This window comes from Sinomonas sp. ASV486 (assembly GCF_030908215.1).
GTDB lineage: Bacteria > Actinomycetota > Actinomycetes > Actinomycetales > Micrococcaceae > Sinomonas > Sinomonas puerhi.
In genome coordinates this window covers 113479-170026 of the sequence record NZ_JAVFJK010000011.1, presented here as the reverse complement: position 1 = coordinate 170026, position 56548 = coordinate 113479, and the positions used below count along the sequence as shown (strand labels likewise).

At 68.9% G+C, this 56548-nt stretch carries 51 protein-coding genes, 1 tRNA gene and 2 riboswitches (2 of these 54 running past the window's edge); of the genes, 29 read left to right on the top strand and 23 right to left on the bottom strand.

All coding sequences use genetic code 11. From position 1 onward, the window contains the following. The 4 genes from RBS60_RS15945 to RBS60_RS15930 all read right to left on the bottom strand — a co-directional run. Positions 1–491, bottom strand: partial view of an NAD-dependent succinate-semialdehyde dehydrogenase gene (locus RBS60_RS15945; protein ID WP_307958572.1) — the start only. It extends 901 nt beyond the left edge of the window; the window shows 491 of its 1392 coding nt (coding positions 1–491); it begins with the start codon at positions 489–491; its stop codon lies off the left edge, out of view. A gap of 28 nt (positions 492–519) precedes the next feature. Next, the gene (locus tag RBS60_RS15940; RefSeq protein ID WP_307958571.1) at positions 520–1605 is read right to left on the bottom strand and encodes an alcohol dehydrogenase; all 1086 of its coding nucleotides are present in this window, start codon (positions 1603–1605) and stop codon (positions 520–522) included. Positions 1606–1695: 90 nt separating this feature from the next. Then, on the bottom strand, positions 1696–3321 hold the full coding sequence (locus RBS60_RS15935; protein WP_307958570.1) for an NAD(P)/FAD-dependent oxidoreductase: 1626 nt from the start codon (positions 3319–3321) through the stop codon (positions 1696–1698). Positions 3322–3367: 46 nt separating this feature from the next. Continuing rightward, positions 3368–4288 (bottom strand): alpha/beta hydrolase, encoded by a 921-nt coding sequence (locus RBS60_RS15930; RefSeq protein WP_307958568.1) that lies wholly within the window; start codon positions 4286–4288, stop codon positions 3368–3370. Positions 4289–4598: 310 nt separating this feature from the next. On the opposite strand from RBS60_RS15930, the gene RBS60_RS15925 reads away from it, so the two are divergent. After that, positions 4599–6395 (top strand): helix-turn-helix domain-containing protein, encoded by a 1797-nt coding sequence (locus RBS60_RS15925; protein ID WP_307958567.1) that lies wholly within the window; start codon positions 4599–4601, stop codon positions 6393–6395. Positions 6396–6639: 244 nt separating this feature from the next. Beyond that, the gene (locus RBS60_RS15920) at positions 6640–7974 is read left to right on the top strand and encodes an MFS transporter (RefSeq protein ID WP_307958566.1); all 1335 of its coding nucleotides are present in this window, start codon (positions 6640–6642) and stop codon (positions 7972–7974) included. A 57-nt stretch (positions 7975–8031) separates the two neighbouring features. Here the strand turns inward: RBS60_RS15920 and RBS60_RS15915 are convergent, their stop codons facing one another. Then, a complete protein-coding gene (locus tag RBS60_RS15915) occupies positions 8032–8664 on the bottom strand; it encodes a TetR/AcrR family transcriptional regulator (protein ID WP_307958565.1) in 633 nt (210 codons plus the stop codon). A 115-nt stretch (positions 8665–8779) separates the two neighbouring features. Between RBS60_RS15915 and RBS60_RS15910 the strand changes: the two genes are divergently transcribed. The 3 genes from RBS60_RS15910 (at position 8780) to RBS60_RS15900 (ending at position 10688) form a co-directional block, all read left to right on the top strand. Further along, positions 8780–9193: a carboxymuconolactone decarboxylase family protein gene (locus RBS60_RS15910; RefSeq protein ID WP_307958564.1), complete on the top strand. Its 414-nt coding sequence runs from the start codon at positions 8780–8782 to the stop codon at positions 9191–9193. Positions 9194–9207: 14 nt separating this feature from the next. Further along, entirely contained in the window at positions 9208–10041 is an 834-nt protein-coding gene (locus tag RBS60_RS15905; protein WP_307958563.1) for an NAD(P)-dependent oxidoreductase, read from the top strand. A gap of 224 nt (positions 10042–10265) precedes the next feature. Beyond that, complete coding sequence (locus RBS60_RS15900; RefSeq protein WP_307958562.1) at positions 10266–10688, top strand: nuclear transport factor 2 family protein; 423 nt, start codon at positions 10266–10268, stop codon at positions 10686–10688. Positions 10689–10845: 157 nt separating this feature from the next. Here RBS60_RS15900 and RBS60_RS15895 read toward each other — a convergent pair whose 3' ends face one another. The 3 genes from RBS60_RS15895 to RBS60_RS15885 form a co-directional block, all read right to left on the bottom strand. Next, positions 10846–12105: a magnesium transporter MgtE N-terminal domain-containing protein gene (locus tag RBS60_RS15895; protein ID WP_307958560.1), complete on the bottom strand. Its 1260-nt coding sequence runs from the start codon at positions 12103–12105 to the stop codon at positions 10846–10848. A gap of 81 nt (positions 12106–12186) precedes the next feature. Next, positions 12187–13899 carry a divalent metal cation transporter gene (locus tag RBS60_RS15890; RefSeq protein WP_307958559.1) on the bottom strand — a complete coding sequence of 571 codons (1713 nt, stop codon included), beginning with the start codon at positions 13897–13899 and terminating at the stop codon, positions 12187–12189. Between the two features lie 216 nt (positions 13900–14115). Then, a riboswitch (M-box (ykoK) riboswitch) is annotated at positions 14116–14292 on the bottom strand. A gap of 127 nt (positions 14293–14419) precedes the next feature. Beyond that, a complete protein-coding gene (locus RBS60_RS15885) occupies positions 14420–14920 on the bottom strand; it encodes a MarR family winged helix-turn-helix transcriptional regulator (protein WP_307958558.1) in 501 nt (166 codons plus the stop codon). Positions 14921–14946: 26 nt separating this feature from the next. Here RBS60_RS15885 and RBS60_RS15880 point away from each other — a divergent pair, with 26 nt between their 5' ends. Continuing rightward, a complete protein-coding gene (locus tag RBS60_RS15880) occupies positions 14947–16182 on the top strand; it encodes an amino acid permease (protein WP_307958557.1) in 1236 nt (411 codons plus the stop codon). A 74-nt stretch (positions 16183–16256) separates the two neighbouring features. Here the strand turns inward: RBS60_RS15880 and RBS60_RS15875 are convergent, their stop codons facing one another. Then, a complete protein-coding gene (locus RBS60_RS15875; protein ID WP_307958556.1) occupies positions 16257–16766 on the bottom strand; it encodes a MarR family transcriptional regulator in 510 nt (169 codons plus the stop codon). Between the two features lie 113 nt (positions 16767–16879). Between RBS60_RS15875 and RBS60_RS15870 the strand changes: the two genes are divergently transcribed. Beyond that, complete coding sequence (locus tag RBS60_RS15870) at positions 16880–17374, top strand: DUF6069 family protein (protein WP_307958555.1); 495 nt, start codon at positions 16880–16882, stop codon at positions 17372–17374. 82 nt (positions 17375–17456) lie between these two features. Here RBS60_RS15870 and RBS60_RS15865 read toward each other — a convergent pair whose 3' ends face one another. The 3 genes from RBS60_RS15865 to RBS60_RS15855 form a co-directional block, all read right to left on the bottom strand. After that, positions 17457–18827, bottom strand: a complete 1371-nt coding sequence (locus RBS60_RS15865; protein WP_307958554.1) for a vanadium-dependent haloperoxidase — start codon at positions 18825–18827, stop codon at positions 17457–17459. A gap of 513 nt (positions 18828–19340) precedes the next feature. After that, positions 19341–20123: a TetR/AcrR family transcriptional regulator gene (locus RBS60_RS15860; RefSeq protein ID WP_307958553.1), complete on the bottom strand. Its 783-nt coding sequence runs from the start codon at positions 20121–20123 to the stop codon at positions 19341–19343. A gap of 872 nt (positions 20124–20995) precedes the next feature. Further along, positions 20996–21066, bottom strand: a tRNA-Gly gene (locus tag RBS60_RS15855). Positions 21067–21182: 116 nt separating this feature from the next. Between RBS60_RS15855 and RBS60_RS15850 the strand changes: the two genes are divergently transcribed. The 3 genes from RBS60_RS15850 to dcd all read left to right on the top strand — a co-directional run bounded on the left by RBS60_RS15850 (position 21183) and on the right by dcd (position 22865). Next, positions 21183–21734 carry a hypothetical protein gene (locus tag RBS60_RS15850; RefSeq protein ID WP_307958552.1) on the top strand — a complete coding sequence of 184 codons (552 nt, stop codon included), beginning with the start codon at positions 21183–21185 and terminating at the stop codon, positions 21732–21734. 19 nt (positions 21735–21753) lie between these two features. Next, complete coding sequence (locus RBS60_RS15845) at positions 21754–22185, top strand: SRPBCC family protein (RefSeq protein WP_307958551.1); 432 nt, start codon at positions 21754–21756, stop codon at positions 22183–22185. Positions 22186–22289: 104 nt separating this feature from the next. Then, positions 22290–22865: a dCTP deaminase gene (gene dcd, locus RBS60_RS15840; protein ID WP_307958550.1), complete on the top strand. Its 576-nt coding sequence runs from the start codon at positions 22290–22292 to the stop codon at positions 22863–22865. Positions 22866–22902: 37 nt separating this feature from the next. Here the strand turns inward: dcd and RBS60_RS15835 are convergent, their stop codons facing one another. Then, positions 22903–23607: a FadR/GntR family transcriptional regulator gene (locus tag RBS60_RS15835; protein WP_307958549.1), complete on the bottom strand. Its 705-nt coding sequence runs from the start codon at positions 23605–23607 to the stop codon at positions 22903–22905. 102 nt (positions 23608–23709) lie between these two features. After that, positions 23710–25392, bottom strand: a complete 1683-nt coding sequence (locus tag RBS60_RS15830) for an L-lactate permease (protein WP_307958548.1) — start codon at positions 25390–25392, stop codon at positions 23710–23712. A 172-nt stretch (positions 25393–25564) separates the two neighbouring features. Here RBS60_RS15830 and RBS60_RS15825 point away from each other — a divergent pair, with 172 nt between their 5' ends. The 6 genes from RBS60_RS15825 (at position 25565) to RBS60_RS15800 (ending at position 35214) form a co-directional block, all read left to right on the top strand. After that, the gene (locus RBS60_RS15825) at positions 25565–28462 is read left to right on the top strand and encodes an FAD-binding and (Fe-S)-binding domain-containing protein (RefSeq protein WP_307958547.1); all 2898 of its coding nucleotides are present in this window, start codon (positions 25565–25567) and stop codon (positions 28460–28462) included. A 120-nt stretch (positions 28463–28582) separates the two neighbouring features. Next, entirely contained in the window at positions 28583–29440 is an 858-nt protein-coding gene (locus RBS60_RS15820; RefSeq protein ID WP_307958546.1) for a (Fe-S)-binding protein, read from the top strand. After that, complete coding sequence (locus RBS60_RS15815) at positions 29437–30999, top strand: lactate utilization protein B (RefSeq protein WP_307958545.1); 1563 nt, start codon at positions 29437–29439, stop codon at positions 30997–30999. The genes RBS60_RS15820 and RBS60_RS15815 overlap by 4 nt, the downstream gene beginning before the upstream one ends. Then, on the top strand, positions 30996–31778 hold the full coding sequence (locus RBS60_RS15810; protein WP_307958544.1) for an LUD domain-containing protein: 783 nt from the start codon (positions 30996–30998) through the stop codon (positions 31776–31778). Before RBS60_RS15815 ends, RBS60_RS15810 begins: the two co-directional genes overlap by 4 nt. Positions 31779–31839: 61 nt before the next feature. Then, complete coding sequence (gene ppsA, locus RBS60_RS15805; protein ID WP_307958543.1) at positions 31840–34242, top strand: phosphoenolpyruvate synthase; 2403 nt, start codon at positions 31840–31842, stop codon at positions 34240–34242. 132 nt (positions 34243–34374) lie between these two features. Further along, entirely contained in the window at positions 34375–35214 is an 840-nt protein-coding gene (locus RBS60_RS15800; RefSeq protein ID WP_369045506.1) for a pyruvate, water dikinase regulatory protein, read from the top strand. A gap of 4 nt (positions 35215–35218) precedes the next feature. Here the strand turns inward: RBS60_RS15800 and RBS60_RS15795 are convergent, their stop codons facing one another. The 4 genes from RBS60_RS15795 to RBS60_RS15780 form a co-directional block, all read right to left on the bottom strand. Then, positions 35219–36055, bottom strand: a complete 837-nt coding sequence (locus RBS60_RS15795; protein WP_307958540.1) for an amino acid-binding protein — start codon at positions 36053–36055, stop codon at positions 35219–35221. A gap of 130 nt (positions 36056–36185) precedes the next feature. Then, complete coding sequence (locus RBS60_RS15790) at positions 36186–37388, bottom strand: cation:proton antiporter (RefSeq protein WP_307958539.1); 1203 nt, start codon at positions 37386–37388, stop codon at positions 36186–36188. 6 nt (positions 37389–37394) lie between these two features. Beyond that, the gene (locus RBS60_RS15785; protein ID WP_307958538.1) at positions 37395–37877 is read right to left on the bottom strand and encodes a cation:proton antiporter regulatory subunit; all 483 of its coding nucleotides are present in this window, start codon (positions 37875–37877) and stop codon (positions 37395–37397) included. A gap of 92 nt (positions 37878–37969) precedes the next feature. Beyond that, the gene (locus RBS60_RS15780) at positions 37970–39349 is read right to left on the bottom strand and encodes an MFS transporter (RefSeq protein WP_307958537.1); all 1380 of its coding nucleotides are present in this window, start codon (positions 39347–39349) and stop codon (positions 37970–37972) included. A 143-nt stretch (positions 39350–39492) separates the two neighbouring features. On the opposite strand from RBS60_RS15780, the gene RBS60_RS15775 reads away from it, so the two are divergent. Genes RBS60_RS15775 through mnhG form a run of 6 tightly spaced genes read left to right on the top strand, consistent with a single transcriptional unit; the run spans position 39493 to position 45841 of the window. After that, entirely contained in the window at positions 39493–42513 is a 3021-nt protein-coding gene (locus tag RBS60_RS15775; RefSeq protein ID WP_307958536.1) for a Na+/H+ antiporter subunit A, read from the top strand. After that, positions 42510–43016 (top strand): Na(+)/H(+) antiporter subunit C, encoded by a 507-nt coding sequence (locus RBS60_RS15770; protein ID WP_307958535.1) that lies wholly within the window; start codon positions 42510–42512, stop codon positions 43014–43016. Before RBS60_RS15775 ends, RBS60_RS15770 begins: the two co-directional genes overlap by 4 nt. Then, positions 43013–44587 carry a Na+/H+ antiporter subunit D gene (locus RBS60_RS15765; protein WP_307958534.1) on the top strand — a complete coding sequence of 525 codons (1575 nt, stop codon included), beginning with the start codon at positions 43013–43015 and terminating at the stop codon, positions 44585–44587. The genes RBS60_RS15770 and RBS60_RS15765 overlap by 4 nt, the downstream gene beginning before the upstream one ends. Beyond that, on the top strand, positions 44584–45171 hold the full coding sequence (locus RBS60_RS15760) for a Na+/H+ antiporter subunit E (RefSeq protein ID WP_307958533.1): 588 nt from the start codon (positions 44584–44586) through the stop codon (positions 45169–45171). The genes RBS60_RS15765 and RBS60_RS15760 overlap by 4 nt, the downstream gene beginning before the upstream one ends. Further along, a complete protein-coding gene (locus RBS60_RS15755; RefSeq protein WP_307958532.1) occupies positions 45168–45455 on the top strand; it encodes a monovalent cation/H+ antiporter complex subunit F in 288 nt (95 codons plus the stop codon). The genes RBS60_RS15760 and RBS60_RS15755 overlap by 4 nt, the downstream gene beginning before the upstream one ends. Next, positions 45452–45841 carry a monovalent cation/H(+) antiporter subunit G gene (mnhG, locus tag RBS60_RS15750; RefSeq protein WP_307958531.1) on the top strand — a complete coding sequence of 130 codons (390 nt, stop codon included), beginning with the start codon at positions 45452–45454 and terminating at the stop codon, positions 45839–45841. The genes RBS60_RS15755 and mnhG overlap by 4 nt, the downstream gene beginning before the upstream one ends. Positions 45842–46140: 299 nt before the next feature. Here mnhG and RBS60_RS15745 read toward each other — a convergent pair whose 3' ends face one another. Then, positions 46141–46401 carry a DUF4235 domain-containing protein gene (locus RBS60_RS15745; protein ID WP_307958530.1) on the bottom strand — a complete coding sequence of 87 codons (261 nt, stop codon included), beginning with the start codon at positions 46399–46401 and terminating at the stop codon, positions 46141–46143. A gap of 91 nt (positions 46402–46492) precedes the next feature. Further along, positions 46493–46628, top strand: a riboswitch (TPP riboswitch). Between the two features lie 41 nt (positions 46629–46669). Here RBS60_RS15745 and RBS60_RS15740 point away from each other — a divergent pair. The 6 genes from RBS60_RS15740 to RBS60_RS15715 all read left to right on the top strand — a co-directional run bounded on the left by RBS60_RS15740 (position 46670) and on the right by RBS60_RS15715 (position 52399). Further along, positions 46670–47269, top strand: coding sequence for an ECF transporter S component (locus tag RBS60_RS15740; protein WP_307958529.1), 600 nt, complete (start codon positions 46670–46672; stop codon positions 47267–47269). 13 nt (positions 47270–47282) lie between these two features. After that, complete coding sequence (locus tag RBS60_RS15735; protein WP_307958528.1) at positions 47283–48908, top strand: ATP-binding cassette domain-containing protein; 1626 nt, start codon at positions 47283–47285, stop codon at positions 48906–48908. Then, positions 48905–49753: an energy-coupling factor transporter transmembrane component T gene (locus RBS60_RS15730; protein ID WP_307958527.1), complete on the top strand. Its 849-nt coding sequence runs from the start codon at positions 48905–48907 to the stop codon at positions 49751–49753. Before RBS60_RS15735 ends, RBS60_RS15730 begins: the two co-directional genes overlap by 4 nt. Positions 49754–49867: 114 nt before the next feature. After that, on the top strand, positions 49868–50251 hold the full coding sequence (locus RBS60_RS15725; RefSeq protein ID WP_307958526.1) for a VOC family protein: 384 nt from the start codon (positions 49868–49870) through the stop codon (positions 50249–50251). Between the two features lie 111 nt (positions 50252–50362). Further along, positions 50363–51904: a UDP-N-acetylglucosamine 1-carboxyvinyltransferase gene (locus RBS60_RS15720; RefSeq protein WP_307958525.1), complete on the top strand. Its 1542-nt coding sequence runs from the start codon at positions 50363–50365 to the stop codon at positions 51902–51904. A 144-nt stretch (positions 51905–52048) separates the two neighbouring features. Beyond that, positions 52049–52399, top strand: coding sequence for a hypothetical protein (locus RBS60_RS15715; protein WP_307958524.1), 351 nt, complete (start codon positions 52049–52051; stop codon positions 52397–52399). A gap of 114 nt (positions 52400–52513) precedes the next feature. On the opposite strand, the gene RBS60_RS15710 is transcribed toward RBS60_RS15715, so the two are convergent. Together RBS60_RS15710 and RBS60_RS15705 are read right to left on the bottom strand one after the other, a co-directional pair. After that, on the bottom strand, positions 52514–52768 hold the full coding sequence (locus RBS60_RS15710) for a hypothetical protein (RefSeq protein WP_307958523.1): 255 nt from the start codon (positions 52766–52768) through the stop codon (positions 52514–52516). 39 nt (positions 52769–52807) lie between these two features. Then, positions 52808–53299 (bottom strand): glutathione peroxidase, encoded by a 492-nt coding sequence (locus RBS60_RS15705; protein WP_307958522.1) that lies wholly within the window; start codon positions 53297–53299, stop codon positions 52808–52810. A 134-nt stretch (positions 53300–53433) separates the two neighbouring features. On the opposite strand from RBS60_RS15705, the gene ggt reads away from it, so the two are divergent. Beyond that, positions 53434–55293 (top strand): gamma-glutamyltransferase, encoded by a 1860-nt coding sequence (ggt, locus tag RBS60_RS15700; protein ID WP_307958521.1) that lies wholly within the window; start codon positions 53434–53436, stop codon positions 55291–55293. Between the two features lie 151 nt (positions 55294–55444). On the opposite strand, the gene RBS60_RS15695 is transcribed toward ggt, so the two are convergent. Beyond that, complete coding sequence (locus tag RBS60_RS15695; RefSeq protein ID WP_307958520.1) at positions 55445–56224, bottom strand: alpha/beta hydrolase; 780 nt, start codon at positions 56222–56224, stop codon at positions 55445–55447. Between the two features lie 10 nt (positions 56225–56234). After that, on the bottom strand, positions 56235–56548 hold the 3' portion of the coding sequence (locus tag RBS60_RS15690; RefSeq protein ID WP_307958519.1) for a hypothetical protein. 61 nt of this gene lie beyond the right edge of the window; the window shows 314 of its 375 coding nt (coding positions 62–375); its start codon lies off the right edge, out of view; it ends in the stop codon at positions 56235–56237.

Sequence of the window (56548 nt, the reverse complement as noted above, 5' to 3'; positions counted from 1 at the left end):
GACTGCGGGCAGTTGCGGGAGTGCTTGACGATCACGGTGTTGCCCAGGACCACGTTGGGTGCCGCGAACCGCGCCACCTGGTAGTACGGGAAGTTCCACGGCATCACGCCGACGATCGGGCCGATCGGCTCCGTGCGCACGATCGCCTCGCCGGGTCCTGCGATGCTCAGCTGCTCGTCGTCGAGGAACTCCTCCGCGTGGTCGGCGTAGTACTCGTAGATGTTCGCCACGAGGGCCACCTCGCCGCGTGCCTCGGCGATCGGCTTTCCTACCTCGAGGGTCAGGAGGGCTGCGAGATCGTCCGCGCGCTCGCGGTGGAGCTCGGCCGCCCGCTTAAGGACAGCCGCCCGGTCCTTGAGCGGGGCCTTCCGCCACGACGCGTAGGCCTCGGCGGACTGGGAGAGGACATCCTCGACCTCGGTGTCGCTCAGCGCGGGGAAGGACGCCACGGACTGGCCGGTGGCGGGATTGACGGTCTGGTAGATGCTCACGGTGATGCAGTCTTTCCTTGCAGGGTCATCAGGACATGGAGGCGGCGGCACCGAGGACGATGCGCCCCGGGACCCCGCCGTTGGCGAGCCTGTCGAGGGCCGCATCGACCTCGGAGGCGCTGAGCGTCCCCTCGATGATCGGGATGTGCGGCAGCGCTCCAGTCTTCGCGAGGGCGACGAGTTCGCCCAGTTCGCCCAGCGAGCCGACGAAGCTTCCCTGGATGGTGATGATCTTGAGCGTCAGCAGGGCAGTCGGCACGATCAGCTCTCCGCCGAAGAGGCCGACCTGGACCATGCGGCCGCCCTTCTGGAGGATGTCGAAGGCCACCGACGCCGTCTTGCCTGTGTTCACGAAGTCGATGACGGCCGCGACGGGACCGCCGAGCGCGCCCGTGATGGCCGCCGCGACGTTGTCCTGGTCCGCGCGGATCACCGTGCTGGCGCCCAGTTCGCGGGCCAGGTCGAGGTTGCGCTCCTGAAGGTCGACGGCGCAGATCGCACGGTGCCCGAGGGCCGCGAGGGCCGCGAGGGTCGCGATGGCCGTGAGGCCTACGCCACCCGCCCCGATGACGACGACGGGGACGGTGGGTGTATCCGGCAGAGCCTTGCGGGCGGCGCTGTAGGCGGTGAGACCCGAGCATGCGAGCGTTGCCGCCCAGCTCTCGTCGAGTCCATCGATGTCGAGGAGGTACCGCGGGTGCGGAACCGAGATGTGCTCCGCGTAGCCGCCGTGACGCGCGACGCCGAGGTTCTGCGGAGCCGGGCAGAGGTTCTCGTGGCCGGCCCGGCAGGCATCGCACGAGCCACAGCCAATCCAGGGGAAGACGAGCCTGGTCTGACCGATCTGGACCCCAAGCGCGTCGGGGCCCACAGCCTCCACGACGCCGACGACCTCGTGGCCCATCACCATGGGGTACGTCATGCCCCGGTCAACGAGGTTGAGCCTTCCTCGGCTCCCGAGATCGTAGTAGCCCTCGCGCAGGTGGGTGTCGGTGTGGCAGATTCCCGAGCGCACCACGCGCAGCCGGACTTCGGTTCCGGTCGGCTCGTTGGTGGGCAGCTCGATATCCGTGATGGCATGGGCGGTGTTGCTGAGAACAGCGTAGGCGTGCATGGGAATTCCTCTGGGTCGGATCTGGTGCGGATCGACTGCCAAGCGCCGCGTGGGGGCCGTCTGGTCGGCGGCCCCCACGCGGCGTCGCGGCTAGACGGTTGCGGGCGAGCGGAGCGCGAACCCCTCGTAGCCCTTCTCGGCGACCTCTGCGAGCACCCCGCGGTAGGCCCCGAGCCCGGCCATGTAGAACATGACAGTGTTCGGCTTGCCCGGGATGTTGGCGCCGAAGATCCAGGAGTCAGCCTTCGGGAAGAGCGTCATGTCGGCGATCTCCTGGCACGTCTGGGTCCACTTCTCCTCGGCCTCGACCGTGGGTTCGATGGTTGTCACACCATCAGCCTCGGCCGAACGGATCATCTCCGTGATGAACTCGACCTGGGCCTCGATCGAGGGCGGCAGGTTGGTGAACGGGCCGTTCGGGCCCAGGATCATGAACAGGTTCGGGAAGTGGGCCGTGGTGACGCCGACGTAGCTGGTCGGGCCGTTCTTCCAGTGGTCCTGGATCGTCAGTCCGTCTCGGCCGCGGATGTTCATGCGCAGGTAGTTGCCGTCGACGGCGTCGAAGCCGGTCGCGAAGACGATCACGTCGAGCTCATGGACCACGCCGTCCGCCGTGCGCAGTCCCTCGGGAGTGATCTCCTCGATCGGGTTCTCCTTGATGCTCACGAGCTCCACGTTGTCGCGGTTGTAGGACTCGTAGTAGTCCCAGTTGCAGAGCGGCCGCTTCGCGTAGAGGTCGGTCGGAGTGAGCTTGCGGGCAGTCTCCGGATCCTTGACGATCTCGGCGATCTTCTTGCGGATGAAGGCTGCGGCCGCCTCGTTGGCCTCCGGGTCGATCGCGATGTCGCCGAAGGCGCCGAACATGAAGTGGAAGCCGTTGCCCCGGTCCCAGGCGGCCTGGAAACGGCGCTCGCGCTCCTCCTCCGTGACGCTCATGGCGGCAACCGAGCTCTCCTCGAAGCCGAACGCAACGACCGAGCCGCGGACCTGCTCCCAGATCTCGTCGTACTTCTCCCGCTTCTCCTGCACGTACTCGGGGGTGACCGGACCGTTTCCGGACGGCACGCTGTACTGCGGCGAGCGCTGGAAGACGGTCAGGTGCGAGGCAATCTTGGACGCGGCGCAGACGACCTGCGTGCCCGTCGAACCGGTGCCGATGACACCGACGCGCTTGCCCGTGATGTCGAGGTCCTCCGGCCAGGCGCCCGTGTGGACGATCCGTCCCTTGAAGTTGTCCATGCCCGGGAACGTCGGGAAGTTCGTCGAGGAGAGCAGCCCCAGCGCCGAGATGATGTAGCGCGCGGTGTAGGTCGCGCCGTCGCCCGTCGTCACGGTCCAGCGGTCGGTCGACTCGTCGAAGTCCATGGCCGTGATCTCGGTGTTGAGCTGGATGTCACGGGCCAGGTCGTGCTTCTCGACGACCGCCTCGAGGTAGGCGAGGATGTCGGGCTGGTTGAGGTACCGGTGGTCGTAGTCCCACTCCTGGAGCATCTCCTTGTCCCAGTAGTACCGGTAGACGAAGCTCTCCGTGTCCGACATGGCTCCGGGGTACCGGTTCCAGTACCAGGTGCCGCCCACGCCGCCGGCGCGGTCGAAGGCACGGACCTTCAGGCCCAGCTGGTCGCGCAGCGTGTGGAGCTGGTAGATGCCGCCGAAGCCGGCGCCAATGACGATGGCGTCGAAGTTCTCGACCGGCGCGTTGTCCTGTGCAGTCATGATGAGGACTCCTTTGTCTCTCGTGTCAGATGGGGTTCGTTGGGGGTCAGGCGCGGTACCACTGGGCGATCTTGGCGATCTCCTGGTCCGCCTCCGGGGCACGGCCCGCAAGGAACGGGAAGACGTGCTGCTGGCCGGGCGCGATGGACAGCGTCACATCGACCCCAGCCGCCTGAGCCTTGTCGACGAGCCGCGTCGCGTTGTCGAGCAGGGATTCCGCGCCCCCCGCGTTCACGTAGAGCTTGGGGAACCCGGTGAAGTCGGCGTAGAGCGGGTTGGCGAGCGGGTTGTCCGGGCTCGTCAGGCCTCCCAGGACACCGGCGATCATGCCCTCGAGGAGCTCGCGGGTGATGAGGGCGTCGGTCGCGTCGTTCGTCACGAGCGTCTCGCCGGCGTTCTCCATGTCGAGCCAGGGGGAGAAGGCGATGACCCGGCCGGGGAGGGGCTTCCCCTGCTCGCGGAGGGCGAGCGGGATGGCGACGGCGAGGTTCCCGCCCGCGGAGTCTCCGATCGTCGTGATGTCCTCGGCCTTGATGCCGCGCTCGAGCAGGGCGTCGAAGACGGCCACGCCGTCCTCGATCTGGGCGGGGTGGGGGTGCTCGGGCGCCCGGCGGTAGTCGGGGACGAAGGTCGTCACGCCGAGGGCCTTGGCCACGTGGGCGGCGAGCTTGCGGTGGCTTGAGGCGGAGCCGACGGCGAAGCCTCCACCGTGCGTGTAGAGGAGCACGCGGGTCTTGTCGGCGCCGGCGGGGAAGGCCCAGATGCCGGGCACCCCGCCGACCGTCTCCTCCTTGTAGGTGACGTCCTCGGGCTCAGTCGTGGGCTGGTGCCACTCGTCGAAGATGCTCCGGAAAAGCCTCATCGTGAGCTCGGTGTTGGCCATGATGTCTGACCAGTCGGCGTAGAGGCTTCGGAGGCTCTCCGACTCGCGGGAGACGGTGGTGGAAGCGTCCTGGGTGATAGTCATCGAGATACTCCTTTTGCGTCGGCCCCCGTTGAAAACATCGGTGTGATCGGGGCCACTGCATCAAGTGTCCGGGGGCGCAACTCCCGTCTGGTGTTCCGATGTGGAACACCAGACGGGCCATGCTCGAGGACAGCATGGAAGCCAGAGGCCCTGGCAGAACGCGGAAGCCCACGCCGGGCGCCCCATGCCCTCGGCTCGCGCCGTTCATTCCGCGAACGGGAACAATCCATTGCGCCATTGGTATTGGTGGTGGATGGATCACACTGCGATCCTTGAAGGATGAAGGGTCCGTCATTCTCCCGAGGTTCGCGTGTCTGAGAGGGACGCGCGCGAGCTGGACCGGCTGCGGGCGGCCCGGGACCTCCTTGTTGAGCGCGGTCTCCTTGTCCAGAAGGAGCTTGCTGGGATCAGCCCCTCCATCGAGCGGAGCTGGCGCCGCTCCGTGAGCGTCCACGCGTCCAACACGCCAGCGCCGCCCCGCTTCATCGACTCGATCGACGCGCGGAATCCATTGGTCGTGGCTGCAGGGCCGGTTCTGGACCGGTGGCAGGACTCTCTCTCCGACATGCGGGTGGCTGTCTTCCTGAGTGACCGCAGTGGCCAAATCGTCGCTCGGCGGCTGACGGACCGCGGAGACGGCCGGAGACTGGACCGAGCCTTCGCAACCGAGGGCTTCGACTTCTCCGAATCGGCGCTGGGCACCAACGGACTCGGAACACCTATGGAAGACCGCGCACCGGTGTTCGTCCGCGGCCCTGAGCATTTCAACGACAGTCTTGAGTCGCTGGCCTGCGCGGGGGCTCCGATACTGGACCCCCGCACAGGTCGCGTCGTGGGGTCCATCGCCTTCGCGGCGACCCTCAAGGCCTCGAACCCGCTCATGCTCGCCATGGCCAGGGAAGCCGCCCAGCAGGTCGAGGCGCGCCTGGTCGAGATGAACGCGCCCATCGATCTGGCGGCCACGGCTGCCTTCCTGCGATCCCGGTCGAGCAAGGACCCCGTACTCGTCCTCAGCGCGGAGACAGTCATCGCCGATGTCCGCGCACTTGCCGTCATGTCCCCGGACACCCACGCGCTCCTCTGGGACAAGCTCCAGAAGCTCGAATGGAAGGAGCCGTCGAACGTTGTCGAGCTGCCGGCGTCCTCGAAGACGGCGGAGGTTCGCAGGCTGGGAGGCGGCAGCGTGTTCGCGCTCGAGCTCCACGGGCGCGACGACGACGAGCACGCGCCGCAGGACGTTGCGGCACGCCAGCCCGTCGGACGTGCCGCAGACGCGGCCGAACTCGAAGCGGCCTCGCGCGTCAGCGGCATCGTCGCCCTGGCCGGGCCGCCGGGAGCGGGCAAGCACTACTCGGCACGGGACTGGCTGACCTCGAGGGCCGACGGCGAGGAGCCGCTCACGCTCGACGCTGCGGCGGCCCCGACGGCCGGCATGGCCGGCATGGCCGAGCTGGCCACCCAGGCCATCCAGGCTGGCCGGTCCGTCGTCGTCCGCCACATCGACGTGCTCGACCTGCCGGGGTTCCGGACCCTCGAGCCGACGCTGCGCCTCGTCGCCGACGCCGCGCGCCGCGGATCGGGCACTCGCGAAGGCACCCCCGACACGAGGCCGCGCATCGTCCTGACCTTCGACGACGAGTCGCTCGGCGAGCAGGTCCGCTCACGGATCGTCGCACTTGCCCCGATCTCGACGATTCCCGCGCTCCGCAGGATGCGAGACATCATCCCGGGCCTCGTCCGCACCATCATCGACGAGTGGCCCGAAGACGATCGCGTCGCCGTGCCCCCCGCCGTGATGCAGGCGCTTGTCGGATGGGACTGGCCCGGGAACGTGTCCGAGCTCCGCACGACTCTCGAGCTGCTCATCGCCCAGCGTGGGGGCCGCGTCCTCAGAGTCGACGACCTCCCGGAGCACCTCCGGCGCCAGACGCGTTCCCTGAGCACTATCGAAGCTCTCGAGTACGACGCGATCGTCGACGCCCTGCGCAGAGCCGGCGGCAACCGTTCCGCGGCCGCCGCCGCACTGGGGATCGGCCGCACTACCCTCTATCGCAAGATGCACGCGTACGGGCTGGACCGGGAGGACAAGCCTTCGGTCGCGAGGTAGCCGGATTCATACCCCAGTCGGCGGAATTCCTAGGCTTCCGGTATCAATGCGCGGGCGTCGATCGGTGTTCCATTCTGGAACACCTGTTGCGCAGGTCACACCCCTACCGTGGTTGTCGGACCTGGTAGCCATCAGCTGATGGCGGTCGCCCCTCGGCCTTTGCCAACCATCGCCCTCACCCCTTCGCGTCTCCTTGCGGCAACGGAGCCTCAGAGACCTGATTCGACAAGGCAGGTAAACCACCGTGCAGACTACCCATCAGCGGACTCCCAAGAAGGCGGCCATCGCCTCGCTTCTTGGCAGCGCCCTCGAGTACTACGACTTCTTCATCTACGGCTCGGCGGCCGCCCTCGTCTTCAACGCGCTCTTCTTCCCCAAGCTGGATCCCACCGCCGGCGTGGTCGCCGCCTTCGGCACGTTCGGTATCGGCTACGCCGCACGGCCTCTCGGTGCGGTCGTGATGGGCCACTTCGGCGACAGGATCGGCCGCAAGAAGGCGCTGCTCTTCACGGTGATGCTCATGGGCCTGGTGTCCTTGGCCATCGGGTTCCTGCCGACCTACGACGCGATCGGCATCGGGGCGCCGGTCCTGCTCACAGTCTGTCGCCTCCTTCAGGGGTTCTCGGCGGGAGCAGAGAGCGCTGGCGCGTCGGTGCTGACCCTTGAGCATTCGCCCGAGGGCCGCCGCGGATTCTTCTCGAGCTTCGTCATGGTGGGCTACGCCCTCGGCATGGTCCTCGCGACGGTGGTCTTCCTGCCCGTCGCGACCCTTCCGCAGGAAGCCCTGTACTCGTGGGGCTGGCGGGTGCCCTTCCTGCTCTCCATCGTGGTCACGGCGGTGACGATCTTCGTGCGGAACACCCTCCACGAGACGCCGACGTTCGAGGAGGCCAGGACGAACAATGAGGTTCAGGGCAGGCCGATCGTTGAGGTCCTGCGGCACCAACCCCTCGACGTCGTCCGTGTGGCCCTCGCGACGACCATCGCGATCTTCCAGTCGCTCTTCACCGTCTTCATCCTCAGCTATGCGACCACTACGGCCGGGATCGACCGTGCCGCGATGCTCACCATCAACGCAGTCACCATCGGCCTCTCGATGTTCACGCTCCCGCTCGCGGCGAAACTCGCCGACAAGTACGGCCGCCGGCCCCTGATGATCACCTCGGCCGTCGGTTGTGCGCTGACCCTTCCGCTCTACTTCATGGCCATCACGTCGCACAGCCTGCTGCTGATCTTCGTGGTCGCCTTCGTCAACATGACGCTCTTCTTCTCGGCCTACAACGGCGTCTGGCCTGCGTTCTACGCTGAGCAGTTCGCCGGCACCGTGCGCTACTCCGGCATGGCCGTCGGCAATCAGATCGGCAATCTGCTGGCCGGTTTCGCACCGATGATCGCGGCCCTCATCGTGGGGGAGGGCTCGTTCGGATGGGTTCCTGTCGCGGCCGGTGCCGCCGGGGTCATGGTGATTGCCTCAGTGGCGGTCTACTTCATGAGGGAAACCGCGTTCACTCCGATCGACGAATTGGACCATCCGTACCGTGCGTCGGCGACGCTCTACGCGCAGGGCGCCGGACGCTGACAGTCACGGGATCCGGCCCGGGCGGTTGGCCGCATGCGTCCAGCTGGCCGGGCCGGATCAGCCGCTGCTGGTCTGCCCGGCCGGGGCCAGTGACGGAAGGAGCGCCGCGATGAGGCGCCTTCCGAAACTGCGGTCCATGGGAGATCCGCTGAGGAAGAACCGGTAGTAGATGGGCCCGAGGAGGAGGTCCGTGACCGTTTCGGGGTCGAGGTCTTCCCTGAGCTCCCCACGGGCTTTGCCGCGCTCGACAAGCTCGGTGACGTCCGCCTGCCGACGGGTGACGACCTGCCCCCGGTAGACCTCGGCGAGCTGCGGATCGGCAGCGACCTCGGAGACCAGGCCCTTCATGATCAACCCCATCACGGTGGTCTGCATGAGCTCGACGGTCTTGTCGACCAGCGCTACGAGCTCCGCCGCGGTGTCCTGGGTGTAGGGGCGAGTGCTCACCTCTCCCACCATCTCCAGGAGCAGTGCGAGTGCGAGGTCGGTCTTGGACCGATGCCGGCGGTAGATCGTCGTCTTGGCGACGCCGGCCCGGGCCGCCACCCCTTCGACCGTCAACCCGGCGAAGCCGGCCTCGCCGAGCACGGCGCGAGTGGCATCCAGGACGGAGCGCTCGGTCCGCGCGCGCCGCTTGTCGTGTCCGGACGCCGTCGTCGGGCTCGGGTCCTCCGCTATCGAATCAGTCACCACGCTATACCCCTACCACGGCAGGCGATTCGGTGCTACTATTGAAACGCAACGTAGCGTTTCAATCTATCGGAACGCGACCGGCGTTGCAAACAGCACAGCGAAGGAGCCCACGATGGCTGTAGACCGATATCAGCGCGGCATGGACCGCATGATGGAGCTCGTCTCAACCGAGCACTCGAATACGTTCGACCACGCCAAGCTGGTCGAGTCGTACAAGGACCTTGACCCGCACCTGGCGGACTACATCGTCTCCTTCGCCTTCGGGGACATCTACTCGCGGACGTCGCTGACCCAGCAGGAACAGACGATGGTCACGATCTCCACCCTGGTGGCCCTCGGGACGGAGCCCCAGCTGAAGCTCCACATCAACACCGGCTTCAACGTAGGCCTGACCAAGGAGAAGATCGTGGGCACACTGATCCACCTTCTCCCCTACGTCGGTTTCCCCCGTGTCCTGAACGCACTGACCCTCCTCAGGCAGGTCATGGAAGAGCGCGGCATCACCCCGGCGTCGAACGCGAACTAGGAAGGGACCTCATCATGAGCAAGAGAATCGGTTTCGTCGGACTGGGGACTATGGGGCTGCCCATGGCAGTGAACCTGAACAGGGCCGGGTTCGAGGTGATCGGCTACGACGCCTTCGAGGGCAGCCGCGTCAAGGCCAAGGCCGCCGGCATCACCATCGCCACGGGCCTGAAGGACGTCGCCGCGCAGGCCCAGGACACCGTCATCTCCATGGTCCGCGACTACGCCCAGAACCTGGACGTCATCCTCGGCAAGGACGGGCTCCTCTCCGCCGGCCCGAAGGGCCTGACGATCATCGTCATGAGCACCCTGGACCCCGACACGATGAACGAGCTCGGCCAGAAGGTCGAGGCCGCCGGGGACGTCAAGCTCATCGCCGCCGCCGTCAGCGGCGGCGCGACCGGCGCCCAGGCCGGCACCCTCTCGATCATGGCCTCCGGCCACGAGGACCGAGTAACGGCGGCACGCCCGTACTTCGACGCGGTCGGCTCCAACGTCTTCTACTACGGCGCCCAGCCGGGCAACAGCCAGGCAGCGAAGCTGGTCAACAACCTCGTCCTGGGCATCACCATGAACGCCGTGGCCGAAGGGCTCACCTTCGGTGCGCACTACAGCCTGCCCCAGGACGAGCTGCTGAACCTGTTCAAGGTCAGCACCGGGGACAGCTGGGTCGCCCGGAACTGGGACTCCGTCTCCGAATGGACCGCCGACACGGCCCTCGCCGTGCTCCTGAAGGACCTCAAGGCCGCCCACCTCAAGGGCCTCGAGCACAACATCCCCATGCCCTTCAACGCCCTCTCCTCCACCCAGCTCTTCCACTCCATGGGCAAGGAACCCAAGGCCAAATGAGCCGCTGAGGTGCCCCGGCAGCCCGGCTCGAGGGCGCAGGGGCGGTGCTCGGTGGGGCTTTCTGCCCATTCATGTTGGCAGCCCCGCCGCGGCGGGAGAGGCCGATGGTCTGCGAGATAGCGAACCCCGTGACGCGGCCGGTCGCGATGTCCAGGGCCGTGAACCACGGTAGCCGGAGACCTCCGCGCAGTCCTATGCTGAAGGGGCTGCACGAGGAGGGAACCATGGATCCGCAAGACGAGTTCCTCAGCTGGGCCGGGCCTGCCCTCCATGCTGCCGAGGCCGCCCTCGCCGTCGGCGACCCGTCACACCGCATCGCCATGTGGTCCCACCGGGACCCGGTGAGCCTCTTCGGCGCTGTGGGCGTCTCGGCCACAGGCTGGGATCGTCTGGAACCGACGTTCCGACGCGTCGCCGCACGGCTCGCGGGAGGCCATGACGTCACCGTTGAGCTCATGGCCTCCGATGTCGTGGGGGACATGGCCTACACCGCGGCGGTCGTGCGCTTCGTCGGCACGATCGACGGCGGCGAGCCCCGCCCGTTCGCCCTCCGCGCCACCAGTGTCTTCCGCCGCGAGGACGGCGAGTGGAAGGTCATCCACGAGCACACCGACTTCACCAGCCCAGACACCCCAACCGACTCCTGAGCGACGTCGGTCGGTGTGCAGGGGCTTCCCTGAGGGTTCCCTGATCGGACGGCCTGAATCCCTGACGGGGGTTTGTGCAAAGGACTTCGACCACGTGTGCAGGTGACTTCGAAAACTCGCACCAGAGGCTGCTTTGGCCCCTCTGCGCCGCTGGAGCTCAGGGCTCAGAGCCGGTGTCGTGGTGGTCTGTTTCGCGGCGTGACCAGTCTTCGGGGATGGCGGCCTCGAGCGCGTCGTCGACGGTGATGACGCCGATGAGGCGCCGGCCTTCGGAGACCACGGGCAGGGCTAGCAGGTTGAAGTCGGCCATGCGGGTCGTGACGTCGATGACGTCGTCTCCGGGAGAGGCGACCACGACGTCGGTGTCTGCGAGCTCCGCGAGGGTCTGGCGAGGGTCGGCCTGGACGGCCTGGGGGAGGCTGAATGCGCCGTCGAGGGTCCCGTCCGGTGCCAGGGTATAGAGCATGACGAGGGCTTGGGGCTGGAGCGTGTCGGCGGCGCCGACGGCGGCGAGCGCGTCCGCGGCGGTGGCCGTGGCCGGTAGGGCGAGGAAGTCGGTGCCCATGAGCCCGCCGGCGGTGAGGTCGTGGTAGCCGAGAAGCCGGTGGACGCGTGTGCGCTGGGGCTCGGGGAGGGCCTGGAGCACGGGGCTGCGCCGTTCCTGGGGCAGGTCCATGAGGGCGTCGGCGGCGTCGTCGGCCTGCATTCGGCCTAGGACTTCGGCGACTTCGGCGTCGGAGCGGTCCCGGAAGAGCCCCGACTTGGAGTTCTCGTCGAGCTCTTCGAAGACGTCTGCCTCCAGCTCGGGGTCTTCGTGGACCTGGGCGAGGAGTTCGTTCTGCTCGTCACCGGTGGCCTCCTCGATGATGTCGGCGATCTGGGCGGGCTTGAGCTCGGGGATCCTTCCGGTGACGGCCCGGACCTGGGCGGATTCGGCGTGGCCGATGAGGGGTTCGAAGTCCTTCCAGTCCCGGGGCGGGTGGGCAGCGTGGCGGGGGCCGAGGCTGAGCCAGCGGCGGCGGTGCACGTCGAGTCCTGTGGCGGCCCAACCGTCGAGGACTTGGGTGAGCTGGACGTCGTAAGCCTTGACGAAGGCGACGCGGGAGAGGTCGATGAGGCGGTGTCCGAGGACGTCTTCGGAGAGCAGGACTTCGCCCTCGCGGCGTCGGAACTCGCGCACGTCCACGCTGCTGACGGCGAGCTGGACGCGCTCGGGGGCGAGCGCGGCGAGGTCGGCGGCGGAGACGAAGACTCGGGCGCTGCCGACGGCTAACACGAGGCCGGTCACGCGCGGGTAGCCGTCATGCCGTAGGTGGACGATCAGGTCGGCCAGGGCGCCCATGCGGCGCCCGTCGGAGTCGGTGACGGGCTGGCGCAGGAGGGCGGAGAGGGAGAGGGTTGCCGTTGCGACGGTCATCGGGGGGCCTTTCGGTGCACACCGGGGTCTCGAGGCGACTGTACGCCAGACCAGGGCGTCTTCGGGAGTGGGGATTCGGGGTCAGGGGGCGCCCAAGGCCAGTTGGACGACACGGACGACGACGAGGGCCATTGCGAGGATCAGGTATGCCCAAAGGACTCCCAGGCCCACCCGGCGGGTCAGGGAGAGCTGCGGGCGTTCCAGGAGTGCGAGCGGGGGCATGCGCCACATGAGCCGCTGGGACCGGTCGACGGCCGGTTCCGGGGTGGTCCTGCCCTGCATCCTGGCGCGGATCCTCAGCGCGGTGGTGGCGGCGGCAGCGAGGACGGCCAGCAGGGCCCCGCCGCCGAGGATGGCGATAATGGCGTCGCCGTCGAGGCCCGGGAACAGGGTGGCGGCGGTCAGGACGACGGAGAGGATCACGAGGACCGCGATGACGATGGAGGTGAAGATGTTCATCGCCCTGCCGTTGACCCAGGGGCCCATGACCTGCCTGTCGTTGCACAGCAGCAGGAGGAACAGCGTCGCGGAGGGCAGGAGCACCCCGGCCAAGACCTGGACACCGACGGTGAGCAGCCCCAGCGGGCTCCCGGGGATGATGACGATGACCGCGGAGACGAGGATGATGCCGGCGAACGCGGCGTAGAAGCCCTTGGCCTCGCTGACCTTGCGGTGCAGGGAGTGCTTCAGGCCCAGGACGTCGCCGAGCGCGTACGAAGTGGACAGGCCGACGGCGGCGGCGCCGATGATCGAGGCGTCGATGAGCGCCAGGGCGAACAGGATCCCGGCAAGACGCCCCACGTAGGTCCCCAGGCCCTCCGCGACGCCACCCGCGTCGGTGAACTGGCCGAACTCGGGCTTGCCGGCGAAGGTGGAGGCCGTGAAGGAGATGATGGCCGCGGCACCGAGGATCACGATGGCGATGCCCAGCCACAGGTCGACCTTCTCGTACTTCATGTAGCGGGGGGTGATGCGCTTGTCGATGACGTAGGACTGCTGGAAGAACAGCTGCCATGGGGCGATGGTCGTGCCGACGATCGCGATGATCAGCAGCGTCACGTCCGCGATGTTGGATCCGGCGGGGAGGCCCGGGACGATGAGGTCGTGCGCCATCTGCCCATAGTCCGGGCCTGCCAGGAAGAACACGGGCACGAGCAGGAGCGAGCCTGCCACGAGGGTGAGGCAGACCCGCTCGAACGTCTTGAAGGATCCGGTGCTGGCCGCGCCGACGACCACGACCGCGGCAGCGATGACGCCGGGGATCTTGGGCACGCCGAGGTACGAGAGGCCGATGCTGATGCCGATGAACTCGGTCACGATCGTGAGGGCGTTGAGGATGAACAGGTCGATCACGCTGAATGCACCCCAGAACCGGCCGAAGCGTTCGAGGATGAGCCGAGCGTGGCCCACGCCGGTCACCGCGCCCAGACGCAGGACCATCTCCTGGTTGACATACAGGACGGGGACCAGGAGCAGGAGCGTCCACAGCAGGCTGGTGCCGTAGTTCTGCCCGGCCTCGGTGTAGGTTCCGAACGCGCCGGCGTCGTTGTCCCCGACCATGACGATCAGGCCCGGGCCGATGATGGCCAGGAGGGTCTTGAACCGGGTCCGCCAGCTGCGCGGGGTCGAGGTGTCCTCGAGGCGGATGGTGCCGAAGGCACCCTGGATGTCGCCGAGGTGGGCAGAGTCGAGCACGGCAGAGGCGCCGGTGGCCGGGGCCGGCCCGGGGGCGTAGGCGCCTGCCGGGGTAGTGGGTGCGGGACCGCGGGCATGGGTCCGTGGAGTCTTGGCCATGGGGACCTGCTTCCTCCCGGCAGTGGCCGGGGTCTTGTGAAGCGGCACACCGAAGGACCCTGGGTCGGGCTGTTTGGGTCCCTCGGGGCGGGAAGACGGGCTGGGTTCAGTCAGGGGTACGCGAAGAGGTACTACTGTCGCCGTCGGACACGGTCAGCCACCTCCTGCGCTCGTCTTCACGTGCCTTGGGCGGAGGTCCCCGGGCCGAACACCCGGGGTGCCCTTCCTCGTAAGGCCTTTGGCACTTCGCGTCGTGACCCCCCGGGATGACCGGAGGGAGCCAATCGGGGCTGCCCCTTAACCCGGGGCAGCCTGTCCTGACCGGGGGCGTCTCTCGACGTTGGGGGTCGCTGGCTTGTGTCCGCGAAGGAGCCTCAGCTAACGAACGGCACCTTGCGAGCACATGATACCGCGCGGACGGGACCGGGTGATGGCCGACTCACCCCGGCCGGAACCGGAGCCAGTCGCGCCAGGCCCGCCACTCGGATCTGATCAGGGCGATGCTCACGCCCTGGACACCTTAGTTGGCGGGAGGGGTGTGGGGTCGCGACGGGTTTCGATGCGGCTGGGGCGGGGGGTCTCCGATGGCCGCGAGGATTTCGCGCAGGGTGCTGCGTGCTGAGGCAAGGCGGTCAGTGGGGATGCTTTGCAGTGCTTCTGACCGTGGGCCTTCGCTTGCCGACCAGAGCCTGCGCAGAGTGCTGTGGCCGCTGCGGGTCAGGCGCATCAGCGGCGATCCCCTGTGCTCGGGGTTCGGCAGTGCTTGGACGTGGCCGGCGGCCAGGAGCTGATCCGTCGTGCGCTGGACGGCCTGGCGGGTGATGCCGAGCCGCCGTGCGATGGCGGGCACCGCGGCGTCGCCGCCTGAGAGCACGCTCATGGTGTGCCACTGGGTGACGGTGACGCCATGGGCAGCCGCGACGGAGTCGCTGCTGCGGCGGCTGAGCGAGGCCAACTCGTACACGTCCGCCATGAGCAGCCGGTAAGCATTGACCCGCCCGCGGTCTTCAGTTGACAACATGTTGTCATTCTAGTGGGATGGGAGGCATGCCTGCTACTAGTCCACGGGGCCTGAGCCGTGTCGCCGCGGTCCTGCTGGCCTTCGGGTCGATTGCCGGTTCGGGGATCCTGAGCCTTCCGTCCGCGGTCTACGCGCAGACGGGATCGGGCTGCCTGCTGGTGTGGGCGGTCGCCGCACTGCTGTGCCTGCCGATGCTGGTGATGTTCCAGGATGCGATGGGCCTCTCCGGCGGCGGCGACGCCCTCCAGGCACTCGTCTCGCGAGGGCTTCGCCCCTGGGTGGGGGCCGCGATGCCCTTGATGTTCGTGTTCGTGGTGGTCGTCGGCCTTCCGACAGGGTGTGCCGTGGCGGGCAGGTACGTCGAACGCGGCCTCGGCTGGGGCGGCGGGGGCGCCGCCGTGGCGGCAGCGCTGCTGGTGCTGGCCCTGTCGGCGAATCTCGCCGGTGCGCGGGTCGGTGCCCTCGTGCAGTTCGCCGGCGGCGCAGCGCTGGTGGCCACCGGGCTGATCCTTGTCGCGGCGGGGTCATGGAATGCGCCGCGCCAGCTCGATGTTCTCCCCACCGGCGCGATCGGGGAGACCCTGCTGCCTGGGGTGCTGCTGGCGTTCTGGGCGTTTGTCGGATTCGAGAACCTCACCTTCCTCGGCCGGGAGCTCCGGGACCCGCGCCGGGATTTCCTGCCCGTCAGCTCAGTGGCGCTGGGCCTCTACGGAGCCTTCGCGGTCGCGCTCACCCTTGCCGTGTCAGTGCGGGCCGACCAGCACTCCGTCGATCCGGTTGCCGGGCTGCTCGAGCTGGCCACCAGCCCCGCACTGCAGGGGCTCGTCGCCGTTGTCGCGGCAGCGGCGATGCTCGTCAACGCCGCAGCGTGGGTCCGCGGCGTCAACAGCCTCATCGCCGGTGCCAGTCGGGACGGCTGTATGCCCAGCATCCTCGGAGCGTCGGCGTGGGCGCGGACGGCGCTCCTCGGCGCGCTCTTCGCCGCCACGCTGTCAGCTCTGGCGGCTGACCCCTCCCTGACTGTCGATGCACTCGCCGCAAGCAGCGCGGTCTTCGTGCTCATCTACATCATCTGCATTGTCAGCTACGTCCGATCCCGCGGCCCCAGCGCTCGGACCCTCGCCAACCTCGCGCTCATCCCGATCATGGCCGCCGCACTCGTCCAATCAGGCACGCGCAGCGTCTATGGGCTCCTCGTGGCCGCCGGCTGTCTGGCATGGTGCCGAACCCGTTCCAGAAGCGGCCGCCCGGGGCCCTCCTGACCCGCAGCGACTGCACCGGTGGGTCCGTCCGGATCCCGACGGATGCCGGCCGCCGTCCCGGCGCGGGCCGGCCTTCAGCCCCGGTCCCGGCTCACTTCCGGTTCGGGGTCCGCGGCGGTGGTCCGGTGGGGTGCTGCCGGTCCCGTGTGGTCCGAGGCGGTGCTCAGGCTCTCCGCGAGGTCTGTCAGGGCCCGGGTCAGGTCGTCGGCGCCGGTGCGGGCGAGTCCGGAGATGCTTGCCTCGGCCAGCTGGATCCAGGCAGCGGAGAGGTCCGGAAGGAGGCTCCGCCCGCGCTCGGTCAGCTCCACTACGGTGGCCCGCCTGTCCCGCGTGGAGGGGCCCCGGGTCACCAGGCCCAGCGACTCGAGTCGTTTGACGGCCGAGGTGATCGTGGGGGGTTCGCATCCAGCCGCTGCGGCGAGCTGGGACTGGGTCTTGGGCCCGTGCTCCGCGAGGTCCATGATCAGGGTCTCCTGCCCGACCGTGAGCCCGACCCGGTGGAGGAAGGATCCGGCAAGGGCACGGTGGCGCATGCCGATCGTCCGGATCGCCCTGTTCAGCGCGTGGGCCTGCTCATAGTCCATGGAATCCCTTGCCAATAATTACTTAGGCGTCTAAGTTTAATATCGAATGGTTAGGCATCTAACGATATCTCCTGAAGGCACAGCTGCATCCACTCAAGGCACAGGAGGCCACCATGGAAGCAAGTCCTACCCAGGAAACAGGTTCCACCCAGCGCCGGACACGAGGAGGGATCCTGTCCCGCCCCGCACGTTCGATCGGCCTCATCGTCCTGGCAGCAGCAGGCGCGCTGGCCGTGTGGGCCATCGCGGTGCCTGGCCTGGGCTCCCCCCTGACGGTCTCCTTCGGCCCCGGACTCGACCAGACCGTGACCCCGGCCGCGGTCGGAGCCACGGCCGCCGGGGCGGGCCTGCTCGCCTGGGGCCTTCTCGCAGTGCTCACCCGAGCCAGCGCCAGGAAGGGCCGGACGGTCTGGAAGGCGGTCGCCGTGACGGCGGCAGTCCTGTCCCTGGCCGCACCGGTGACTGCAGGGACAGCCGTCGATGTGAAGCTCGCTCTTGCATTCATGCACCTGGTCGTCGCGGCTGTCCTGATCACCGGCCTGCCCCGCTCGGCAGCACCGGTCGAAAACCTACAGGGCCCATCGCCGTCGCCGGCCGACGAACGTTGAAACGGACCGGCAGTCCAAGGTCCACCACGGCGGTCCGCGAGGAGCCGACCTCAATGAAGCCATGGGCTAGGCGACGAGGCGCTCAGTCTGACCCAGCGCGCGCCGTCGCGTCGTCCACTGGAAGGAAGGCATGACGCAGGTCGTACTTGGCCACGCTGCGGCCGAGGTCGACTCCTGCCTCGGTGGAGAATCGGTAGTGCAGTCCGGCCCACAGCCGCGCGTCGACGATCTGCTCCCGCAGGTCTGTCGGGCTGGCGAAGGTGCGCACCGCGTCGAAGTTCCCCGGCGCCCCCGCTTGATCGAACCCATGGATGGTCAAGTTGATCTGGCGTGTGCCGAGGAACTGGGTAAACACCTCGGCCATCGCTGAGGTGACGGTGCCGTGCGCGGCTGGGTACTCCGGGTGGTTCGGCGTCGTCAGCAGTGGGCGCCATCCGGTTTGCTCCACCGTCAGGGGGTTTCCGTCGTCAAACCCCGGGTCGGGGCCGAACCCGTCGTTGCTGACCGCTGTGGGGTCGATCGCTGTGACCGGCCGCCAGAACAGGAAGTGGTACTTCTCGTTCATGACGGCGATCGCCGCGTCGGCACCGACGACGTCGACCATCGCGAAGAGCCGGGCAGAGGACACGAGGTCCAGGTGCCGGCTGTCGGCGAGGTCCCGGGCCGTGCGGTTCCACTGCCGGATGCCGTTGGCGCTCCAGAAGTAGGCTGTTGCGGTCTGCTCCGGGGTGCGGACGGTGCTGTTGGCAGCACCCACCGCTTTGATCTCGTTGAACGCGGCCACCCAGTCGGGGCTGGTCAGCGGCGGCGGCCCGTCGGGTCGGAACCGGTCCGGTCGGTCGAGCACGAGTGGCCGCATGGTGGCCATCCAAGGTGTCTGCGGGCGAGCGAAGGCCGGGGGCGTCAGCCGCCAGACGCCTGGGGCGGGCGCGAGCGTGGGGAAGGCCGAGGTCACCCCTATCGGGGTCAACCTGCCGTCACCGGTGCGGGCGGCGATGACCCCCTCGGCGGCGGCATGCCCTACACCCACTCCGTCGGTCTTGGGCGTCCCGTCCGGGATCGCCGCCAGACTCGTCGCGGCGAGTGCGTCGACCGTCGTCGCCTTGGCCGGCAGGTAGTAGTCGAGAGTGACGCGCGCGGCCTCCACGACCGCTGCATCGGATGATGCCCCGGCGGGTGCTGCGAGAGGCGCGGCGTACGGAACGTACCGTCCGTCGATGGCGACGGCCGCGTCGTACATAGCTGCTGTGACGTAGGCCATGTAGACCGTGCCCTCGTTTTGGAATGTCCCGGAGCTCACGACGGTGTTCACAGCGATGCTGTCCCATTGCGCGGCGATGTTGTCGCCCGGACTCGCCGCCGCAACCGTGGATGTCTGGGGCGAGGCCACGCTCAGCGTGAGCAGCGCCCCGGTGGCGGCAGCCGTGTACCACCTATGTATTCCTGTTCGCATGTCGGTCTCCTCTCCCAGTGTTCCCTGATGGCTCTGCTCTGTGATCCGCACTCCGGTCCGGCGACCTCGGGCCCGGTAGGGGCTATAAAGGCGGTCGGTGGCGAGTGGTGGCAATCGAGTAGCGCAGAGGGTCCGCACTCCCAGGTCCGGTGTTGAGGCACTGCACGACGCCGCGGAGGCACTGGGGAGGGAAGCAGCCAGAGTCATGGCAGGTGGTCACGTCGATCGCCCCATTGCGGTCGATCCGGCATCCTGCCATTAGCTGGAACGTCGGGCTGCCGCAGGGCACGAGATCCTGCGGAGTACCTCGGGGAATAGGAGCCACCGAGCGCCAAGGCAACCGGGTGACTCGCGGATGCTCGAGCATCCGTGAGTCGCCCACCCCTTGTGCATGCAGTCCGGTCATGACTCCCCCGGAAGGCAGCGCCCACGCGCCGCCTCGACCAGTGTAGTACCGCCCATGGAAGCGGTCTCCGTTTGCACGGGCCGATTTCCGGCCCCGCCAGCGGCGTTCTAAGCCGAGTGAGCGCCTTCTATTGGCTCGGTCATCTCGTCCAGGACGGCCATGACGCCGACGGCGGACAGATGCCATTCCACTGGATCACCGTCGATGCCTGGGAGCACGACGGGTGTGTCAACGACCTCGGGGTTCACAAGGCTTCGTTGTGCCAGCCCATTCACGATGGCTGCGGCGACGGTTGCAAGCTGTCTTGCATCGAGTCCGACGCGGAATTTCAGTCCCAGAAGGGGCAAGAGGTGGTCGAAGGCGGCGCTTCTCGCGGCGGTGGTTCGTGATTCGGCGCGAGCGAGTGCATCCACGACCGCGGTCCGGGACGTCGGATCGAGTGAACTCACTGTTGCCGAGAGAGCGATGTAGGTCCGCCACTCTGTTGACGTGCGGACTGATTCATAGTTCTTTTTGACCGAGAGCCTGATGATTTCGCGCCCAACCTCCCGGCGTCCGGCGGGGGTTCCGAGTCGACTCCCGTGGGCGTGGGCCGTCGCCTGGATTCGTTGAGCGAGACCCGGGTCGAGGTCAGACCCCGAGATCTCCATGGTTTCGATGAGCCGAATCATGAGCTCGCGGAAGAAGGCGTCCTTATTCCCGAAGGCCTTGTACACAGAGCTTCTGGGCACGCCCGCTGATCGGATGAGCTCCTCGAGGTTCAGGTGTTCCAAGCTGACGGTGAGGCCAGTAGGTCTGAGCAGGTCAACGGCCTTTCCCAGAAGCAGTTCCCGCATCTGCTCCTCCCGGATCCGCCTCGGCCCACCGGATTCGCTCCAGCCGCGCTCCATTCGGCTCCTTTCTAGACTCCAAGTCTAAAGTCAAATCGTCCCAGCAGCCGGTGGCGGCAACTGGCGATCCGGTGATGCGCCGGGGTGGGCTCTCTCTGCAGGGGTGAAGCCACCTCATGTGGACTATAGACTTCCAGGCTAATGGACTGCTAGTCTAAATCCAGTCCGGAAGAGGACAACGGAGCCAAGATCGCTCCACGAGCTATCCGTATGGAACTGGCTGAGCGGAAGGCTTCCGTGGACCGCCACGCGAAGCAGGCCGCCTAGCCCGATCTGAAGATCACCCCGCATCATCTCCCGGAGATGGGAAGTCGCGGCCGTCAGGTCCCACAGCATCTCTCGTCATCAAGTCGAGGCCTCCAATGACCACCCACCACGCACCAGCGACCCATAGCCGCTTCCGCCCAGTTTCTCTCCGCCTAATTTCCCCCACCCGGCTGGAGGGCAGCCTCGACGCCGCCGCAGCAGTTTCTGCCAATCCAGCAGGTCTGTGGGTGCCGCTCCGTCGGCGTATTGCTGCTCTCGGACGATGGGTCCGGAGCACATTCCTCCAACCGTGGAATACCGGGTACCTCGATGCCCAACGGACTGCCGTGTGGCGCAAACTCTACGAGGACCGTTCGATCCGCTAAGGGCAGCCGCTGTACCGGCGGTCCAGGGAGGCTTGGCCCAGGGCAGTCGTGAGGCTCTGAGCATGGTTACGAGGCCACGCCGAGGGAACACTTCATCACTATCGCCAGGTCGGAGCGGTCGCCAGATTGGAGCGCTTGCAGAACTGCAGCGGTATCGCGTGTAGGCCTCACCCGGGAGCGGGTGGCCGTCGTAGAGCGAGGCCAAGAAGGCTCAAGCCTGCACGGACTTGGGCTTTTGCGAGCGGCCGACGGGAATCGAACCCGCGTATCTGGCTTGGGAAGCGAGCGCTCTGCCATTGAGCTACGGCCGCGTGCCCCGAAGGGCTCAACACAGCTTACAACACCGCGGGCAGTGGTCCGTGCAGCCTTGCGCGGCGGGGACAATCCCGCCTAGCTGTCCCACAGTCCCTGCGGCTAGCGTTGATCCATGCCACCACTGCGCATCCTCGGCGTCGACATCGACAGGACCTTCGGCGGCCGCCACGGCCACTTCACCGTCGACCAGCACGAGCTCGAGCACCCCAAGACCCAGCGCGCCTTCCAGTGGGTCTACTGGATCCTGCTCGCCGAGGTCGCCGTCGGTGTCGCGGCCGTGACCACCGCCGTCGTGCTCCAGGTTGGAGGCTCAGAGGTGCCGTTCGCGGCGTGGTTCCGCGGCGTCGTCGTGCTTCTCATGACCCTTACGCTGTTCTTCTTCGCGTGGCGCGCCCGGCACGGCTACTACTGGGGCTACCAGCGGCTGCGGCTCTTCAGCCAGATCTTCCCCGTCGTGACGCTGGTCGTGGCGACGGTTCCCGGGCTGTACCCGTACTGGATGGTCGTGGAGCAGATCGTGTTCGCGGTGCTCATGATCGGGGTCGCGGACGTCCTCACGAACGACCACATGCGCGTCGCCTTCGCCTCGCCCAAGCGGAGGGCGGAGCTGCGCGCAGAACCCGAGGGCGACACACCGGACGATTTCCAGCAGAATCCCAGCTGACGCTCATAGTCTCCCGGCTATGGCAGCGGCTGAACACAGCGTGACCGTCGAGCGCACACCCGAGGACGTCTACGCGTTCCTCGTCGACGGGCTCAACAACGCGAAGTGGCGCTCCGGCGTTCGCTCCGTCTCCCACGCTTCGGGCCCCGCGGGCCAGGAGGGCGCGGTCTATGCCCAGCGGCTTGCCGGCCCGGGGGGCCGCGAGATCGACGGCGACTACGAGATCACTGAAGCGCGCCCTGGAGAGGTCATCCGCTTCCAGGTCATCGCGGGTCCCGCGAGGCCGCACGGAGTCTTCCTCATTGGCCCCGACGGCGGCGGCACGAGGGTGACCTTCGGCCTCTCCTACGAGCCCTCCGGGTTCATGAAGCTCATGGGCGGCATGATCCAGAAGACCATGGATCACGAGGTCGCTCAGCTCGAGACGCTCAAGACCGTCCTCGAAGCGTAGCCAGCCCCTTCGGCCCAGGCGGATTCCCGCCTAGCCTGCCTCGTCGCGCAGCAGATTGCCCCTGCCGCGATGCGGGGGAGGGGCGCTGCGGTATTTTGGGAGACGTGCTGCTTTCAGACCGCGACATCCGTGCCGAAATCGACGCCGAGCGCATCCGGCTCACGCCGTACGACCCGGGGATGGTGCAGCCTTCGAGCGTCGATGTGCGGATCGACCGGTTCTTCCGGCTCTTCGACAACCACAAGTACGCGCACATCGATCCGTCGGAGGAGCAGCCCGAGCTCACCCGGCTCGTTGAAGTGGACTCCGATGAGCCGTTCATCCTGCACCCGGGCGAGTTCGTGCTCGGATCCACCTACGAGACCGTGTCCCTTCCCGATGACATTGCGGCAAGGCTCGAGGGGAAGTCTTCGCTGGGACGGCTCGGGCTCCTGACCCACTCGACCGCAGGGTTCATCGATCCAGGCTTCGCGGGACATGTGACGCTCGAGCTCTCAAACGTCGCGACGCTGCCGATCAAACTCTGGCCCGGGATGAAGATCGGCCAGTTGTGCTTCTTCCGCCTCTCCTCCGCCGCGGAGCACCCCTACGGTTCGGGCGAGTACGGCAACCGGTACCAGAACCAGCGCGGGCCGACGGCCTCACGGAGCCACCTGAACTTCCACCGGACGCGCATCTGACGCTCGCAGGTCTGCTCCGGACCGCACGCCCGGCCGCTCAGACGCTCTGGGCGTAGAACCACTCGATGTGCTCGCGCACCAGGCGTGCCGCGAGCTCGCCGTCGCGCGCCTCGACGGCGTCGAAGATCGCGTGGTGGTGGCTTCGGAGCACGGTGACGGCCTGATCCCAGCCGCCGCGGCGAGTTACGGCGTCGTCTATGTAGCCGCGGATGGCCTCGCGCATTGACTCCATCATGGTGCTCACCACCACGTTGCCCGCGAGCGTGCTCAGGGCCACGTGGAACTGCGAGTCGAGGAGCGTGAAGATCTCGGAGGGCAGCGCGTCGTCGTCCATCGCGTCGAGGAGGCGGCGCGCGTCGTCGAGCTGCTCGGGCGTCCACGGCGCGGAGGCCGCGCGCCCGAGGGACCACGTCTCCATCATGATGCGCGCCTCGACCACGTCCTTGACGGGCAGGTGGTGGCTCGCGACGTGCATCCGCAGCGCCACACCGAGCGCCGAGGAGGGGTCCGAGACCACGATCGTCCCCGAATTCGGCCCCGAGCCGGTCGCGGACCGGACTACGCCCATGACCTCGAGGGAGCGGATCGCGTCCCGCACGGACGCGCGCGAGATGCCGAACTGCTCGGCCAGGGCACGCTCGCCCGGCAGCCGATCGCCGAGCTTGAGCTCGCCGGAGCGGAGGCTTCCCTCGATGTGGCGCAGCACCGCGTCATGCGCGCGGCCGGTCGCGGATTCAGACATGGGTCCATCCTGCCGTAAACGGGGTGCCGTCACGCACGACGCCGGCCCTAGCCCCGGGAGCGCGGGGCATCGGAGCGAGGGCTCGCCGCCGCGCGGGACGGGCTACGGGAGCATCCATCCGAGGACTGGCGTGGACTGGAGGTAGACGAGGGTGCACAGCACCAGCAGCATGCCCACGCTCCACCACACGACCTTGCGCAGGATGACCGACTCCTGGCCGTCCATGCCCACCGAGGTCGCCGCGATCGCGAGGTTCTGGGGGCTGATGAGCTTCCCCACCACGCCGCCGGACGTGTTGGCAGCGACGAGCAGCGACGGGTCGATGCCCGCGGCGTGCCCGGCAGTCTGCTGCAGTTTGGCGAAGAGCGCGTTGGCGGACGTGTCGGATCCGGTCACGGCCGTGCCGATCCACCCGAGGATCGGGGACAGGAACGCGAACGCCGCACCGGTGCCGGCGAGCCACGTGCCGATCGCGACCGTTTGACCCGAGAGGTTCATCACGTACGCGACCGCCAGCACGAGGATGATCGTCAGGGCCGCGAACCGCATCTTGACCAGCGTCCGCCACAGCTCGGCGATCGCGTCGGAGACCTTGAGGCTGAAGCGCCCGTCGCCGTCGTACTTCGAGTAGACGATGGCGATGATCAGGCCCGAGATGAGCAGCAGAGTGCCGGGGCCGGAGAGCCACTGGAAGTTGTAGACGGTCGAGGACACGGGCTTGCCGTTCGCACCGAGGAGGGCGTCGTGGAGGATCGGCCAGTTGACCTTGACGTCCGTTGCGGCGAGGGCTGCGGGGATGTCGATGCCGAGCCGCCACAGCTTCGACACTGCGAACACGACGATGACCAGCACGTACGGGAACAGTGCGAGCCACACGCGCTGGCCGGTCAGGCTCTGGGCCGCTGCGCCCGGCCCGACGGCGGACGGCGCGGCGATGCCGAGTCGCGCCCGGGCCGCATCGGCCCCGCGGGGCTTCCACACTCGAAGGAAGGCAATGGCGACGCCGAGGCCGAAGAGTGAGGCCACCACGTCGGTGAGCTCGTAGGAGAAGTAGTTCGAGCACAGGAACTGTGCGAGGCCGAACGCGACGCCGGTCACGAGCGCGGGCGCCCACGCGTCGCGGAGGCCCCGGATGCCGTCCACGATGAGCAGCAGCAGGAGCGGCACGAGGAACGCGAGGAGGGGTGTCTGCCGGCCGACGATCGCGCCGATGTGCTCGGCGGGGATGCCGGTGAGCGCGCCCGCCGTGGTGATCGGAATGGCGATCGCCCCGAAGGCCACCGGCGCGGTGTTGGCCACGAGTACGGTCGCCGCGGCGCGCAGGGGCTTGAGGCCGATGGCCATGAGCATGGTTGCGGTGATGGCCACGGGTGCGCCGAAGCCCGCGAGCGCCTCCATGAGGCCGCCGAAGCAGAAGGCGATGAGGATGGCCTGGATGCGCAGGTCCCCGCCGCCGAGGCGGTCGAAGATGCGCCTGAGGTCCTCGAACCGACCGCTCAGGACCGTGACCTGGTACAGCCACACAGCCGTGAGGACGATCCAGAACACAGGGAAGGCCCCGAAGATGCCGCCCTGCGTTGCCGCGAGGGCCGCGAGCCCGATCGGCATGTGGTAAGCGAGGGTCGCGACGACGAGGGCCGCGAGCAAAGCGAAGGCGCCGGCCACATGGGCCTTGGTGCGCACGACGGCGAGCAGCACGAAGAAGGTCACAAGGGGGATGAGCCCGATCAGGGCGGAGACGGCGACGCTGCCGGCCACCGGGTCGGTCACGGGGGTGAAGGTCATGCGGACTCCTGTGGGGAGGTGGAGACCGGGGGCAACCCGGCGCCGATGTGGTAGGACCATCGTGGTCCGACCACGTAATCTAGCACACATCCCCGGGGTTGTGACAAGGGGCACACGTGGTGATATGGTCCGACCACATACCCTTCAATCTGTCTGCCCGGAAGGACTTCCCATGAAGCTGCGCACGACGACGAGCGCTCACCTCCGCGAGACGGCGGCACCTTCCGCGGCGGCCGCAGCGGAGGCCGCGGGCACCGGTACACAGACGCTCGCCGCCGAGCTCGCGGCGGCCCTCGGCGCCGAGGCCGTGACGACGCGGCCCCTCGACCTGCACGCGAAGGCCCATGATGCCTCGCACTACCTGCTCGTCCCGAGCGTCGTCGCCGCCCCGCGCACGGACCGGGACATTGCGAGCCTCCTCGCCGCTTGCGCGCGGCACGATACCCCCGTGACCTTCCGCTCCGGAGGTACGAGCCTGTCCGGCCAGGCGATCACGGCGGGCGTCCTCGCGGACACGCGCCGCAACTTCTCCGGCCTCGAGGTGCTCGGCGGCGGCGCGTCCGTGCGCGTCCAGCCGGGCGTGACGGTCCGCGCCGTCAACGCGCGCCTCGCCCGGCACCACCGCGCGCTCGGGCCGGACCCGGCGAGCGAGATCGCGTGCACGATCGGCGGCGTCGTGGCCAACAACTCCTCCGGCATGCACTGCGGCACCGAGGCCAACACGTACCGGACCCTGAAATCCATGCGGTTCGTCCTGCCCTCGGGGACCGTGATCGACTCCGGCGACCCCGCGGCGTCGTCCGAATTCGCCAGCCGCGAGCCCGCGCTCCACGAGGGCCTCGCACGGCTGGGGCAGCGGATCCTCGCCTCGACGGACTCGGTCGCACGGATCCGCCACCAGTTCTCGATGAAGAACACCATGGGCTACGGGCTCAACGCGTTCCTGGACTTCGAGGACCCTCTCGACATCTTCGTTCACCTCGTGATCGGTTCCGAGGGCACGCTCGCGTTCGTGGCGGAGGCCGTGTTCGACACGGTCGAGGTCAAGCCCCACATCGCCACCGGCCTCCTCGTCTTCCCCGGCGTGGGCGCCGCCGCTGCGGCGATCCCGGAGCTCGTCGCAGCCGGCGCGGACACCGCGGAGCTCATGGATGCCGTGTCCCTGCGGGTTTCCTCGCGCCTCTCCGACTGCCCCGAGGAGATCCGGACTCTGGACCTCTCCGACCCGGCGGGGCTGCTCGTCGAGCTCGCCGCCTCGAGTCCCGAGGAACTGGCGGACCGGGCCAGCGCCGCCACGCGGCTGTTCGCGGGCCTCGGGCTCGCCCGGCCCGTCGCCATGACGCGGGACGCCCGCGAGCGCGCCGCCCTGTGGAAGGTCCGCAAGGGCCTCTACTCGACCGTGGCGAGCGCGCGCCCGTCCGGCACGAGCCAGCTCCTCGAGGACATCGCCGTTCCAGTCCCGGCCCTCGCAGGCACCTGCCACGACCTCGCGGGGCTCCTGGCCGACCACGGCTACCGCGACCCCGTGATCTTCGGCCATGCCAAGGACGGCAACCTCCACTTCATGCTCAACGAGGATTTCTCCACGGGCGACACGAGCAGGTACGAGGACTTCACCGAGGACCTTGTCGATCTCGTGCTCGGCGCCAGCGGGACCCTCAAGGCCGAGCACGGTACCGGCCGCATCATGGCCCCGTACGTGCGCCGCCAGTACGGCGACGAGCTGTACGAGGTCATGAAGGAGGTCAAGCGCCTCGCAGACCCGCGCGGCATCCTCAACCCGGGCGCCGTCCTCTCCGACGACCCCCGCTCGTACCTGGCTGACCTCAAGGTCACTCCCGCGGTCGAGGAGGAAGTGGACCGCTGCGTCGAGTGCGGGTACTGCGAGCCAGTGTGCCCGTCCCGCTCGCTCACCCTCACCCCGCGCCAGCGCATCACGCTCCGCCGCGACGCTGAGCAGGCCCGCGCCGAGGGCAACGAGGAGCTCGCGCGGCAGATCCTCGACGGCTACGACTACAGCGGTGTCTCGACGTGCGCCGTCGACGGTATGTGCGGCACGGCGTGCCCCGTGGGCATCAACACCGGCGACCTCGTCCGCCGCGTGCGCGCCGAGGAGGCCGGCCGCATCGAGTCCGCGGCGTGGAACGCCGCGGCGCACGCGTGGGGCGCGGCGTCGCGCGTCGGGGGAGCGGCGCTGAGTTCCGCGAAGGCCCTCCCGTCCGCCCCCCTCGAGGGGGTCACGCGCGTCGCGCGGAAGCTGCTCGGCGAAGAGATCCCGATGTACGACGGCGGGCTGCCGGGCGGCGGCGTCGCGCGTCCCCGGCGGCGCGACGACGCCGCGGAGGCCGTGCTCTTCTCGGCGTGCATCGGCACGATGTTCGGACCCGAGGAGGGTGGCCACCCCGGCGGCGCCACCGGTGCGTTCCTTGACGTGTGCGACCGGGCCGGGGTGCGGCTGCGCACCTCCGAGGGCGTCGGCTCGATGTGCTGCGGGACGCCGTGGAAGTCCAAGGGCATGACGCTGGGCTGGGAGCACATGCGCTCGATCGTGGTACCTGCGCTTCTCGAGGCGACCGAGGGCGGGCGCCTGCCGATCGTGGTCGACGCCTCCTCGTGCGCCGAGGGCCTCGCGATCATGCTCCGCTCGGCCGCCGAGGGCTCCGGGCTGAGGGTCGTGGACGCGATCGAGTTCGCCGCGGGGCTCCTGCCGCGGCTCGAGGTGAGCTCGCGGATCCCGTCCGTGGCGCTCCACCCCACCTGCTCGGGCACCATCGCCGGGACCACGCCGCAGCTCGCCGCGATCGCCGGGCACATCGCGGACGAGGTCTTCACTCCGCTCGAGGCCGGCTGCTGCGGCTTCGCGGGAGACCGCGGCCTTCTGCACCCCGAGCTCACGGCCTCGGCCACGGCCCCCGAGGCGGGCGGCCTCGCGGAGGCCGAGCGCGAGCGTGGCGGGCGCTTCGCCGAGTACGCATCATCGAACCGGACGTGCGAGATCGGCCTGACCCGGGCTACCGGGCGCCCGTACCGGCACATCCTGGAGTTGCTCGCAGAGGCGACGCGCCCCTGACGCGGTGGGCGCCCCGCCCTCCCGAACCATAGTGTGGGTGTGATCACCCGCACATTGCTATGCTATGGTCAGACCACATGGGCCAGCGACGCATCCGCGTCCGGGCCGAGAGAGGACACCATGAAGATCGCGCTCTTCGCGACCTGCATCGTCGACGCCATGTACCCGCGCGTCGCGGAGGCCACGGTGGAGATCCTGGAGCGGCTCGGACACGAGGTCGTGTTCCCGTCCGGCCAGGCCTGCTGCGGCCAGATGCACGTCAACTCGGGCTACCTGCGCGAGGCGCTGCCCGTCGTCGAGAACCACGTCCGCACGTTCGAGGCTGGCTTCGACTCCGGGGAATTCGACGTCGCGGTGGCGCCCTCCGGGTCGTGCGTCGCTTCGGTCAAGCACCAGCACGCCATGGTCGCGGATTGGGCGGTGGAGCACGGCATGAAGGGCGCCGACTCCACCCTTGCGGGCCGTGCCGACGCCGTGGGCGCCCGCACGTACGAGCTCGCCCAGCTCCTCACGGACGTCCTCGGCGTCACCGACGCGGCCGCCCAGCTCGGCTCCTACCTCCCCGGCACCATCACGTACCACCCGTCCTGCCACGGCATGCGCCTGCTCCACCTCGGCGACCGCCAGCGCGGCCTGCTCGCCTCGGTCGAGGGGCTCGACGTGCTCGACCTCCCCGAGGCTGACCAATGCTGCGGGTTCGGCGGCACGTTCTCGATCAAGAACGCGGACGTCTCCTCGGCGATGCTCGCGGACAAGGTCGCCAACATCTGCGGCACCGGGGCCGGGGCCTGCGCGGGCGGCGACGCGAGCTGCCTCATGCACATCGGCGGCGGCCTCTCCCGCGAGAGGCGCACGACGCCGTCCGGTCGCCCCGTGCGGACCGTCCACCTTGCGGAGGTGCTCGCCTCGACGCGGGAAAGCCCTCTCATGTTCGACGGTGAGCTTGCCCTCGCCGGTACCCCTGGAGGTGCGCGATGACCGCCGTCAGCCTTGGAATCCCTGCCGTTCCTCCCCGCGGCTTCGGCAACATCTCCGAGCTCGAGCCGTTCCCGAAGTACGCGAAGCGCGAGCTCGGCAACGCCCAGCAGCGCCGGAACCTCACCCACGCGACCCACACGATCCGGGACAAGCGGCTCAAGGTCGTCTCCGAGCTGCCCGACTGGGAGGCCCTGCGGGACGCGGGCTCCGCGATCAAGACCGAGGCCATGGAACGCCTGCCCGAGCTGCTCGCGCAGTTCGAGGAGCAATTCACGGCCCGCGGCGGGACGGTCCACTGGGCCAGGGACGCGGCCGAGGCGAACCGGATCGTGGAGGAGCTGATCCGGGCCGCAGGTCCGGACGAGACAGGTCCGGACGAGAACAGTGGGGCCACCGAGGTGGTCAAGGTCAAGTCCATGGCCACGCAGGAGATCGGGCTCAACGAGTACCTCGAGGAGCGTGGAATCGCGGCGTTCGAGACGGACCTCGCGGAGCTCATCGTCCAGCTCGGCCACGACAAGCCGAGCCACATCCTGGTTCCCGCGATCCACAAGAACCGCACCGAGATCCGCGACATCTTCCTGCGGGAGATGCCCGGCGTCGACCCGGATCTGACCGATGAGCCGCGCCGCCTCGCGATGGCCGCCCGCGCGCACCTGCGTGCCAAGTTCCTCTCGGCGCGAGTCGCGATCTCGGGTGCCAACTTCGGCATTGCCGAGACCGGCACCCTCGGCGTCGTCGAATCCGAAGGCAACGGGCGCATGTGCCTTACGCTGCCCGAGACCCTCATCACCGTCATGGGCATCGAGAAGGTCCTGCCGCGCGCTGAGGACCTGGGCGTTTTCATGCAACTGCTGCCGCGGTCCTCTACCGGGGAGCGCATGAACCCCTACACGTCGTTGTGGACCGGGGTGACCCCTGGCGACGGCCCACAGAACGTCCACGTGGTGATCCTCGACAACGGCCGCACCCGGGCGCTCGCGGACCGCCACGGGCGCTCCGCGCTGCACTGCATCCGCTGCTCGGCATGCATGAACGTGTGTCCCGTGTACGAGAGGGCCGGCGGCCACGCCTACGGGTCCACGTACCCCGGCCCGATCGGAGCGATCCTGTCCCCGCTGCTCACGGGCATCGAGGCCGAGGAGAACAAGTCCCTGCCCTACGCGTCCTCGCTGTGCGGGGCGTGCTTCGACGCCTGCCCGGTGAAGATCAACATCCCCGAGATCCTCGTGCACCTGCGCGGCGAGGACGTCGAGGAACGGCGGTCCAAGCCTGGTGCGCGGCGCCTGCCCTCGCAGTTCGACCTCGCCATGACCGGCGCGTCCTGGGCGATGTCCGACGGCGCGCGCATGGGCCTGCTCGAACGCGGCCTCCCGCTGGGGAAGGTCGCCGCCGGGCGCGATGGGGTCATCTCAAAGCTGCCCGGCATCGGTGCCGGCTGGACGCAGAGCCGCGACATCCCCGCCCCGCCCGCGGAGTCGTTCCGGCAGCAATGGAAGAAGCGAGACGGCAGTCGGCCGGCAACGGATCACGCAGCAACCGAAGGGGAGAGCAAGTGAGCGCGCGCGACGACATCCTGGCCAGGATCCACGCGGCCCTCGGCACCGCCCCCGCCGAGGTCACCCCGGGTGCGGCCGAGGTCACCCCTGGTGGTGCCGAGGTCACCTCTGGTGGTGCCGAGGTCACCCCGGGTGGCGCTGAGGTCACCCCGGGTGGCGGCGAGGTCACCTCTGGTGGCGCTGAGGTCACCCCGGGTGGCGCTGAGGTCACCCCGGGTGGCGGCGAAGTCACCCGGCCGTATCGCACGACGTCGGGGCTCGCCCAGGACGAGCTCGTCGCCATGCTGGTCGATCGCCTCGAGGACTACAAGGCGAGCGTCGAGATCGTGGGCCGGGACGGCCTCGTGGAGGCCATCAGGGTGCGGCTCGACGGGAAGACCTTCGTCGCGCCCGCCGGGCTTCCCAGCGAGTGGCTGCACTCGAGTCTCGCCGAGCACGCGGTGACGGATTCGCGGGAGGCCCCGCTCGGCGTCGACCGCCTCGATGCGCTCGACGCGGTCGTGACGAGTTCCGCGGTGAGCGTCGCCGAGACCGGCACGATCGTCCTCGACGGGTCGCCGGACCAGGGGCGGCGTGCGATCTCGCTCGTGCCGGACCACCACGTGTGCGTGGTCCCGGCCGAGACGATCGTGGGCCTCGTTCCCGAGGGCTTCGCGCGGCTCGACATTACGCGCCCGCTCACCCTCATCTCGGGGCCGAGCGCAACGAGCGACATCGAACTCGAGCGCGTCGAGGGCGTCCACGGCCCCCGAATCCTGGATGTCTTGATCGTCCGCTAGTCTGAGCCCGGCTGGGCCCATGGGCACCCTTGTGACTTCAACGGAGAAGGATAGAGACGTTATGGCTGATATTTTGTGGTTTTCCGAGCTCGGCATGGGCGATGTGGACCGGGTGGGTGGAAAGAACGCTTCTCTGGGGGAGCTCTTCAGCAATCTGTCCGCAGCCGGCGTGAGCGTCCCGCCGGGCTTCGCGACCTCCGCAGAGGCCTTCAGGGAGTTCCTGCGCGGTGCCCGCCTCGAGGAGACGATCGATCAGGCCCTCGTGGGGCTCGATACGGACGACGTCGCGGCGCTGGCCGCCGCTGGGACGAAGATCAGGGCGGCGATCACCTCCGCGCCGTTCCCCGAGCAGTTCGAACGCGAGGTCCGCGACGCGTACGCGGACCTCGCGGGGCGCGAGGCCTCCGGCACGGCGACGGTCTCCTGGGCTGTCCGGTCCAGTGCCACGGCGGAGGACCTGCCGGACGCCTCGTTTGCGGGGCAGCAGGAGACCTTCCTGAACGTGACGGGCATCGAGAACATCCTCACCGCGATCAAGGACGTCTTCGCGTCGCTGTACAACGATCGCGCCATTGCCTACCGGGTTCACCACGGCTTCACGCACTCCGAGGTGGCGATCTCGGCGGGCGTGCAGAAGATGGTCCGCTCCGATGTCGGCGCCTCCGGCGTCATGTTCACGATGGACACGGAGTCCGGGTTCCGGGACGCCGTGTTCATCACGTCCTCGTACGGTCTGGGCGAGGCCGTGGTGCAGGGCGCGGTCAACCCGGACGAGTTCTACGTGCACAAGCCCGGCCTGCTCGCGGGGCGCCCCGCGATCCTCAAGCGAGGCCTGGGCGAGAAGGCCGTCAAGATGGTCTACTCCGACGCTGCGGGCGGCGGCGCGACGGTCGAGTTCACCGACGTGGCCAAGGGCGAGCGCGGTCGGTTCAGCATCACTGATGACGAGGTCCAGGAACTTGCCAGGCAGGCGGTGAAGATCGAGGAGCACTACGGGCGCCCGATGGACATCGAGTGGGGCAAGGACGGGGTTGACGGGAAGCTCTACATCCTTCAGGCCCGCCCGGAGACCGTGCAGTCCCGCACCTCCACGAGCACCTCCACCCGGTACCGGCTCCACGAGACGGGGCCCCTCCTCGCGGAGGGGCGCGCCATCGGGCAGCGGATCGGCGCGGGGAAGGTGAAGATCCTCCGTTCGCTCGAGCAGATGGCCCAGTTCGAGGCGGGGGACGTGCTCGTGGCGGACATGACCGATCCCGACTGGGAGCCGATCATGAAGCGCGCCGCGGCGATCGTCACCAACCGGGGCGGGCGCACGTGCCACGCGGCCATCATCGCCCGCGAGCTCGGGATCCCCGCCGTCGTCGGCACAGGCGATGCCACCCAGATGCTCGCCGAGGGCAGCTCCGTCACGGTCTCCTGCGCGGAGGGCGAGACGGGCTTCATCTACGACGGCCTCCTGGACTTTGCGATCGAGGAGAGTGAGCTGGGCGCCTTCGCCGAGCTCCCCGTGAAGATCATGATGAACGTCGGTACGCCCGATCAGGCCTTCACGTTCTCCAAACTCCCGCACGATGGGATCGGGCTGGCCCGGCTCGAGTTCATCATCAACCGTCAGATCGGGATCCACCCCAACGCCTTGCTGGCCCTCGAGAAGGACCCGTCGCACCGTCAAGAGGGTCTCACGGACGCGACCGTCACGCGGATTCAGGAGCGGATCAGCGCCTACCCCGGGCCCCGTGACTACTACGTCATGCGTCTGGCCGAGGGTATGAGCATGCTCGCCGCGGCATTCGCGCCGCAGCCCGTCATCCTGCGGCTGTCCGACTTCAAGTCCAACGAGTACGCGAACCTGCTCGGCGGCCCGGCTTTCGAGCCGAACGAGGAAAACCCCATGCTCGGGTTCCGTGGGGCCTCGCGGTACCTGTCCGCGGACTTCCGCGCCGCATTCGAGCTCGAGTGCGAGGCCGTCAAGTACGTGCGGGACACCATGGGACTGACCAACGTCCAGCTCATGGTGCCCTTTGTCCGCACGCTCGAGGAGGCCTCGGGAGTCATCGAGCTGCTCGGGGAGAACGGACTCAAGCGCGGCGACAACGGCCTCAAGATCATCATGATGTGCGAGCTCCCCGTCAACGCACTGCTCGCCGACGAGTTCCTCGACTTCTTCGACGGGTTCTCGATCGGGTCCAACGACCTGACACAGCTGACGCTCGGCCTCGACCGCGACTCGGCCCTCGTCGCAGACCGGTTCGATGAGCGCAACCCGGCCGTGAAGAAGCTCTTGAGCCTGGCCATCAGCGCGTGCAAGGCGCGCGGGAAGTACGTGGGCATCTGCGGTCAGGGTCCCAGCGACCACCCGGATCTCGCGGACTGGCTCGTGGCCGAGGGCATCGACTCGATGTCCCTCAACCCCGACACGGTGGTCGACACCCGGATGCGCCTGGCCGGAGCGGCCCGGTAGGTCTGGCACAGGCCAACCTCCTCCGTGCGGCCCGGCCCACCCCCGGCCCCCCCCCGCCCCCAAAACCCAAGCCCGCCCCCCCCCCCCCCCCCCCCCCCGCCCCCCCCCCCCCCCCCCCCCCCACGGCGACCTATGACCCAAGGCAGGAACACCGTGAAAGATCAGCGCGACCGGCCAGTCTTCTTCCTCTCCGACGGAACGGGGATTACAGCCGAGACGTTCGGCAACACGCTGCTCACCCAGTTTCCGCAGGAATCCTTCGCCCGAGAGACCGTTCCCTTCATCTCGACTCCCGAGCTCGCCTATCAGGTGGTGGCGACCATCAACGAGCTTGCATCGCTCGGCCCGCTCCCCCTGATCTTCTCCACGGCCGTGAACACCGGCATCCGGGCGATCCTCTCCACCGCGAGCGCGCACTTCATCGACCTGCTCGGGGGACACGTCGGCGAGCTCGAGCGCGCTCTCGGCACCCAGGCGAGCGGGGAACTCGGAAAGGCCCACGGCCAGGGCAACGTTCTGCGGTATCAGTCGCGGATGGCGGCGGTCGAGTACGCGATCGAGCACGACGACGGGCAGTCCATCCGGGCGCTTGAGAACGCCGAACTCATCCTGATCGCCCCCTCCCGGTGCGGCAAGACGCCCACCACCATGTACTTGGCCCTGCAGCACGGGATCCTTGCCGCCAACTTCCCACTCGTCGACGAGGACTTCGAGCGGGGGGAGCTGCCGGCCCCCCTCCTGCCGCACGTCGGGAAGTGCTTCGGCCTCTCCTCGACCCCCCTGCGCCTGCACCAGGTGCGCACCGGGCGAAGGCCCCGGTCGCAGTACTCGTCCCTCCAGCAGTGCGGCTACGAGCTGCGCAGCGCCGAGGCCCTCTACCTCGGCCATGGCATTCCGCACGTCAACTCGAGCGTGATGTCTGTCGAGGAGATGGCCGCGACCATCCTCCAACGGATGCACCTCCACCACTGAGCCGCTACCCAAGCCCCCGACGTGCGCCCTCGGCGACCTCCGCGAGTTCCGCGAGTCTGCTGACCCGGGCGATTTCCGCCGGGGTGAAGGGGACCCCGGGCCGGATCAGCACGAGCGGTTCGTCCCATGGCGTCGGGATCCGCAGGACGGTCCCCGCCGCGTGCCAGTCATCCGGAAGGGCACGCTCGGCGGGCACTATCTGGGCGCCCACGAGCTCGGCAGCCGCGTAACGAAGCTCCGCCGGGGCCTCTGCGACCTGCGCCGCGAGCGAGAGTGCACGGGTCGGCCCGTCGATGAGTGCCAGCGGCGTGGTCGGCCAGGCGCGCGGTGCCTCGCCTCCCCCCTCTGCGAGCGCCTCGAGCAGGTCGGCCTCTGTCAGCCCGCCGGGTGCGGACAGCACGAGCTCATCCACGACTCCGCTGCGGACGGGCTGCGCCTGGATCGCGAGGATGTTCACGCCCAGCCGCGCCAGCGCGTGCGTGAGGTGCTCGAGCGCGCCGGGGGAGTCGGACAGGGTGGCCCGGGCTCGCCACAAGGCGGGTGCGACGGCAAGCTCGCGCCGCCTCCGCAGCGCCGGCGCGTGCAGCCACGAGCGGAAGATCCGCCGGACGCCCGGCTCGGCGACCCAGATCACCAGTGCCGTCGAGGCGATCCCGAGCAGGACGACCTGTACCGCCACGGGCCAGTGTGTCTCGAGCAGGAGAGCGTTGGCTGAGAGCTCGATCGGCAGCGTGGCGAGGATGTTCGCGAGCGTTGCCCTGAGCTTGGCTGGCTCCGGGTACCGGCCACACACTTCGCAGGCCAGCTCGGATGGAGGGGGCGTGTGCGTGAAGGTGCTCATGCACCCTATCCAAACGGAATGCTGTTTCGCCCGGATTGCCGGGGCGTTTAAGCTCGACGCCGCGTGGCCGGCACCCGCAGCCGTCGCACCCGGCCGGCCACGCGCCGTCGTGCGCCGTGCCCTGCCACCCTCAGAAGGGAACCCTCGCCGACGCCTCCCGCGGTCCGCCACCGCGCGGCCTGCGGATCGCCTTCACGAGGGGCTCGACGAAGCGCGCCGCAAGCGGGCCGATGATGGCCATGAGGAGCACGTAGGCGGTGGCGAGGGCCGCGAGCTCGCTGTTGACAGCACCCGTGGTGACCGCAAGGCCGGCGATGACGATCGAGAACTCGCCGCGCGCGATGAGAGCTGCACCCGCGCGCGCCCGGCCCGGTACAGCCACGCCTGCCCGGGCGGCCGCCCACCACCCTGTCGCGATCTTCGTCGCCGCGGTGACGAGCGCGAGTAGGAGGGCCCAGCCCAGAACGGGAGGGATCGTCGTGGGATCCGTGTTGAGGCCGAACGCGACGAAGAAGATCGCCGCGAAGAGGTCCCGCAGCGGCTCGAGGAGACGGGAGGCGAGGTGGGCCGTCGTGCCCGAGATCGCGATGCCGAGCATGAACGCGCCCACCGCCGCGGAGACCTGCATCGCCGACGCGATGCCCGCCACCAGCAGGGCGAGGCCGAGGACGTTCAGGAGGAACACCTCGGAGTTCTCGCTGTGCACCGCCTTGGAGACGCGGTGTCCATGCCGGAGCGCGACGAAGAAGACGACCGTCACGACCACGAGCGAGATCCCGACGGTCTGGAGGCCGCCGAGGAAGCTCACGCCAGCGAGGGTCGCGGTGAGGATGGGCAGGTAGATCGCCATCGCGAGGTCCTCGAAGACGAGGACAGCGAGTATGGTGGGCGTCTCGCGGTTGCCGAGACGACCGAGGTCCGTGATGACCTTGGCGACGATTCCCGATGACGATATATACGTCACGCCTCCCATGACGAGCGCGCCGACGCCGCCCCAGCCGAGCATGAGTGCGATCCCGGCGCCCGGGAGGAAGTTCAGCACGAGGTCCATGACCCCGGCCTGCCACGACTTCCTGAGGCCCGTGAACAGCTCCCGCGCTGTATATTCCAGTCCAAGCATTAGCAGGAGGAGGATCACGCCGATCTCGCCCGACAAATGCGCGAAGTCCCGCACATGGCCCAGGTCGACGAGGCCGCCTGCGCCGAACACCAGCCCGCCGATGAGGTACAGCGGGATCGGCGACATGCCGATCCGAGCGGCGAGCCGTGCCAGGAGGCCCAGCGCGAAGACGACCGCCCCCAGCTCGATCAGTGTCAGGGCGAGTGGGTCCATCGCGGCTCAGCCGTTGCGGAGGATCGTGGCGGCCTGGTCGAGGCCCTCCTCGGTGCCGACCGCGACAATGAGGTCGCCGACGTGCAGGACGACGTCTGGCCCCGGCGATGCGAGCACCTCGCCCTCCCTCATGATCGCCACAATGGAGACGCTCGTGCGCGTCCGGATCTGGGCCTTGCCCATGGGATGGCCGCGGAACGGGGACTCGGCGGCGATGTGGAACTGCCGCGTCGAGATGCCGGGCAGGTCACGGTGCTCTTCGGTGAGCTGCATGACGATCCGCTGGCCGCCGAGCAGGTTCCCGAGGGTCGCGGCCTCCTCGCCTGTGAGAGGGATGCTTGCCTGACACGTGTCCGGATCGTCCCAGGCGGAGATGATGAGCTCGGTCTCGCCGTCGCGGTGGGTGACGACCCCGAGTCTGCGGCCCGACTGTGTCATGAAGTCCTTGCGGACCCCGAACCCGGGCAGGTCCGTCTCGTCAACGTTCATGGCTCAACTCTAGTGCGCGGCGTGGCACGTGAGACCGGAAGACGGCGCAGCCCGGCGCCGGCCGGACGAGTGCGCGGGGTCAGGGCGCGGGATCAGGCCACGGGCACGACGGCGGTCGCGACCCGGGCAGGCGGCTTGACCGGAAGCAGCACGAGAAGCCCCGCGAGGAGCACGACCATGATCCCCAGGACCCCCCAGCGCTGCGCCTCGCCTGCGGCGACGAACGGGGTCGCGATCGTGATGCACAGGCTGAACAGCGTGGGGGCGAGGAAGCTCGCGGCCCTCCCGGTCGTCGCATACAGGCCGAAGAGCTCGCCAGCCTCGCCGTCGGGCGCGAGCCGCGCGAGGTAGGCCCGGGCGGCGGACTGGGCCGGCCCCACGAAGAGGCACAGGAACAGGCCGAAGACCCAGAACGTCACGGTGCCTGTCCAAGTGAATCCGCCGAGCTCGTAGGTCCCCTTGCCCAGGACGAGGATGGATGTCCCCGCGATGAGCAGCCCGACGAGGGAACCCATGATCACGCGCTTGGGCCCCAGACGGTCGTCCAGGAACCCTCCCGCAATGGCGCCGACCGCCGCGACGATGTTCCCGAAGATAGCGAAGAAGATGACCTGGGAGAGCGTGAAGCCGAACGTGCCTGCGGCGATGACGCCGCCGAAGGTGAAGACGGCCGCGAGCCCGTCGCGGAAGACCGCCGAGGCCACGAGGAAGTAGATCGTGTGGGGGCTGGTCTTCCAGATCGCGCGGATCCGCCGGAACAGGAGCCCGTAGGAGGCGACGACGCCGAGCCGGGCCGCGGGCTGCCGCGGGACCTCGGGTACCGCGAACATCACCGGGAGCGAGAAGACGATGATCCACAGCATCGAGAACACGGCCACGAGGCGGATGTTCAGAGAATCCCCGGTCGAGGCGCCGAACCAGGGGAACGCGGGCTGCACGAACAGCGCGAGCACGAGGAGCAGCGCGACGATTCCGCCGAAGTACCCCGCGGACCAGCCGAGCCCGGAGATCCGGCCGATGGTCCTGGGGGTGGCGATCTGCTCGAGCATCGCGTTGTAGTTCACGCCCGCGAGCTCGCTGAAGACGTGCCCTGCGGCGATCAGGGAGGCGCCGTAGAGGAGGAACTCGGGGCGGGGGAAGGCGAAGAAGCACAGGCCCGTGAGGAGCGCGACCACGCCGGTGTGGACGCCGAGCCACAGCTTGCGCCGCCCGCCGGCGTCGGAGCGCTGGCCGGCCACCGGTGCGATGAGCGCGATGCCGAGCCCAGCGGCGCCGAGGCAGGCCCCGAGCACGGCGGAGGCATGGTCCTCGCCGCCGAACGCCTTGGACGTGAGGTAGACCGTGAAGACGAACGTGGTCATGACGGCGTTGAAGGCCGCCGACCCCCAGTCCCACGAGGCCCACGCCAATACCTGGCCGCGCCGCACAGGCGCAGTGTGCCGTTCGAGTTCGGAGACACCGGACGCGTGCATACCCCGAACTCTAGCCGGTGCCGGCGGGCCGGCGCCCGGCACGCCAACCGAGGCGATTGATAGACTGCCCGAGCCGAACCCAACTGATATGCCGCCATACCCAACGCGTGGAAAATTGAACCTCCAACCGAGCGGAGTCGCCCGTGCTGCCAGTACTCGCCCTGCACTTTGCGGTGGCGGCTGGCGCGCCGTGGATCTTCCGCCGGCTCGGGCGGGCGGCGTTCTTCCTCCTCGCCGCGGTGCCGGCCGGTTCTCTCGTCTGGCTGGTGCTCCAGCACGGCGCGGCGTACAGCGGTGGCGTCGTTGAATCCTGGGACTTCATCCCGACTCTGGGCGTCCAGATGGCGTTCCGGCTCGATCCGCTGGCCTGGGTGGTCTGCCTCCTCGTCCTGGGTGTGGGCTCTCTCGTGCTGTTGTACTGCGCGCGCTACTTCAAGCGCGACGACGCTGGGCTCGGCGGCTTCGGAGGCCAGATGCTCGCGTTCGCGGGAGCCATGTTCGGCCTCGTCGCGGCGGACGACCTCATCGGCATGTTCGTCTTCTGGGAGCTCACGTCCGTCCTCTCGTACCTCCTCATCGGGTACGCCAACGTGCGCCTCTCGGCACGCCGCTCGGCCCTCCAGGCCCTGATCGTCACGACCGCCGGCGGCCTCGCGATGCTCATCGGACTCGTCCTTCTCGGCCACGCCGCGGGAACCTACCGCATCTCTGGGCTCCTGGAGAAGGCACCCGCGCTCGTCGCAGACCCGGCTACTGCGGGCGCGGTCGCCGCGGGTGCCGTCCTCGTGCTGGTGGGTGCGCTCAGCAAGTCCGCGCTCATCCCGTTCCACTTCTGGCTGCCGGCGGCCATGGCGGCACCGACGCCGGTCTCGGCGTTCCTGCACGCGGCCGCCATGGTCAAGGCCGGCGTCTACATCGTGGCCCGCCTCGCTCCGGGCCTCGCCGAGACGCCCTACTGGCAGCCTGTGGTCCTGGGCTTCGGCCTCGCGACGATGCTGCTGGGCGGGTACCGCTCGCTGCGCCAGACCGACATCAAGCTCATCCTCGCGTTCGGCACCGTGAGCCAGCTCGGGTTCATGATCGCGATCGTGGGCCTCGGAACCGCCTCGGCCGCGCTCGCGGGCCTCGCGATGGTCGTGGCCCACGCGCTGTTCAAGGCGGCGCTGTTCCTCGTGGTGGGCATCATCGACCACCAGACTGGCACCCGGGACCTCCGCCGGCTCTCGGGCGTATTCCGCCGCTCGCGCGCCCTCGCGGTCACGGGAGCCCTCGCCGCGGCGTCGATGGCCGGCCTTCCCCTGTTCGGCGGCTTCGTGGCCAAGGAAGCCGTCTTCGACGCCTTCGACCACGCCCCGCTCGGGGCGGGCTGGCGCGACGTCATGCTCATCGGGTTTGCGCTCGGATCCGCCCTCACCGTCGCCTACAGCGCCCGCTTCGTGTGGGGCGCGTTCGCCCTCAAGCCCGGCATGCCGGACACCCCGTTCAAGCCCACCCCGCCGCTGTTCGTCGCCCCTCCGGCGGTGCTCGCGCTCGCGGGCCTCGTCTATGGGCTGTGGCCGGGCCCGGTGGATTCGTGGGTCGGTCCGTACGCCGCCGACGTCGCAGCGGGGGCGGCCGCCGTGACGCACGACGCCGCCCGGGCGGCTGCCGCCGGGATCGGCGGGGTACCGCACCTCGCGGTGTGGCACGGCGTCGGACTTCCCCTCGCCTTCTCCGCGGCGGGCTGGCTCATCGGCGCGCTCCTGTTCGCGGCGCGCGGCGCCGTGGAGCGTGCGCAGTCCCGCCTCGGCGTGCCCGTGGACGCCGAGCGCGGCTACCGGGCGATCATCGGCGCCACGGATGATGTGGCCATCTGGGTCACGGGCCGCACCCAGCGCGGCTCGCTGTTCTTCTACCTCGCCGTGATCCTGGCCGTCGCGGCGCTCGTGCCCATCGCGGCACTCCTGGCCGGCGGTGCGCCGTTGCCGGGGCCGGACCGGATCACGCTTGTGGATCCTGGCTCGCCGCTCACGCCCGTGATCGGCGTCGCGATCGTCGTCGCCGCGCTCGCCGCGCTCAGGGCCAACAAGCGCTTCCTCGCCGTGCTCATGGTGTCCGTCACGGGATACGGCATCTCGCTCATCTTCGCGCTGCAGGGCGCGCCGGATCTGGCCCTCACCCAGATGCTCGTCGAGACGATCGTGCTCGTCGCGTTCATCCTCGGGATGCGCGGCCTCCCGCCGCAGCTGCGGGACCGCATGGGAGGGAGATACCGCGTGGCCCGCATCGTCATCGCCCTTGTCTTCGGCACGGTGATGGTGCTCGCGGCGCTCGTGGCCATGGACGCGCGCATTGCGGAGCCTGTCTCCCTGCACTTCGCGGACCTGGCCTACACCGGGGGCGGCGGTCTCAACATCGTCAATGTGACCCTCGTGGACCTGCGGGCGTGGGACACGTTCGGAGAGGTCTCTGTCCTCGCGCTCGCTGCGACGGGGGTGGCGAGCCTTATCTTCATCAGGCACAGCGGCGGCAGGCTCGGGGACACGGCGGACGTCCCGACGGGCAGCATCGGCCGCATGCGCGGTGTCGACAAGCGATCGCGGGGCGGCGCCGAGCTCGCCGTCGCGCGCACGTTCGCGACCATCACGCGCGACGCCTGGCTCGTTGCAGGGCGGACCCTCGCGCCCGAGCGGCGATCGATCATCTTCGAGGTCATCACTCGGCTCATCTTCCACTCGCTGGTGGTCTTCTCGGTGTACATCCTCCTCGCCGGGCACAACTTCCCCGGCGGGGGCTTCGGAGGTGGGCTCCTCGCGGGCCTCGCACTGACCGTCCGCTACCTCGCCGGCGGCCGCTTCGAGCTGCACGAGGCAGCCTCTGTTGGGCCCGGCGTCCTCCTCGGCACGGGCCTCGGGACTGCCGCACTCTCCGGGGCCGTACCCCTGGCCCTCGGCGGCCAGATGTTCCAGAGCGCGATCGTCGAGCTCTGGCTGCCCGTCTTCGGCGACGTCAAGTTCGTGACCTCCACGATCTTCGACATCGGCGTCTACCTCGTGGTGGTAGGCCTCGTCGTCGACGTGCTGCGCAGCCTCGGCTCGCGCATCGATGAACAGCTCGAGGTGGGGCAGAAGGAAGGGGCCGGGAAGGTCCGCAGAGAACGCGCCGGCGAGGAGGCCGCCAGATGACCATCAACCTCACCCTGACGGTCGTCGCCGGACTCCTGTTCGCCGCCGGCATCTACCTGCTGCTCGAACGGTCGCTCACGCGGGTGCTCCTGGGGCTCATGCTCCTGACCAACGGCGCGAACGTCCTCCTGCTCGCGACCGGGGGTAAAGCCGGGCTCGCCCCGCTGATCGTCAAGGGTGCTGACCCCTCCGCGTACAACGACCCGCTGCCGCAGGCCCTCATCCTGACCTCGATCGTGATCTCGTTCGCTGTGACGGCCTTCATGCTCGCCCTCATCTACCGGACGTGGCAGCTTGGCCGGGGGGACATCGTCGCGGACGATATCGAGGACCGCCGCGTGGCCGCGCAGCCCAGCTGGCATGCGGAGGACGATGCCGACGTTCCCGTCGACCTCTCGGAGTTCCCCATCCCCGAGGCCGCTGCCGCCGCGGACCGCGAGGCGCTCGCGATGCTCGATCCGAGGACCCACGCGGCACAACGGAAGGAGGCCACGCGAGAGTGAACATCGCCAGCCTCGCACCGCTCGCCGTCGCCCTTCCGATCCTCGGGGCCGCCCTCGCGTTCCTCCTGCTGCGGCAGCAGCGCGCCCAGCGCACCGTCACCATCTCCGTGCTCGCGCTGACGCTTGCGCTCGAGGTGCTGCTCCTGCTCTCGGTGTGGGACGGCGGCACCTCTGCCGTGACGATCGGCGGGTGGGCCCCTCCGTTCGGCATCACGATGGTCGTGGACCAGTTCTCCTCGCTCATGCTGGTCATCTCGACCACGGTGAGCCTCGCCGTCCTGGTCTACGCCACGGCGCAGGGCGTGGCCGACGGGGACAAGGACGGTCCCATCTCGGTGTTCCACCCCAGCTACATGATCCTCGTGGCGGGCGTCTCCAACGCGTTCCTCGCCGGGGACCTCTTCAACCTCTACGTCGGGTTCGAGATCCTCCTCACCGCAAGCTACGTCCTCCTGACGCTCGGAGGGACGGGGCCGCGCATACGCGCGGGGGTGACGTACGTCGTCGTGAGCGTTGTCTCGTCGCTGCTGTTCCTCATTGCGATTGCCATGGTCTATGCCGCGACCGGAACCGTGAACATGGCGGACCTCGCAGTCAAGCTGGGCCAGCTGGACCCGGGAACGCAGCTGCTCCTGCACTCGATGCTGCTGGTGGGGTTCGGCATCAAGGCTGCCGTGTTCCCCCTGTCCCTGTGGCTTCCGGACTCCTACCCCACCGCACCGGCACCCGTCACGGCCGTGTTCGCGGGCCTCCTGACGAAGGTCGGCGTCTACGCGATCATCCGCACCGAGACGCTCCTCTTCCCCGGTGACGCGCTCAATGTCCCGCTCATGGTCGTGGCACTCGCCACGATGGTCGTGGGCATCCTGGGCGCCCTGGCCCAGACGGACATCAAGAGGCTCCTGTCCTTCACGCTCGTGAGCCACATCGGGTACATGGTCTTCGGCGTGGCCCTGGGCTCGGTCCTCGGGCTGGCCGCTGCGGTCTTCTACGTGGTGCACCACATCACCGTCCAGACCTCCCTCTTCCTCGTCGCGGGGCTCGTCGAGCGGCGCGGCGGTTCGTCGTCGATCGACCGGCTCGGCGGACTGGCGAAGCTCTCGCCCGTGCTCGCGCTCCTCTACTTCCTCCCTGCGATGAACCTCTCGGGCATCCCACCGCTGTCCGGGTTCCTCGGGAAGCTCGGCCTCCTCCAGGCGGGCGTGCAGCTCGGTACGCCGCTCGCGTTCGTGCTCGTGGCCGCCGGCGTCGTCGTGAGCCTACTGACCCTGCTCGCGATGGCCCGCGTGTGGAGCCGCGTGTTCTGGCGGCGCGCCGAGGACGCCGTGTCACCCGCGCCTACGCTGCTCCAGCCGGCCGCGGCCAACGCGATGCCGGTGCCGATGCTCAGCGCGACGGCGGGACTCGTCGTCGTCGGCCTCGCCCTCACGGTGTTCGCTGGGCCGCTGTACCGGCTCAGCCAACAGGCCGCGGGGGAGATGCTGGACCGGTCGCCGTACATCTCCGCTGTCCTCGGCACGGAGGCGTCGGACGCCGCACGGGCCCAGTTCACCCCGGGAGGCCACCGATGAAGCACTCGAGGAACCCGCTGCGGATCGAAGTCCCTCTGCTCGCCTGGCTCGTGATCATCTGGGGGGCCCTGTGGCAGGACTTCTCGCCCGGGAATCTGCTGTTCGGCGCGATCATCGCGCTCATCGTGACCCGGCTCTTCTACCTTCCGCCCGTCGGGCTGAGCGGGAGGTTCAACGTACTGCACGCCGTGCGCTACTCGTTTGTGTTCGTGTGGCACGTCGCCGTCGCGAGCTTCGAGCTCCTGTGGCTCGCCCTTGCCAAGGGCCCGCGCGTCCGCAGCGCCGTCGTCGCCGTCCCCCTGCGCAGCCACACCGACCTTATGGTGACCGCGACCGGCCACGTCACCTCGCTCGTTCCGGGCTCGATGGTGGTCGACGTCGACCGGGCCAACGCGACGCTCTATGTCCACTTCATCAACGTCGAGGACGCCGCCGGTGCCGAGCGGGTGCGCCGTGAGGTGCTCGACGCCGAGGCCGAGCTGATCCGCATCATGGGTACCAAGGAGGAGCTGGCGCTGGTCAACGAAGAGCACCACCTCGAGCGGATGATGTCCGCGGAGCGGGGCGAGGGAGGGACCCGATGAGCGGGGCCAGCGCGATGGTGATGCCCTGGGTCCTCGGGATCTGCAGCGTGCTGCTCTCCCTTGCGGCCTTCGGCGCGATCCTCCGCATGATCAAGGGGCCCGCGCTGCTGGACAGGGTGCTCGCTGCGGACGTGCTCCTCGCGGTCGTCGCCTCGGCCCTGTGCGTCGATATGGCCGCCAATCGCCACACCAACAACATCGCACTCGTCGTGGCGATCACGATCATCGGCTTCATCGGCTCGGTCACGGTGGCACGGTTCGTGCAGGACAGGAGGCGCCCATGAGCGCCGATGCCGTGGACACCGCCCTCACCTGGACCGCCGCCGTGCTGATGGTTCTCGGATCGGCGATGTCCCTCGCGGCGGCGATCGGGGTGCTGCGTTTCCCGGACCTCATCACGCGCATGCACTCCGCGACCAAGCCACAGGTCTTCGGGTCGCTGCTCCTTCTCACGGCCGCGGGCCTGCAGTGGCGCACGTGGTCCCTCGTGCCGCTGCTCGTGGTTGCCTGGATCTTCCAGCTCCTGACGGTCCCCGTCTCGGCGCACATGGTGGGCCGTGCCGGCTACCGGACCAAGCACTACGACCGGTCGCGCCTCTCGGTCGACGAGCTCGAGGAGGTCGTGGCGCGGGTCGAGCAGGAACACGGATCGGACAACGACGCCCCCTAGCGTCCAGGGGTCATCTTCTGGGGGTCACCTTCCGGAGGTCACCGAGTGCGGGTTCCGCGCGGCGGGCGCACGACGGCGAGTGGCGGCGTCGTGCGACTTCCGCACCTGCCCGGGACGCCGCGGTGCCACGCCCTACGCGCGCATGAGCCCGGCCACCGTACGAAACTCCACAGCTCTCCGGAGCCGGAGGTAGCGACACGCCGGTCAATCGGGGCGACGCGCGGTGGGTTGAAGCCTAAAGCTGGGGAAACCTGCACCGTCGGTCAGGGAAGGCGACCCACCGAACTGGAACGGGGGGTTCAGGTGAGCTCGGGGGTCTTCTTGAAGTTTGCGATCGCGCGCTGCGTGTACCGCTGCGCCAGAGTCTGGATCACGGCACCCACTCCGGCCGAGACAAGTGCGAACACGAGCGTGTCCCGCAGGCTCTCCTCGAGGTTGGTCGCGTCCTTCGGAGGCTTGTTCCCGGTGCCCTTCTCCCATGCGAAGTCGACGAGCTTGGTCGCAACGATTCCCGCGCCAATGCTGATGGCCGTACCGAGGAGCTTGATGAGGATGCTCATGGTGGCCAGCCTAACGTGACCGTGCGCCGATCAGGGCGGACCCTCCCGCCACGCCGGTCCCGCGCGTCCGGACACGACGTACAATGGGCTTCACCAACGACAGGGGAGCGTCGCCCCCAAGCCGGCACCGAGCCGGTCCGGGAGCAGGGCGCTGAGAGTGCGGGCTACCGCAGACCCTCGAACCTGCTCCGGCTAGTACCGGCGAAGGGAGTCGAGTTCTCAAGGCAGCTGCGGCTGCCCTCCCCTCCTGCCTCCAGGAGGAACTGCAATGTCTGGAACCACTGGCACCGCGCCCGCCAAGTACACGTGGCGCGTCGTCGACATCGTCGTGGCCGCCGTCGTCTCGGTGGCTTGCGGTGTCATCTTCTGGCTCTGGGATCAGGGCTACGTGGGTGTCGAGGCCGCAACGGCCGCGTTCGCCCCGCTCGGCGGCCTCTACGCGGGCGGCTGGGTCATCGCGGGCGTGCTCGGCGGGCTCATCATCCGCAAGCCGGGCGCCGCGCTGTTCTGCGAGATCGTCGCAGCCGTGGTCGAGGCGCTCCTCGGCTCCCAGTTCGGCCTCGCGGTGCTCCTCTCCGGCCTCGTCCAGGGTGCCGGCGCCGAGGCTGCGTTCGCGATCTTCCGCTACCGCCGCTGGAACCTCGGCGTCGCGCTGCTTGCCGGCGCCCTCTCGGGCCTCGCGCTCGGCGTCTCCGAGGTCATCATCTACTTCCCCGAGTGGGAGTTCGGCTGGCAGGCTGTCTACACCGTGCTCGCCGTCCTCTCCGGTGCTGTCATTGCTGGCCTGCTGAGCTGGCTCGCTGTGCGGGGCCTCGCGAAGACGGGCGCACTCTCGGCGTTCGCGGCCGGGCGCGCTGCGGACGTCTGACGTGCCGGACGGCGTGAGCGGGAACAGGCCTGCGGGCGTGAAGGCCCGCGGGTGGGGCTGGCGCCACGCGGGCCGGAAGGCCTTCGCCGTGGACGGGGTGGATCTGGACATCGCCCCCGGCGAACGGATCCTGCTGCTCGGGGCGTCCGGTGCCGGCAAGTCCACCCTCCTGCACGCCCTCGCCGGGGTCCTCGGTGCCGCGGAGGAGGGCGAGGAACGCGGCCAGCTCACCATCGACGGCGTGCCCGCGCCGCTCGCGCGCGGGCGGGCGGGGCTCGTCCTCCAGGACCCGGACGGCCAGATCGCGATGGCCAGAGTCGGCGACGAGGTGGCCTTCGGCTGTGAGAACCTCGCCGTGCCGCGCGAAGAGATCTGGCCCCGAGTGCACCGTGCCCTCGACGACGTGGGCCTCGCCGTCCCCCTCGACCACCCCACATCCTCCCTCTCCGGCGGCCAGAAGCAGCGCCTTGCCCTCGCCGGGATCCTCGCGATGGAGCCCGGCCTCGTCCTCCTCGACGAACCCACCGCGAACCTCGACCCCGCAGGCGTCGACGAGGTGCGCGATGCCGTGCGCCGCAGCCTCGACCGCACCGGGGCGACGCTCGTGGTCGTCGAGCATCGCGTCTCCGTCTGGTCGGGGCTCGTGGACCGCGTCGTGGTGCTCGACGCCGCCGGAGGAGTGGCCGCCGACGGCACACCGGACGCTGTGCTCGCCGAACCGGACGCACGACGTCGGCTGGCCGCCATGGGTGTCTGGGTGCCGGGGTGGCATCCGCTCACCGGCGAGGGGCCGGTGCGGCCGCTGCGCGAATCCCGATCAGACTGGCAGCCCGGCGCCGCTGGCGAGGCCGCCGCGTCGGGGGCTGGCAATGATGGCTCCGGCTCCCACAGCTCAGGCCCCCGAGCGGCCAATGGCCACCGGTCCGGAAGCACCCCCTCCCACGATGCCCTGCTCGCGGCAGGAGGGCTCGCCGTCGGCCGTGCCCGGAAGGCGGCGCCCGTGGTGGCCGGGATCGACCTCGCGCTGCACGAGGGCCGGTCGGTGAGCGTGACCGGCCCGAACGGCGCCGGCAAGTCCACGCTCGCACTCACCCTCGCGGGGCTGCTGCCCGCGCTCGGAGGGCGTCTCGAGGCGCTCGCGCCGCTCGCGCGGGGTGCAGGCCCGAGCCCACACCGATGGCGTTCGAGCGAGCTCGTGACCCGGATCGGGAGCGTGTTCCAGGAGCCCGAGCACCAGTTCCTCACGCCGCGCGTGATCGACGAGCTCGAGTTCGGGCCGCGCCGCGTGGCCCGCATGAAGGAAGCTCAGGTGCGTGCCGCCGTCGACCCCCTCCTCGAGCGGCTGCGCCTGACCCAGCTTGCGGGGGCCAACCCCTTCACGCTCTCGGGCGGGGAGAAGCGCCGGCTCTCCGTCGCGACGATGCTCGCCACCAGCCCGCGCATCCTCATGCTCGACGAGCCCACGTTCGGCCAGGACGCCCTGACGTGGGCCGAGCTCGTGAAGCTGCTCGCCGAGCTCCTCGGCCAGGGCACGTCGCTGCTCTCCGTGACCCACGACGAGGACTTCACCGCGGCACTCTCCGACTCCGTGTACCGGGTGGATTCCGGCCGCGCCGCGCTCGTGGGGGCCGCGGCATGAGCGCTGACACGCCGGGCGCGGCCAATGTGGGAAGTGCGGGCATCCTGACCCCGGACGTTGCGAACTCGACGCTCGCCAGGGCGAATCCGGTGGCGAAGCTCGCGGCGGGCCTGTGCGTCACCATTGCGCTCCTGTTCAGCGTGGACTGGGTGTCCGCGACGGTGGCGCTCGTGTGCGAGCTCGCGCTCGTCCCGCTGCTCGGCGTGCGCCCCGGGACCCTGCTCAGGCGCACGTGGCCGCTGATCGTCGCCGCGGGGCTGGCCGCATACTCGACCGCACTGCTCGGTGCCAAGACCGGACCGGTATGGCTACAGCTTGGGCCCGTCACGTTCACCGAGCACTCGGTCCTCGCCGGGGCCGCGATCGGGCTGCGCGGCCTCGCGATCGCCCTGCCCGGCGTGTTCCTCCTGTTCTCGACCGATCCGACCGACCTCGCCGACGGCCTCGCCCAGAAGCTGCGCCTGCCGGTGCGGTTCGTGCTCGGGGCGCTGGCCGGGATGCGCCTCGTGGGGCTCCTCGTCGACGAGTGGCGCACGCTCGGGCTCGCGCGGCGCGCCAGAGGAGTGGGGAGCGGGCACAGCCTCCCGGCCCGGTTCCGTGCGTTCCTCGGGCAGGCGTTCGCGCTCCTGGTCCAGGCCATCCGCCGGGCCACGCGGCTCGCCGTCGCGATGGAGGCGCGGGGCTTCGGCGGCATCGTCGACGGGAAGCCCGCGCCGCGGACCTGGGCCCGCGAGTCGAACTTCTCGCGCCTCGACGCGTGGGTGATCGCCGGGGGAGCCGCGATCGCCGCGCTCGCCGTGTGCGCCGCCGTCGCGCTCGGCACCTGGAACGTGGTGTGGGGATAGCTGGGCGAGCGGGCGCACGACGGCGACCGTTCGCCGTCGTGCGCTCTGGCGCCTGCCGTCGTGTGGTGGGATCGTAGCGGGGGGAGGCCTTGGCCACTGCAATAGGAGTCAGCGATGTTCGATATCAGCGGATCATTCTCAAGCTTCAGCGCCGGTGACATCGAGGGGGCGCGCGCCTTCTACGGCGGCACGCTTGGACTCGAAACGAAGGATCAGATGGGCGGGCTGCTCGTCACCGTCCCGGGCGGGCAGACCGTGTTCGTGTACCCCAAGCCGAACCACGAGCCGGCCACGTTCACGGTCCTGAACTTCCAGGTCGCCGATCTGGATGCCGCCATTGCGCAGCTCGCTGAAGTCGGCGTGTCCCTCGAGAAGTACCCGTCCACGCCCGAGATGCCAGTCGACGACCGGGGCGTTCTGCGCGACCCGGAGAGCGGAATGGGCATCGCGTGGTTCAAGGATCCGGCGGGCAACGTCCTCTCGATTACTGCAGGGTAGCGCACCCGCTTTATCTCACCAAAGAATGCTGTTGATTGGTCTAGACCTATTTTTGCGTGCCTAAGCGCGTGATTTGAGGTTCGGTATAGCACTTGTGATATTTTCGTGCCTATGGCACAACAGACCGCTGAGACCGTCGGCATCCTCCTGCGTGACGTCCGCTCCCACCGGGGCTGGACTCAGGGACAGCTCGCCTCCGAACTGGGGACCAGCCAGAGCGCCGTCGCGCGCATGGAGCAGGGCAAGCAGAACCTCAGCCTGAAGATGATCCAGCGCATCGAGGACATCCTCGGCCAGCGGATCGTCAACATCGGGCCGCCCAAGATGACCCACCTGCGGGTCGAGGGCGGGCACCGGCTCTCGGGCGCTGTCGATGTCAACACGTCCAAGAACGCGGGCGTCGCCCTCCTGTGCGCCTCCCTCATCAACCGCGGAACCACCACCCTCCGTCGTCTGGCCCGGATCGAGGAGGTCAACCGGATCGTCGAGGTCCTGACCTCGATCGGCGTCGAGTGCACATGGCTCGACGCAGGCGTGGGCGAGCAGCCCCGTGACCTCCAGATCCGCCGCCCCGCCGTCCTCAACCTCGAGGGCATGGATGTCGAGGCGGCGCGCCGCACCCGCAGCGTGATCATGCTCCTCGGTCCGCTCCTCGACGAGAGCAGCGAATACCGTCTCCCGTACGCCGGCGGCTGCGACCTCGGCACCCGCACCGTCGAGCCGCACATGCAGGCCCTGCGCCAGTTCGGCCTTGACGTCGAGGCGACCGCCGGGTTCTACACCGTCCGTGCCCCCGAGGCCGACGGCGCTGACCGCTCCTTTGTGCTCTCCGAGCGCGGTGACACCGTCACCGAGAACGCCATCATGGCCGCGGTGCACCGCGAGGGCGTGACGGTGATCCGCAACGCGAGCCCGAACTACATGGTCCAGGACCTGTGCTTCTACCTGCAGGGCCTCGGTGTGGAGATCAAGGGCGTTGGAACGACCACGCTGCGTATCCGCGGCAAGGCACGGATCGACGCCGACATCGACTACTTCCCGTCCGAGGACCCGATCGAGGCGATGAGCCTCATCACGGCCGGGATCGTCACGAACTCGCAGATTACCGTGCGCCGGGTGCCCATCGAGTTCATGGAGATCGAGCTGGCGACCCTGGCACAGATGGGCCAGCAGCTCGAGGTCTCCGGCGAATACACGGCCCGCAACGGGCTGACGCGCCTTGTGGATGTCACGGTCCTCCCGTCCGAGCTGCACGCACCTGCGGACAAGATCCACCCCATGCCCTTCCCGGGGTTGAACATCGACAACCTGCCGTTCTTCGCGGTTATCGCCGCGAACGCGACCGGCCAGACGATGATCCACGACTGGGTCTACGAGAACCGCGCCATCTACCTCACCGAGCTCAACCGGCTCGGAGCGAACATCCAGCTCCTGGACCCGCACCGCATCTACGTCAACGGACCCACCAAGTGGCGGGCCGCGGAGGTCGGCTGCCCGCCGGCCCTGCGCCCGGCCGCCTGCATCCTCCTGGCCATGCTCGCTGCCCGCGGCACGAGCGAGCTGCGGAACATCTACGTGATTGAGCGCGGGTACCAGGACCTTGCGGAGAGGCTCAACTCGCTCGGCGCGAAGATCGAGTACTTCCAGGACTGATCCCGCCCGGGGGCACGTCTTAGGAACGAGGAGGGCGCTCTCGAGGTGCTCGGAGTCTCGGCACGGGGCGCACGACGGCGCGTGGCCGGCGCGGTGCCGACCCAGGGGTTGACGCAGTCACGGGACGTCGAACACAGTTGCGCCATGACCAGTGGCAGGCGAGGGCGCACGACGGCGCTCGGTGCAGCGCTCGGGGTGGTGCTCGCCATCGTCCTCCTGGTGCTGGGGATTCGGTTGCGGGGCGTCCATGAGACGACGTCGGACTGGGTCCTCTGGCCCAGGGCGGTGCCCTCGAGAGTCCAGTTCGCGGACCGTGACTACGAGTGCGGCGCACATCCGGGTGCGGGCGCCGGGTCCGTCGAGGGGCTGGTCAAACGGGGAACCACCTCCGGGGGAGGAGACATCTACGCGTCGTCCTCGAGTGGAGCCACGACGTGGATCGTCGTCGCCGCAGACAACGCTACGTACACGTGCGGACTGCTGGGCGGCCCGTAGCCAATGATGGATGGATGAATCCCGCCCGCCCCAGCGGACAGCTCATGTGGCAGGCCTCGAGCAGGGACTCCCAAGTCTGCGCACGACGGCGCGTGGCCGGCGTCGTGCGCCCGCTCACCGCGGCCCGCCGGTCCTGGCCGCGCGGTTGGCGCGGGTCGACCGCCACGACAGGGTGGACCACCGCGACTGTGCGGACAGGAACGAGCCGACGCTCAGCCAGGAGCCGGCCGAGAACAGCGAGAGCGCTGAGCCGAGCGAGCAGACGGAGAGCGCTGAGCCGACAGACCCTATCGACAGCACGGATCCCACAGACCCGATCGAGAGGACCGAGCCTCGTGACCACAGGGACAGCGCGGACTGCGTCGGCATGAGGCCATCCTGCCCGCGCGCCCTCTCGTTGGCCAGGCCTCAGGAGGCGGCCCGAGTGAGGGCGCTCTCGATGAGGCCTATGATCGCCGGGTCGTCGGGCACGGTCTGCGGCCGGAAGCGGTGGACCGCGCCGTCGGGCATCACGAGGAACTTCTCGAAGTTCCACTGGATGCGCCCTGCCTTGCCGGCGGTGTCCGGCGTCTTGGTAAGCTCGCGGTAGAGCGGGTGCTGGCCGCGGCCGTTGACCCAGACCTTGGCCATCACCGGAAAGGTGACGCCCCACGTCGCTGAGCAATACTCGGCGATCTTCTCTGAGTCCAGGTACTCCTGCAGGAACTGGTTGCTCGGGAAGCCGAGCACGGTGAAGCCGCGGTCGCGGTACTTCTCCTGGAGTGCCTCGAGGGCCTTGTACTGCGGCGCGAGTCCGCACCTGCTTGCCACGTTGACTACGAGCCGGATCTGGCCCGCCCACTCGCCGAACGTCGTCGTGCGGCCGTCCAGGGTGGTGACTTCAATGCCGTCGAGTCCCATCGCGTTCCTCCCTCTCCCTACTTCTCCAACGAGCGCCGGGCTGCATCGGTTCATTCGCGAAGGGTGTTGAGTGTCGGAGGCTCAAAGTAGCGTATGTCACACCTTGTCAGTTGAAGGATTCCGGGGAGGAACCCATGAAACATCTGGACTGGATAAACGTGCGCCGCAGGGGCGCGGCCGCCATGGCGGCTCTTGCCCTGGCCTTGACCACAGGGGCCGTCGCGAGCCCAGCGTCCGCTGACCCACGCGCCGTCGACAAGACTCCCACCGCCACGGGGTACGGGGGCGCCGTGAGCACCGTGGACCCCGAGGCCTCGGCCGCCGCGCTCGAGGTGCTCCGGAAGGGCGGCAACGCGGTCGACGCTGCCGTCGCAGCAGCCGCTACCCTCGGAGTCACCGAGCCGTACAGCGCCGGGATCGGGGGCGGCGGATACTTCGTGTACTACGACGCGAAATCCGGCAAGGTCAGCACGATCGACGGCCGCGAGACCGCGCCCGCTGGCATCACCCATGACGCCTTCATCGACCCCAAGACCGGCAAGCCCTACAACTTCACACCACAGCTCGTGACGAGCGGAGTCTCCGTGGGCGTGCCCGGCACGGCTGCGACTTGGCAGCGGGCGCTCGACCGCTGGGGGACCCTGAGCCTCGGTGAGGCACTCAAACCCGCGATCAAGGTCGCGGACCGCGGCTTCGTGGTCGACGGGACCTTCCGGCAGCAGACCGAGGACAACAAGCTCCGCTTCCAGCAGTTCACGTCCACGAGCAATCTGTTCCTGCCCGGTGGCGACGCGCCCGCCGTCGGCAGCATCTTCCAGAACCACGATCTCGCGGCGACCTACCGCATGCTGGCCGAGGACGGCGTGAATGCGCTGTACCGCGGGCCTCTCGCCTCTGAGATCTCCGCGGCCGTGCAGAGCCCGCCCAAGTCTGCCTCTGCCACTCTGCCGATCCCCGTGGGGTCGATGACCCCCGCGGATCTAGCCGCCTACACGACCCTCGACCAGGACCCCACCCACGTGAACTACCGTGGGCTCGATGTCTATGGCAAGGCGCCATCGAGTTCCGGCGGGACGACGGTGGGCGAGGCGCTGAACATCCTTAACACTGTCAACCTGTCCGAGATGACCGTGCCTCAGGCCCTCCATTACTACCTCGAGTCGAGTGCCCTCGCGTTCGCCGACCGCGGCAAGTACGTGGGCGATCCGGCGTTCGTCGACGTCCCGGAGAAGGCCCTCCTCGACCCGGTCTTCGGCAAGGAGCGCGCGTGCCAGATCAACCCGAACAAGGCGACCCAGGTCCCCTTCAAACCGGGGGACGTCACCTCGTACGACGGCGTGTGCCCGGCTCGCCCGGCTGCGGCCGCTTCCGAGAAGGACACCGAGAACATCTCGACAACGAATATGACCGTCGCGGACAAGTGGGGCAACGTCGTCGAGTACACGCTCACGATCGAGCAGACCGGCGGCTCGGGCATCGTGGTTCCAGGACGCGGGTTCCTCCTCAACAACGAGCTGACCGACTTCAGTGCGGTGTGGAGCGCGAGCGACCCGAACCGTATCGAGCCGTTCAAGCGCCCGCGATCCTCGATGTCGCCCACGATCATGCTCAAGGACGGCAAACCGTGGCTCGCCCTCGGCTCCCCGGGCGGCTCGACGATCATCACGACAGTCCTGCAGACGATCGTCAACCGCGTCGACCTCGGCATGACAACGCCCCAGGCCATCGCGGCTCCCCGTGCGTCGGATCGGAACTTCGCCAACTCCTCCGGCAGGGCCTTTGTGACGGCAGAGCCGGGGTTCATCTCGAAATACGGAACCGGCCTGGCTCCGTTCGGCCACTTGCTTGTTCCCTCGGGCGACGCGTTCACGTCCGCAGCCGAGATCGGCGCTGAGACTGCCATAGAGTTCCTGCCGGGCGGGAAGATGCTCGCAGCGGCCGAGCCCGTGAGGCGCGGCGGCGGATCGGCGATGGTCCTCAAGCCGTCGCCGTAGCCCCGCCGAGAGCAGAAGCAGAAGCAGACGCAGTGAGCCGTCAGGCCGGCCCCCGCTGGCCTGACGGCTCATCCCGCTGTTTCCGTGGGAGAAAGGATCCGCGGACCATCCGCGTTCCGCGGTGTACCGCCTCAGCGGCTCACGAATCGCTCTACAGGTGTACAGCAAGGAAGCGCTCGATCATCGAGTTCACCTGATCGGGAACGATGAGGTGGGCCCAGTGTCCGGCGCCGACGGTCTGACCGAATTCAAGGTTGGGGAGGACCGCTTGGACGCGGGCCACGTCCACCGGCATGCCGCCGCCTTGCACGATCTGCAGGATCGGCGCCTTCACATGTCCCGCGACCTCTTCGCCGTCCCAGGCAAGGAGGCCGGCGAAGACACCGACGAGCACGTGCTGCGGTACCGCGCACATGTCCTCGACCAGTTGTGATCGCAAGGCCGAGTCGTCGGTTTGTCGGAACATGCGGGACTCGGCAAAGTCGCGTAGGGCGTCACGGTAGTTCGGCCCTCCCAACGCTTGGGCGAGCCCGCCGATGCCCTGGCGGAAGGCCGGGAGAGGGGCTACCGGCACGGGGTCGAGGAGCACCACCGCGCCAACCAGCCCGGGGTGTGTGGCGGCGAGTTCGAGGGCAATCGCGCCGCTCATGCTGTGCCCGACGATTACCGCGGCGCGGAGGTCGAGCTGCTCGCACAGCCAGGCGAGATCCTCGGCCCACTGTGCAAAGGTGAGGTCGCGTTGCACGGGAGCCGTGCTCGCGCCGAAGCCCGCCAGAGTCGGCGCGATGATGCGGTGCCGCGGCGCGAAGTGATCGATCTGGTGTCGGTAATGGTTGGGGACGCCCAGGCTGTGGACGAACACCATCGCCGGCTCACCCGCTCCATGTTCCTCGTAGACCAGCATCGTGCCGTCGGGTTTCGTGGCGTACATCGCGACCTCCTCAGTCGTTCGCCCGAGCTAGGTTGGCGGCGAGTACGGCATTGACTTCGTTGATCTGGTCGGTCGGGCTGAAGGTGATCAGCTCGGTGCCGGCCAGGCTCGACGGTAGGTGACCTGCAGGGGCGTAGTACGTCTCGCCCGCCTCGATGGTCTCGTCGTGGTCGGAGTAGTGGAGAGTCAGCTGGCCAGCCACGACCAGACCCCAGTGCGGGCACGGGCATCGATCGTCGGGGAGCCCCTTGAAGAAGGGCGCAGCGTCGTGCTGGATGCGGATCGTTTCATAGGCGACGGTAAACCCGCCGAGCTCGACCAGAC

Excerpts from the sequence above, each read along its gene's own strand:
- RBS60_RS15940 (WP_307958571.1), bottom strand. The coding sequence starts at position 1,605 with ATGCACGCCTACGCTGTTCTCAGCAACACCGCCCATGCCATCACGGAT.
- RBS60_RS15935 (WP_307958570.1), bottom strand. The coding sequence starts at position 3,321 with ATGACTGCACAGGACAACGCGCCGGTCGAGAACTTCGACGCCATCGTC.
- RBS60_RS15930 (WP_307958568.1), bottom strand. The coding sequence starts at position 4,288 with ATGACTATCACCCAGGACGCTTCCACCACCGTCTCCCGCGAGTCGGAG.
- RBS60_RS15910 (WP_307958564.1), top strand. The coding sequence starts at position 8,780 with ATGGCTGTAGACCGATATCAGCGCGGCATGGACCGCATGATGGAGCTC.
- RBS60_RS15905 (WP_307958563.1), top strand. The coding sequence starts at position 9,208 with ATGAGCAAGAGAATCGGTTTCGTCGGACTGGGGACTATGGGGCTGCCC.
- RBS60_RS15900 (WP_307958562.1), top strand. The coding sequence starts at position 10,266 with ATGGATCCGCAAGACGAGTTCCTCAGCTGGGCCGGGCCTGCCCTCCAT.
- RBS60_RS15895 (WP_307958560.1), bottom strand. The coding sequence starts at position 12,105 with ATGACCGTCGCAACGGCAACCCTCTCCCTCTCCGCCCTCCTGCGCCAG.
- RBS60_RS15890 (WP_307958559.1), bottom strand. The coding sequence starts at position 13,899 with ATGGCCAAGACTCCACGGACCCATGCCCGCGGTCCCGCACCCACTACC.
- RBS60_RS15885 (WP_307958558.1), bottom strand. The coding sequence starts at position 14,920 with ATGTTGTCAACTGAAGACCGCGGGCGGGTCAATGCTTACCGGCTGCTC.
- RBS60_RS15880 (WP_307958557.1), top strand. The coding sequence starts at position 14,947 with ATGCCTGCTACTAGTCCACGGGGCCTGAGCCGTGTCGCCGCGGTCCTG.
- RBS60_RS15875 (WP_307958556.1), bottom strand. The coding sequence starts at position 16,766 with ATGGACTATGAGCAGGCCCACGCGCTGAACAGGGCGATCCGGACGATC.
- RBS60_RS15870 (WP_307958555.1), top strand. The coding sequence starts at position 16,880 with ATGGAAGCAAGTCCTACCCAGGAAACAGGTTCCACCCAGCGCCGGACA.
- RBS60_RS15865 (WP_307958554.1), bottom strand. The coding sequence starts at position 18,827 with ATGCGAACAGGAATACATAGGTGGTACACGGCTGCCGCCACCGGGGCG.
- RBS60_RS15860 (WP_307958553.1), bottom strand. The coding sequence starts at position 20,123 with ATGGAGCGCGGCTGGAGCGAATCCGGTGGGCCGAGGCGGATCCGGGAG.
- RBS60_RS15850 (WP_307958552.1), top strand. The coding sequence starts at position 21,183 with ATGCCACCACTGCGCATCCTCGGCGTCGACATCGACAGGACCTTCGGC.
- RBS60_RS15845 (WP_307958551.1), top strand. The coding sequence starts at position 21,754 with ATGGCAGCGGCTGAACACAGCGTGACCGTCGAGCGCACACCCGAGGAC.
- RBS60_RS15835 (WP_307958549.1), bottom strand. The coding sequence starts at position 23,607 with ATGTCTGAATCCGCGACCGGCCGCGCGCATGACGCGGTGCTGCGCCAC.
- RBS60_RS15830 (WP_307958548.1), bottom strand. The coding sequence starts at position 25,392 with ATGACCTTCACCCCCGTGACCGACCCGGTGGCCGGCAGCGTCGCCGTC.
- RBS60_RS15825 (WP_307958547.1), top strand. The coding sequence starts at position 25,565 with ATGAAGCTGCGCACGACGACGAGCGCTCACCTCCGCGAGACGGCGGCA.
- RBS60_RS15820 (WP_307958546.1), top strand. The coding sequence starts at position 28,583 with ATGAAGATCGCGCTCTTCGCGACCTGCATCGTCGACGCCATGTACCCG.
- RBS60_RS15815 (WP_307958545.1), top strand. The coding sequence starts at position 29,437 with ATGACCGCCGTCAGCCTTGGAATCCCTGCCGTTCCTCCCCGCGGCTTC.
- ppsA (WP_307958543.1), top strand. The coding sequence starts at position 31,840 with ATGGCTGATATTTTGTGGTTTTCCGAGCTCGGCATGGGCGATGTGGAC.
- RBS60_RS15800 (WP_369045506.1), top strand. The coding sequence starts at position 34,375 with ATGACCCAAGGCAGGAACACCGTGAAAGATCAGCGCGACCGGCCAGTC.
- RBS60_RS15795 (WP_307958540.1), bottom strand. The coding sequence starts at position 36,055 with ATGAGCACCTTCACGCACACGCCCCCTCCATCCGAGCTGGCCTGCGAA.
- RBS60_RS15790 (WP_307958539.1), bottom strand. The coding sequence starts at position 37,388 with ATGGACCCACTCGCCCTGACACTGATCGAGCTGGGGGCGGTCGTCTTC.
- RBS60_RS15785 (WP_307958538.1), bottom strand. The coding sequence starts at position 37,877 with ATGAACGTTGACGAGACGGACCTGCCCGGGTTCGGGGTCCGCAAGGAC.
- RBS60_RS15780 (WP_307958537.1), bottom strand. The coding sequence starts at position 39,349 with ATGCACGCGTCCGGTGTCTCCGAACTCGAACGGCACACTGCGCCTGTG.
- RBS60_RS15770 (WP_307958535.1), top strand. The coding sequence starts at position 42,510 with ATGACCATCAACCTCACCCTGACGGTCGTCGCCGGACTCCTGTTCGCC.
- RBS60_RS15760 (WP_307958533.1), top strand. The coding sequence starts at position 44,584 with ATGAAGCACTCGAGGAACCCGCTGCGGATCGAAGTCCCTCTGCTCGCC.
- RBS60_RS15755 (WP_307958532.1), top strand. The coding sequence starts at position 45,168 with ATGAGCGGGGCCAGCGCGATGGTGATGCCCTGGGTCCTCGGGATCTGC.
- mnhG (WP_307958531.1), top strand. The coding sequence starts at position 45,452 with ATGAGCGCCGATGCCGTGGACACCGCCCTCACCTGGACCGCCGCCGTG.
- RBS60_RS15745 (WP_307958530.1), bottom strand. The coding sequence starts at position 46,401 with ATGAGCATCCTCATCAAGCTCCTCGGTACGGCCATCAGCATTGGCGCG.
- RBS60_RS15740 (WP_307958529.1), top strand. The coding sequence starts at position 46,670 with ATGTCTGGAACCACTGGCACCGCGCCCGCCAAGTACACGTGGCGCGTC.
- RBS60_RS15730 (WP_307958527.1), top strand. The coding sequence starts at position 48,905 with ATGAGCGCTGACACGCCGGGCGCGGCCAATGTGGGAAGTGCGGGCATC.
- RBS60_RS15725 (WP_307958526.1), top strand. The coding sequence starts at position 49,868 with ATGTTCGATATCAGCGGATCATTCTCAAGCTTCAGCGCCGGTGACATC.
- RBS60_RS15720 (WP_307958525.1), top strand. The coding sequence starts at position 50,363 with ATGGCACAACAGACCGCTGAGACCGTCGGCATCCTCCTGCGTGACGTC.
- RBS60_RS15715 (WP_307958524.1), top strand. The coding sequence starts at position 52,049 with ATGACCAGTGGCAGGCGAGGGCGCACGACGGCGCTCGGTGCAGCGCTC.
- RBS60_RS15710 (WP_307958523.1), bottom strand. The coding sequence starts at position 52,768 with ATGCCGACGCAGTCCGCGCTGTCCCTGTGGTCACGAGGCTCGGTCCTC.
- RBS60_RS15705 (WP_307958522.1), bottom strand. The coding sequence starts at position 53,299 with ATGGGACTCGACGGCATTGAAGTCACCACCCTGGACGGCCGCACGACG.
- ggt (WP_307958521.1), top strand. The coding sequence starts at position 53,434 with ATGAAACATCTGGACTGGATAAACGTGCGCCGCAGGGGCGCGGCCGCC.
- RBS60_RS15695 (WP_307958520.1), bottom strand. The coding sequence starts at position 56,224 with ATGTACGCCACGAAACCCGACGGCACGATGCTGGTCTACGAGGAACAT.